The organism is Leclercia sp. Marseille-Q4284, from assembly GCF_916618945.1.
GTDB lineage: Bacteria > Pseudomonadota > Gammaproteobacteria > Enterobacterales > Enterobacteriaceae > Enterobacter > Enterobacter tamurae.
Genome location: NZ_CAKAKG010000004.1, coordinates 1 through 42,412 on the forward strand (window position 1 = coordinate 1; position 42,412 = coordinate 42,412).

A 42,412-nucleotide genomic window follows, 5' to 3' on the forward strand; every position below is an offset into this window, starting at 1 on the left:
CCACAGTCTACGCCGGTAGCACAACTGACGCCGGTAGTTCAGCAGCAGACTCCGCAGGCTGTGCCGCCTCGCCCTCAGTCTACGCCGGTAGCACAGCTGACCCCTGTAGCGCCTCAGCAAATCCCGCAGGCCGTGCCGCCGCGCCCTCAGTCTACGCCGGTAGTGCAACTGACTCCGGTAGCCCATCCGCAATTAACGCCGCTCCCTAATCTAGTGTTAGTACATAACGCACAGGAAGAATCTTATGCTGAAGCTATTAAACCAGATAGCTATGACGCGGGGCGCGGATGGCAACAAACTGATACTGATCAATCCCGCGCTGCCCATCGTTCCGCGCTTGAACAAGATAAGCAGAAGTTAGCGGATGAAAAAGTAATGGCGGATTATCACGAAAGCCTGATCCAACAAAGCAATGCGAGTAATGAGCAGATCGCAAATGTTAATCATCTTCCATATGACGCTTCAGCGGGCGAATTTGATAGCGTATTAGCGTCTGAAAAACAGCGCCAGGCGGCTGAGGACTTCGCGCAAGTGCAGGAAGGCGAAGCAAAAGCTGAAAGTATCCAGAGCGGCGAGAAAATCCAACATATGTTAACCGCTGCGCATGACGCGCCTTTGGAATCGCGCATTGCGCAAATTCAGGCGCAGTCCCGCGCCGATGAACAGACCGAAGCGGGCCACTTCAAGACCCTGCAAACGGCTGTTGATCAGAAAGTTGATACCGGCACTTTCCAGCAACGCGCCGCCGATGTAGATCAGCGCATTGCCGAACGTAAAGCCGCGCAGCAAAAAACCGACGCTGTAGTTTCTCGCCATTCTGCCGAACTGGCCGATCATGAAACGCGTATTGAAAACCTCGAGGCTAACACCTCCGCAAACTTCGGCAAGCTTAAAAGCCAGGTTGAAGAAAATCGTAAACGCGCAAGCGCCGGTATCGCAGGCGTCGCCGCAATGGCGAATATCCCGCAGGTAATCCAGGGCCAGACCTTCGCAGTTGGCGCGGGCGTTGGTAACACTGACGGCGAAAGCGCTCTTGCTATTGGGGCTTCTGCCCGCGCTACTGAAAATGTAGTGGTTAAGGCTTCCGTGTCTGACGACACACAGCAAAACTTTGTTGTCGGCGCTGGCGTGTCTTACGGCTGGTAATCCCTTTATAAATCTGAAGCCCGCAAAATAGCGGGCTTTATTGCTTGCATGATATAAAGATATCATGATATCTTTATATCTTACTTACTGAGGGCTTAACCATGAAAATCTTATTCTTATGTTGCGTAGCTTTTGCGGGGTTATTCCATTTCTTTCCATTAGAAACGTGGTCAACAATGGCGAAGGTCGTATTCCTCTGAGGCTCAGAATGAAAGTTCTAAATATTGAAGCCATTGTTCTGGTCGTATTGGCTGTAAGTATTTTTTCCGCTGGATTCGCGCTTTTGGTATCGCTGGCGGTGATGTGGTTCGAGGGGATTTAATATGCCGTATCACAAATCATTGCCGTTCAAACTGGATTTAATACTTCTGGCCCTTCAGCCGTTATTTATCTGGATGGTCTGGATCGATTGGCGGGACGGCTTAGGCGTACTATTCGTGATGTGCGCCGCCAGTGTTCTCTTCGGAATTTGGTCAACGCGCAAAACACTTGAATACATCGTTTACGTGTTTTGCGTCTGGAATATCAAACGAGTCGTGCGCAAGGCGGTCATGCGCGATATCGAACGGGCTACAAAGGGGAATTCAATAGATGTGTGAGAAATGCAGGCAGCGCGAGGCGAACGCCGATTTTAAACTTCAGCTGCGTATTACGGTGGAAACGTGCGACTACGGCGCGAAGATGATCGGGAACGCGATTAACGGCGAGATCGGGGGCGCGATCGATATTCTTCTTACGAAGAAGGGAACCGGCGTAGACGCAGCATTTAGATCCTGCGGTCTGGCGACTGTCGATGACCTGCCGCCCGGTTACGGATTGATTACAGCCGCTGCACTGCGCCATATGGCTGACGCGCTGGAAGAGATTGAAGAAAAACCGGAGCTGTACAATCAAGTGCTGATGCACCCGGACGGAATGCCGGTAACAATGAACTAAAAAGCAAGATAGAGAAGGGCGGTGCGTTTCCGGGGGGTTGCGCACCGCCCTTTTTTTATGCTTGCAATCAATCAAGCTATATTGATATCATGCTAGCAGGCAATCATGCTTTTGCCGCCGGTGTTTAATTTTTCGCCGGGGGTGATAAACTACTTGAAAGGAGGGCTTAATATGACCGTACAGACCGAAAACCTGAATGATGACAAAATGCGCGCGGAGATCGCGAAGCTAGTCGCAGAGACGGCGAAGATTAACCGGGAATTGCGCTGGTATCCGTGGGCTTCGCTGGCGCTGGCCGCCGTGGCCGTGGCTGGTTCTCTTATCGTTGCATTCATCAAATAGTCAAAGGCGGACAGCGTGCCGCCTTCTTCTTTTAGGGCTTACCATGACCAACGAATCAGAAGGGTTTACAGAGTTCAAATTCTGGCTCAAGCCAGATCAGGCTATGGCGCTGGCGCAATTCCTAAAGCGCACCGGCCATAGTGATTGTGAGAAGCTCGCCACGTCTTCAGACGAAGCGTATTTAATGATGGACGGTATCTACGTGTTAATGGCCGCCTTAGAGCATGAAGGGTTTAACCCGCGATGACTGAAGTATTCACCCCGCCGCCGCATCCGGGCGAGATCCTGGGCGAAGAGCTGTTCATGCGTGGGCTTAACCAAAGCGAAGCGGCGCGCTTGCTGGGGCTGAGGAAAGCCGTTGTTTGCCGTCTTGTGAATCAGGTCTACGGTTTATCGCCTTCAGTCGCTTACCGGCTTGAGAAGGCGGGGCTTTATACCGCGTTCTACTGGCTGAAGCTTCAAGCTGAATATGATATTTGGCGTATGTCTCTGCTTAACTTTTCCGATGTGCAGACTTTCCCCGCGCGCTATGGTTCTGACGCTGACGCGATCGGCTAGTTACAACATACATCAGCGCGATATAAATTATGGGGCTTCGGCCCCTGTTCCTCTCTTTACTTCTCCGCTGGCTTCCGTTATGTTTGAGCCTGGGCCTCTCTTCTTCTTCTCCCTTGCCCCCTCCTAACTGCGGTAAGAACCACGGCCCTTCCTCCGGTGTCGGAAGTTCCGACCCCTCCCATTCTCAAAAAAAAACCATTCTTATTGTGTGAGAATAAAAGAGTGTCGAAACTCATACGAGTTTCTAAAGTTAGGTGTCGTTTCCTCCACCGCTTCAGCCGCTAACGCGATCCCGTAACCGACCCATGACAACTTACCCGCTTCATTCCGCCTTTTCTGCTTAGGTGGCGTTTTCTCATTCCTTACCCTAGAAGCGTGATCATGTGTTAGGTGTCGGCGTTCCTCGCTGCCCTCAGTTAGCTTTCCCCTTGTAAGGCTACCCGCGCGTTTTTACTATCCAAAAACACTGACCACCGATAGAAAAACAACGACTTAGCGCGAGCTGTGCAGGTGAACCTAGATCTATTTGATTAGAGGACTTGCAAGCGATCTAATATTTCATTATCTTTAGATGCAAGAAAGCCGCCCCATTCAAGAGGTGTCTTTTAAATCCCAGCCGTCTCAAAGCTAGAATTTAAATTAGGTTCCGACCTTATAAAAGCCATCTTGCCGGATGGCTTTTGTCGTTTCTGGTCGTTAAGTTACACCAGGTTAGCCCGATCGGAAAGATCCTTTTTCACGATCCGGGCTTTACTGGTGATCTTTTATGCTTTCCCTTCCAGCTCCTTCACGCGCGCCGATAGCACTTTGATAGCTGCTAGGGCATCGAGCAAAAGCGCCGGTTGATTCAGCGAAAGCAGATCATTAACTTCTTCCCCGTCAACATGGCCGATGTAATGCGCCACATAGTTAGGATCGATCTCTTCCAGCTGCTGCGCGATAACACCACGGCGAACGGTGCCGGGGGTGTCGGTCTTATAGGCGTATTCCTTCAGCTCCATCGCTTCGATATTCGCCAGCGACTGATCACCGGTGACGTCCACGATATCGCGCTTAATACGGCGGTCACAGGCTGCGCCCGACACGATCCCGCGCGGAGTTACAATGTCGCCCTGCATCGCGCCCGCAATATTGCCGTCGCCAATAACGAAGATCCACGACGCCGACGCCGTTGTATTCCCGCTGTCGTCGCGGTCATTGGTGTATGCGCCCAGCGCGGGGGAAGCAAATCCCCCCTTACCGGAATAGTAAGCCCCGAAGCTTACGTTGCTACGATATCCAAATTGATCCGTCGAGCCGGAAACGCTAATACCCGGGAAATAGGTAGAGACTGCCGCGGGGGCATTGAGGTGTGTAATCTGGAGCGGGGAAATACGGAACGCGCCGGTCATCCCTTCAGGGTGCGGCCCATTAAACAGAATCCCGCCTTCGATACCCCCGAAACGAAGTCTCCCATCGCTACCAAAGTTGTATTCATAGCCCGTTTTAGCTGCGGCGTTTGATACAGTCAGCATCCCCGAAGCGATGTTAGACCCGCCCCAAATATTACGGGATTGCAGCGAAACGAGGGCTTTATCTATCCCGCCCACCTGATAAGTGGAAAGCAGTTTCCCGCCGTTTACAACGGTGGTTGTTCCGCTTGGCGCGGTAGCATCGTTGTTGATAACCGTAAATTCTGTATTCGCTGCGGTGAACGCGCCAGACGCGCGGATGATCCAGATCCCCGGCGTGGAGTTCGGGCGAATCTCAGTTGCCGGATCTAAGCCGTTAGCATTCTTACGGCCATAAGCCTGGCTATTGCGAGATGCGTCGATATTGACCGTATGCAAGCGATCCGGCATTGCATCCCCGGCCAAAGCCTGCGAAGGGAGTGTGTGCTCTTTATTTCCCCCGTCTGCATCACCGAAAGCGCCGTGAGGCAAATGCAAAAGGGCTGCATAGCCTAAATTTGCCGCCGTGCTGAAGTCGCCGGTAATGTTCGGAGCCGCACAAGGTAGCACTTCGCCTACGGTGCCGATCTCAGTACCAATGCGCCCGCCTGCATCACCACGAAGGAATAGCGCGGGGATAGAGTCTACTAATACGCCGTTCAGGTCTGGGACACGGAACGTTGTCTTGCCGTCGCCTTTCGAATATTTACCGCGATACTGGCCTTTAGGGATACTGCCGCCCGGCCCGTTCAGCCATTGCGCATCCGTTACGGATTGGAAAATCCCCTTATCAATCGCCGCCCACAGATCCGGGTAATCCGTACGTTTCAAAATCTGGCCGTCTGCTGGAACATGCCCGGCGATCGGAACTTTTCCCGCCCCGGAGCGCGAACCGTTGTACCATTCCACAGCGCCGATGAAGTTATTCATCACGCCATTCATGGACGCGCCGCCCGCGCCGGAGACTAAGCCCAGCTGGCGCATTGTTACGGCATCGTTAGGCGCTGCGCCATCGGCGGCCAGTGGAAGCGGGAAGCCATCCATTAAGCCCTGAAGCAATGCCGCCTTGCTGGTATAGCTCGCGCCGGTGCCGCCATCTTCCAGGGGGATGACGTTTGCGGTTGTGAAGATCTGCCGCGCCTTACAGATACGCGCACCTTTTGCCCCAGCGATACGGAGCGAGTATTTCACAAAACCAGAATCGTTAATGTTGTTCGTCGTCAGCTCGATCTGTAGCGTGGTTCCTGCCGCGCCCAAAACGTGCATATGACAAATCGACGTGCCCGGCATATTCGGAAGCCCCGCCGGTGCATTCGTCCAGACGTTGCTATTTACAAGAATGTGCTCGCCGACAACAAAGTTATATTGCTGCCAATCGAATGAGGTCTTTGTAGCCTGCGCTGCAACGCCGATCCCGTAGCTGTTAACGCGCGCCTGCCCTGCTTCATACCATGCCGACCAGGGGCCGTTAGTGCCGTTCCATGCTGCTGTCAGGTGCATGGTAAAAACGCGGCCGTCTGCGGAGGTATATACCATCGTGCCGTTGTAGCCGCCGCCGTTGATGATTTCTAAAATCCCTGGCTGCGCCGTCGGGTAGCCGTTTGCCGTGGTCGCTTGGCCGGAGGTGGATTGGAACCAAATCCCGCTATTAGCAACATTAGGTTCGAAGGTCTTAATGTTTTTATTGGCGGGGATCTGGCCGTGATTTACCCACGTTCCCGCGCCCTTAAGCGCCTCGATATAGCCATCGATCACTACCTTGTCGGCGGCAACGGCTGTTTCGCTGGCCTTCGCTGCCGTGGCGCTCTTACCGGCGTTTGTTTCGCTGGCTTTCGCTGCGTTCTGGCTTACAAGAGCTGCTGCCGCGCTGGCTGCTGCGTTTGTCTCGCTCGCCCCCGCGTGGGTTTCGCTGGTTTTCGCTGCCGTTGCGCTGCCTGCTGCTGCCGTCTTGCTGGTCGCTGCGTTCGTCTCGCTGGTTTTTGCTGCCGTCTGACTTGCTGAGGCCGCTTTCGCTGCATCACTGGCTGTCGTGGCATTAGTAGCAACGCTGCTTTCACTGGCTTTAGCGTTGCGCTCGCTAGCCGCTGCATTTGTGGCACTCTGGCGCGCTGCTGCTGCGCTACCCGCTGCGGCGCTTTCGCTGGCCGCTGCGTTCGTCTCGCTTTGACCCAATGCGGCAAGGCTGGCCGCTGCGGCTGTGGCGCTCTTACCGGCGTTTGTTTCGCTAGTCTTTGCATTCGTGGCGCTAGTTGCCGCTGCTTTCTGGCTGGCCGCTGCGTTCGTCTCGCTCGTTTTCGCTGCGTTCTGGCTCGCCAATGCTGCCGCCGCGCTGCCCGCTGCGGCCGTCTCGCTCGTCTTCGCGTTCCCGGCGTTGGTGGCAACGCTGGTTTCGCTGCCCTTCGCCGCTGCTGCGCTAATACCGGCGTTTGTTTCGCTGGTCTTCGCTGCTGTCTGACTCGCAAGCGCTGCCGCCGCGCTTTTACTGGCGTTTGTTTCACTGGTTTTGGCCGCCGTCTGACTCGCTGCGGCCGCATTTTTGCTGGCTAATGCTGCGGCTGCACTGGCCGCTGCGTTCGTCTCGCTAGTCTTCGCCGCCTGCTGGCTATGCGTCGCGCCGAGGGCTGCGGCCTGCGTATCTCCATTGAGCGTTTTAACCTGCCCGACGGTTGCGGCGTCGTTAGCCGCCACGCCCGGAGACAAGCCCGCGATCACCATGTTGCGCGCGTCCCACTCATTCGAGCCGACGGGCTTGTTCATCGTGGTGTCGCTGCTCGCGCGCTGCTCCTGAAGGGCCAGCCATAGGCGATCAAAATCATCGTCGAGATCATCGGCGCGAAGGTCGCCGTTTTCCTGATAGTCGGTGTCACGGCTGAAAGGGGTATTGCGGCGGAGCTGCACGGTGATTCCTGCTGCCGGTGCCGTCGTAAAGGTAACGTTGCCGCCCTTGTCGCCGCTCAGCGTTACGGTATAACCGCCGGGCTGTTTTACGCCGTCAAAGTTTACAGTTAAATCTGCCGTGCTAACGGTGCGGAAGTCGAAAGGAAATACTTTCGTCGTGCCGTCTGCGTCATATTCTTTAATAGGAAGCTGGTCATGAACCGCCATTTTATTTCCTCAAATAAAAAAGCCGCCCGGAGGCGGCTTATTAGCAGGTATTTTTATTACAGGGTGTAACGCAGGTAATAAGTATGTTTATTCAATAGCTTCGCTAATTCTGTATTTTTGCTTACTGCGACCGCTTCCGCGCCTGGCAATGCGGCGCGGGCTACTTTGTTATCTTTTGCTGTTTCGCTGGCCGCGACTGCCGCCTCTAATACGTTGGCGTCTAAATAGGCCATTGCGTTAAAAACATTTGAACGGTGATGTGGGTCTTGCGAGCGGCGAAAAACTAATACCCCCGCGCCGGTATCCTGCCAAATTTCAAACCAGGCCCAATCTTCTTTAGTTGGATCTAATGCCGCCATTACATTTCCTCACATGCTAATTTAACTTCGTGGACGCCATCAGATACGCGCCAATTTTCACGCTTATAAGCTTTCGCCAGCGCGACACGTTGACCGATTCTTACCGGCTGTTGGAGAATTGCGCCCGCGCCGGAATCAATATAGTCATCCGGTGCATTCGTAATTTCAGGGTTAAATTCCCGCATCTGTGTGTAAGCGGGGCCGTCTAATACGCGCGAATGCGCCCAAAGGAAAGAAGAAGATAGCGGCGCGTCGAAAGCGTCGAGAATACGCTTCTGTTTATTCGTAACGCTGTATTCTTCAGTTACGCCGCATCCCATGCCCTTTAATGCCGTGCGTAATAACTTCGCCGCAAAAGAGCCGGGGCCGTTAACTTCTACGACAATTTTCGGGATCTGGTAGCGTTCGACTAATTCCTTAATCTGCGTTACCTGGCCGCCGTTAATTTTGGTGTCATCGGCGAAGGTCGCCAGATCGCCGGTTAAGCCTTCGCACAGGTGCCAATATAAATGGCCTTTCTCGTCGGTTAATACGAGAGAGAAAGCGGAGGCGTCGCCCTTAACTTTACCGGTCGCCACATCCCAATAGCCGACCATGCCGGAAATACGCACATTTCCTAAAAGCATTTCGACGGTTTTATTTGCAACGCGAATTTCAGGTTCAACGTTATATTCGCGCAAGCGGTCGGGATCTAATCTCAGATCAGTTACCGGCTTGCTGTGAAGCATATACTGCGAATCCCAGGCGTTTATTGTACGCGTGGACGCGCGGCGCTTTGCCAGCTCTGCACGGTCGAAACGTTCCGGCCATGCGCTGCCTGCGTAGCAGTCGATAAGCATCCCCGGCGGCGCTGCAAACTTAATGCCGGTGCGAGTCAGCTCATAATCGACGCCCTCAACCAACAATTTACCGGCGTTATAGATACCGCTGAAAACGAATTCAGGCACAAATGGAACATCGTATTCGAGCTTGTCGGCGTCTTTCGCTTCAATTCGGAATTCATCTTTGAACAGGCGAATCGTCAGGCAGTTAGCGCCGCGCTTTTCGATCTCTTCGTAAATGGTTTCGAATGTGTGCGGCGTGCCGATATAAATCGTTTGGCCGCCGGGTACTAAAATATGCGTGATCTCTTCGAGCCGGTAGCGAAGCTTTTCGCGGGCTTCCGGCGTCTGGATATTTCGCGGAACTTCGACGTCATCGACTACCGCCAATCGCGCGCGGGAGCCGGTGACGTTCGACATAATGCCTTTACAGTACATCGAGGCATTTCGCGGATCAGTCGCGATGGACGTCCACCATTGTTCAACGGTGCCTTTTCCGTCCGGCATCATACCGGCGGTTAAAGGGTGGTTGCGTAGAATAGATTGAACATCGCGCGATGATTTATACGCGGTGCCGTCGGCTTCTGACTGCAATAGAATCATTTCGTCGGCTTCTTTATAAAGACGCCAGGCGCAAAACAAATCGATTATTGTCGATTTACCAAAGCCGCGAAAACACCGAAAAAGATTTAATTCCCCGCACGCCTCAAGCCATAAAACAGCCTGCCAGTGAATATCCGGCACTTTCCATTTCATGCGCTTAGCCCACAGCATAAAGAAGGCGGGGAAGGTTGCCTTCGGTTGCGCCATATTAGTTTAAGCTCTGGAGGTGTTTAAAATGTTCGGCGGCTTGTTCGTTCAGCTGCGTGATCAGCTCGTTTTCGCTTACCGGCTGCGCCTTGCCTTTCGGCGTGGTGGTTAAATCTTTGCGGCGTTCCTGCACGGCTTTTAATACTGAATAGGTGCCTTTTGCGTTGTTCTTATCGAGTAAGCGAAGGTTCTTTTGCTTCTCGCCGATTTCGTGCAACGTCTGGCGGCGGCCTACCCAATTATCAGGGTCACACTCTTTGATAAACTCTTTAAGAAGTTTAGTTTCCAGCTGCGTGAGCTTACGGATAATTTCGGTTGTTGAGTCAGACATATTTATTTACCCCACTTCTTGCCGTCGCCTTTATAGCCGTTTGCATATGCTGCGGCCGCCTGCTTTTCTGCCTGTGCGCGAGTTGGATATACCTTCCCGTGACCGCCCCAGCGATATCCGCCTTTTACCTTGTGTACCGGCATGAATTACTCCCATAAAAAACCCGCCGGAGCGGGTTAATCTTTGTATTCGCCGAAGCCCGGCGCGTTGAGCTGGCCGCCTGGCGTCCAGTAATATTGGCTTCCGTATTTACCGGCTAAGTTTTCCATCTTCTTCTGATACCCCGGCATTACGAATTCATTCGCGTCATTCATAAACAAATGATCAACGGCTGCTTTCGTGTACCAAAGATTCATCATCGGAATATGGTTGCGGCCAAAACGGAGGGCTTTATATTTCGCCTTCTGCGCTGCGCTCTGCTCGCCGGAAGTCAGCGCCTTATAAGTCGCGCTGCCGATATCAAACACGTCGCCGATCTCCGAGCCGGTAGGGCCGAGGAGCCGCCACGCGTTCGAGGTGCCGCCGGATTGCGTGATCTGGCCCAGCCCGCCGGTGATCATATCGCCCGCGAAGCCTGCGCCGCCGCCGGTGCTAAAGGCCGCTAACCAGCTGCGCGCGTCGGTAGGGTCGGGGATATTCTTACCGTCCGTGAGGTTGATAAGGCTATTCCCCACATACCCGGCCATTGTCGCGCCGCCCATATACGAACCGGTTACGGCCAGCTTGCCGCCTAACGTGGCCTGTCGCTTCCAGCGGCGTACCATGTTGGCGGTGATCACTGACACGACGCCACGGAACAACATCAAAGAGTTAATGACCGCTTGCGCCGAAGTTCCCGGCTTCGCGCCGAAAGCGCCCGCTGTACGCGCTAAGAGGTCTTTTTCGTTGGTAATCTTGTTGCCGCCTTCCCAGATAAACGCGTTCACTAGCCGCGTCATATCGTTATGCTCTGCGGCGCTCAAGTGGGGAAGGGCGCTGGCGATCTGCGACACGTCCGGGAGCGCCGAGCCTGCGACTTTCGTCGTTGGAACCTGGCGCACTAAATCCCATTTATCCGCCGTAATGCCGACTTCAGATAGAAGCTGTTGTGTGCCTTGCTTCAGCTTGCCCCATTCTTTACCGGCGTTCTCTGCCAGGTGCCAGCCGTGGATAAGTTGCCCGGAGCGGGCCGCGCTGTTCGTCCATTGCTGAAGGCCCGTTAAATGCATAGTGGCATTCGCGAAGCGATCCATGCCGCGCGTCGCGGCCCAGCCAATGCCCTGAACGCGGCGGCCGGTAGCCATAAGCGATTGTTCGATGATCCCCGCGCCGATCCCCATCTTGCGAAGTGTTTCGCGCGTTGCCCCGTCGGTGCTGGCCTTCAGCATCTGCGGAATGCGGGAAGCATGGCCGAGTTCCATCGAGTAGTTAATGATTGTGTTTAAGTCCTGCGGTACTGCGCGCACGGCCGTGCGGGTTAACTTCGTTGCGGTATGCATCGAGGTGAACCAACGCGCCGCATCCACGACGGCAGACCGAAAATCATCTTCGTGGCCTAACAGGGCTTCGGTCAGCTGTTCCGGGTTAACACCGGCGATTGTGCGTTTCCCGCGTGTCTTATCCGCGCCGATTGTATCCGCGTGGGTATCATCGAGCGCGTGCGCGACGTCGATCAGTTTCGCGATATTCTGCTTTGCGTCCGGGCCGAAGCGTTCCACGACGGCCAGATCTTCAGCTGTGCGCTGAAGGTGCTGAAGGAGAAGGCCCGCCGGTTTAAGCTCGCTGTATTTCGCGTGATAGGCTTCGTGCGCTGCGGCGTCTTTAAAGTGAATCTGACGGCTGAAGCTGGCCGCGCGCTGCATTACCGAGCGTTTGCCTAACGGCCCTTCGAGTTGTGCGGCGGCTTCGTTATATTCCTTTTTGGCGCGGCCGTCGGTGGTGATGGTTTCCCACATATCACCGAGAATGCTTTTAATCTCTGCGTCACCGAGCTGATTACCATCGGCATCGATAAAGGTCGCTGTATCGATATGACCAAAGGTGTCATTCGTCCAGGCTTCTTTACCGGCTTGCGTGATCAGGCGCGCGTTGTGATCCTGCGGAACATAATTATCGAGCTGGTCGATATTGGCCCCGTATTGGTTCAGCCGCTTGCGCAGATCCGCCATGATTTCGGCGACGCCGGTCGCCAGCTGCTTAGCGGTGGCATCGTTCGAATTTTCCCCGCGCATTTCACGAAAGACGCGAAGAAGCACGCCATCGGCTGCCGGGTCATCGAGCATCGGCAAGGCGCGGAATTTGTTAGCCGTTGCCCCCCAAAGGTCTGATAATCGCGCGTGTACGCCCGCCACAGCGCCGCCTTTCTGTCGGGCGGTCTGTTCCATCATCCGCATGATTGCGTTGATGTGAGGGTGCTTAGCTTTCGCTGAGAGCGTGCCGCCTTCTTTCGTTGACGTCGCGGCCATCGTAACCATTTCGTCGCGGGCCTCGATACGCTTCTTCGTCTGCCACATCTTACCGATCGCTGCGGCATCGGCCGCACGTTCACCGGCGCTGGCCGCCTCGATACCGGCGGCAAGCGTGCGCTCTTCCGATGTCATGCCCCTGAAGGCGTTCGGGTCACGCGTGTAGACGTCGCGCGCGGCTTGATTCATGCGGCGATCGATCGCGTCAATCTCCGCTTGCGTCAGCTTCACCGGCGCGCCGCGTACCTGCGCAAGATGGTCTTCGACTTTCTTAATACAATCTGGTTTCATCGCTTACCCGATAGCGCATAGCGCCGCTACGTTATACTTAGCCGATTCTGCGTGTGCGGCCTGATGTGCGGCCATCGCTTCATCTAATTCAGCGTGCAAATCCGTGTCGCCGGTGGCGTCGGCCAGCTGCCTTAATTCCGCGTGCATGTTTACCAGCTCTTGCTGTTCCGGGGAGAGCTTCGGAGCCGGTGCCGCTTTCGCTTCGCCGGTGGCCGCTTCCTGCACCGGGTTGCGGTAGTTGGTTAACATTTCCTTCGCTTCGGCCGCTACGTCGCGTTTTGGCGCTTCGCCTTTATCGGCCATCGCTGCCGGTGTCGTGTCTGCCGGTGGCGTTTTAAACTCTTCAGCCTTCGCAGTGATCGCCGCCATATCTTCGGCATGGGCCGTTAAATGCGGTTCGGCCAGCTGCTGCGCCGGTGTTTTCGCTTCCGGGTTCTCAAGGCGGGCCAAATCTTCACGGTGCTGATCGGCGATACGCTCGCTTGATTGCTTGATAGCTTGCAATCTTGGAAGCTCTTGTTCCCAATATTCCGCCACATCGTCGTGACCTTTGGCGCGGGCCTTCTCGATAGACTTCTGCGCCTGGCTGATCTGCTTATCGTAATTAGCGATAACCTTTTCATGCTCAGCGATATAACCCTTCGTCTCCTTAATATCGGCTTCAGTCTTCGCCAGAAAATGCGCATCGAAGAGTTCAGGGATATCAGCGACGTCCACCGGATTACCGGCGGTGATATCGTTAACCGCTTTTGCCGTGGCGTCAGCTGTCGCGCCTGCGGCTTCCGGCGTTGTCGGAATGCCTGGCGCGGTTTCGTGCTGAAGGCTGTCGGCCTGCTGCCACCATCGCGCCGAGAGCTGCGCCGGTTCGTCAACATGCGCGCGCGTAGTCACGCCCAGGAGAGAGCCGCCGATCACATCAGAGGCGAAGCGCATCGCATCCCAATGACGCATTTGTTCGGCCTGCTTCGTGTAGCCGTGCGCTTCCAGGATCGCGCCGCGTGTCTCGCCGCCGAGATAGTCGATACCGGTCATAGTGGCCGCGCCGGTGGCCGCCTTCGCGCCGATACGCAAAACAGGGGAGGAAATAGAGCCGAGCGCCTTCGCGAAGGGAACGCGGGTGATTGCGAATGTTCCGGCGATCTCCGCGCCTTTCTCGTTGGCAAGCGTGCGCGCTGTTGCCCCGTCAACGCCCTGTTCGCGAAGGTCGCCGTAAGTGATCAGGCGTTCGCGCGCGCCAGCTGCGGCCGCGCCTGCGCCGAGCGATAGCACCGTTAACGGGATATCTACGGCCAGCGGGGCCAGAATCTGCGCCGCCGTGCCGGTGGTTAACGGGTCGATCTTCTCCATCTTCGGCATGTTCAGATCAGGCGCGCGTTCGGTCAGCTTGTCATACGCCTGCCCGGTGGTCGCACGCTCTACGGCTTCCTTGCCGGTGGCCCATACAGCGGCGGCCGTGTTACTGGCCGTTGTCGCTACAGCTGCGCCGAAGCCCGCCATAGCCCCGACTTTCGGAGGCGCTACAGCCTGCGCGCCTGGCATAGATAGAACTTCATCTTCCGACGTGTCGGAGTACAAAAGCGGGTTAATCGTTGGCATTAATTCACCTGAATGCGTACCGGTTGGCCGGTTTTCGGGTCGAAGTATGTAGCGCCTGAAGGCGTGGTTAACATGTACGTTTTAGCGCCGACGGCCTGCAAACGCGCCTGGCCGCTTTCGATCAGCGCCATCTGATTAGCGCCGTCTGGCTGCTGCATCACGTTGTTGTAGAGTGTTTCGCGGAACTTGTTAGCGTCGGTGCCAGCTGGAACCACGACTTTAGAATCACCGTACTGAATGACGTCGCCGACCACAGCCTTAATGGACTCCTGATAATCGTCGCTATCGAGTTCGTTCGGCGGAAGCCCGCGCTGCATACGGCTTGCGACGTAGTGCGCATTGACGGCGTTCGATACCGTAGCGCGCTGCATCGGTGGAAGAGCGCCGGAAAGCTGGCTATCGATTTCAGCCTGAATCTTTTTATTATCCGGGGCTTTAACCGTCGTTTTCTCTGCGGTTAGCAGTTGCTGGCCCTGCGCGATAATCGCGCCGGTGCGGTCGTGCGGGTTCACAGCCGAATGATACGCGGCGGCGGTAATTACATCGGAACCGCTAATTTCTTTCACAAGATCAATACCGTGGCGGCCGCCCGCGTTGGCCATCTTCTTGTAAAATTCCATCTGCGCCCCCGGTGGAAGCTTGTCGGCGTAGGCTTTAAAGTCGGTGCGTTCCTGCGCGGTTAACAGCACCTTCGGCGCTTCGCTGGTCTGCGCGCGGGCCTGATCTGTAATTTTCGCGCGCTGATAAATCACTTCGGCGAAGTTCTGGTTCGCTTGCTTCACCGCTGCCGGGTCTTTCGCGTTCTCGATATCCTGCATCGGTAGCGCGGGGATCTCCACCCCGGCGGCCGAGGTCACGGCGGCGATAGGATCAGTAACAAGCTCTTTCTTCTGCGCTTCGTGGCTGTTTTGCAGGGCTTTAAATACCGCCATATCCTGCGGGTTTCCGCGCATCTTTGGCGCGGCTGCGGATAGCTGCTGCTCTTGCTGCGTCAGGGGGAGCTTTCGGAATTCCTGCACCGCCTTTGCTTGTTGCATCAGCGTGGTAGCATTGCGGGCATAACTGGTGCCTGCTGTCTCGCGCGCGTAACGTTCGATAAAGGCGTTATCTGGTACACCGCCGTTATTGATAAACTCACGCGCCGAGGCGTCGAAGGCCATTCCGTGATTTTCGGCGGCCTGCTGCTTCGCTATCGCCGCCTGTTGCTGCGCGGCTGCGCGTGCTTCTGCTGCGGCTGCCTGCGCTTCGAGCGTCGATTTGCGGCTATCAATCTGGCCGGTGATCGCAAGCGCCTGATCCGCGTCTAACTTGCCGTGGAACTTGCCACCTTCCTGAAACTCTTTTTCAAGCGCCTGAAGCCCGCTGTAACTATCGCGGGCATCGAGTACCATCTTCTTAGCACCGGCGGCATAAAGCCCGCTCTTCGCCTGGCTGATCACCTTCCCGTATTCCGCGCCGTAAGCCTCGCGGGCCTGCGTCTGGAAGAGAGGAGAATCATAAAGCGAGGCGGCTTTGTCCAGGTCTTGCCCGGAGTTCAGCGCCAGGCGCTCATTGTTCGCGATCATTTCGTCAGTAGTCGCGCGGGTTTCGACTTTATGCGCGGCGCGGTATAGGTGCGTCGTGTTCTGGCTTACCGACATATCGACGCCCTGAAGCCCTTTAGAGAGCTGCATTCGGCCGCCTTCGTCTAAGCCGTCGATATCCTCGTAAGCGAATTTGCCCATCGACTCGCTGACATACTTTTGCAGATCTGCGGATTTCAGCTGGCCGCTATCAACGCGATCTTGTGCTTCCTGCAAAACGCCCTGCGCGTAAAGCTGTTTCTGCTGAATGACGAGCGCGGATTTCTGCTGCGCCAGCTGGCGCTGTTCCGCCTGCATTTGCGCGCCTACCTGCTGCATCTGGCCGCCGAGCCGATCCCACGCCTGGTTAGCCATGCCCTGAAGGCGTTCGCTATTCCGGGCCGCATTAACCTTTGCTTCGGCCAGCTCTGAGACGTCGCCCCGGTTGATCTGCGTGCTGACTACTTCGCGTTGTGCGTTGCCAAAATTGCCGGTGTCGATTTTCATTTGAACCATCCAGAAACTTGATTACCGACGCTTAACAGCGTACTTCCCCAGTTCGCAGCGTTCATCGAGTTAGCGGCCGCTGCGGCTGACGCCGTACCGGATTTCTTCGCCAGCAATCCCGCCTGCTCCTTCATGTTGCCTTGCCGACGGTTGGCCGCTGCCTGCGCCTGAATCTGCGCGATCTGGTCGTTCGCGTTCATGATATTGGTAAAGACGTCTTCCGCTGCGGTGCCGACAATGTGCGCCGGTACGATACCGGCGGAGCCTTCGCCCGCTACCACGCCGGAACCGGCGTACTGTTGAATTGCCGTGCTGGCCGATTCGCGGCCCGCGCGTTCAATCTGATAGCTGCGAAGAGAGGCGGCGACTTTCTGGCGTTGCGCCATTTCTTCGAGGTCGCTGGCCTGCTGATAAAGCTCCTGTTTCTGCGCTAACGACGCTTCATAGGTGCCTTCCGCTTCCTGCTTGCCCGCTTTTGCGACTGCCTTCGCCTGGTCTTTCTGGCTTTTGTGTTGGAGTAGCGCGCCCCCGATCGAGAGCGCCCCGGATACAATCGATCCCCAGCCCATAGATACCCTTAGTTAACGTTGATTGTGCGGATGACCGCTAACATGTGGAACGGTAGCGGCTGGCGTTGTTCGATCGTGATTTCCTGGTTATCCCAGCCGATTAGCTGCCACTCCATATCCCCGGTGAAGAGCGGGGCTGGTTGGTTCAGGATGTACTTACCGAAGTTACGGAACGGTACGGCGTCGCCGTTGATCGTCATCCCCACGGTATCGAGCAAACGAATACGCACTTTTGAGGTGGAGTTATGCGCGCCCTGCGGCGTGCCTGCTGGCGTCTGAAACTCTGGCTTCAGGGTGACAATCTTCGAGAAGAAAGGCAGACCGATATTGACCAGGAACGCCGGGCGGGAAAGCGTGATCTTGCCGCCGGTGACTTTCTGCGGCGGCATCGGTACGCCGTCGGCTACGATGTGAACCGTTTCACCTTCGAGGTGATCGAGCGCCGTCCATTCCTTCAGGCCGTTAGCGACTGCTGTCGCGTTCGCCGGGTCTGGCGCGCCGATAAGGGCGCTATCGACGTTCAAGCCTTCGCGGAAGCGTTCGATATAAAGCTTCATCTTCCCGCCGACGTTGCGCCGCACAGCTGCGTAACAGTCATCGACGCCGGAGAGCGTGGGGATACTTGCCACATTCATGAAGTGGTCGTGTCGCTCGTTATCTACCGGAACCGTCTTCGTTTTGTCGTTCGGATCGGGGCGCGTTGTCTGCCAGGTAAATACGCCGGTGCGGCTGCGCGTCCAGCCTGTTACTTCGTTCTCTTTGTTATATGTCAGGGTGATTAACTCGCCCCCGCCAGTAACAAGGCGAACGAATGATTCGGGTTCCTGCTGGTAGGCTGAATCAATAACAAGATCTTCTGTCATGTGTTCGGCCAGTACCGACAAATCCGAAACGCTATACGCGGTTTGGCTGTCCGGGTCATAGCTCATAGAGAGAATCTTCCGGCCCGCGCGCTGGATGTAGACCAGTTCTGTACCGACGCGCATCGGGCGCACGTATGACGCGCCGTAGTTCGACGGCACGCGCACGCTAATGCTGGTCGGGCTGATCGTGTTGTTCGTGCCGGAAATAATGAATTCGCTGGAGTGGGTAAGGGCGACAAGGCTGTTAAGCGAAAACAGGTGAGTAATCGGGTTCACCTGGTCGCTGTCCAGCGTAAACGAATACGCCGCATCATCGACGTAACCCAATTCGAAATTCAGGTATTGCCGGATCGCCGATCCCCAAATCGTTTGGGGATAGAGCTTCGAACCGGCAAAGATAAGACGCTGTTGATGGAAAGCAACGCATCCTGGCCAGCCTTTCGCGTCCGACCATACGCCTTCCTCAAGCGTCCAGCTGTTCGGGCTGGCGACAAGATTCGAGCTGCCCGCGTCACCGTACATCAGGGAAGTAATTTCCCCGGTAGCGTTGGCCGCATCAGCTACAGTCTTGATCTTCACGACGCCGCCATTTACCCGGATATACTTTCCGACGTCAGCCGCCGTGAAGGCTGCGCCGTTCGTGGGCGCGGTCGTGGCAATATCCGATTGCTGAAGCTTCAGATCGATGATCGAGCCGACCAACAATTTACCGTTCGCCTGCGCTGAAGGTGCAAGCCAGCAATCCGGGGAGAGCCGCGCGGGGTCTTCGCCGAAGGGCATCGTATTTGCCGCGTCGCTCCAGTTGATTGTTTCGAACGTCCAATTTAATTGGCCGTGGCGCACAAGCCGCATCGGTGCGTGTTTGATGTGCGCGAAGTACATCGTATCCGCGCCCTGTGCGTAGCTCAGATCCTGAAGCAAATCGGCGGTTAGTGTTTTGATATCGTTGCCGGGTACTTCATACGGGGCGCTGTTCGGGTTGTTCGGGTCGCTTAGAAGAATGCGGCCGTTTTGATAGAAACGAATATAGCCGTCGCCCAGCTCCAAAACATATGACTCTTCCCGGGAGAATACCCACGGAATGAGCCTGATCGGTTTCGGGTTGCCGTCTGCGCCGTTGCCGACGTCCTTCGCCGGGTAGACGAATTGCAGGCCATCACGGCGGCGCAAGCCGCCCTGAATCACTACGTTAACGTTTTCCGCTGTCTTGCAGGCGTTCCCGTAGCGTTGGATATCCACGCGGCCGAGCAAGCGCGGGGAGACTTCCCCGGCGGTAAAGTTCGTTTGAATAATGTGTGTGCGCATTAATAACGAGCCTCGATAAACGCGTTCCCTTCCAGCTGCTGCGCGGGGATTTCCATGCCGTTGACTTGCTTCGCCAGGCGTAGAGCGATCGCCCATTCCTGCGCGGCGTTCGCCACGGCTGCGGCGTCGCGGGTGATCGCATAGGCGAGCGTTTTCTTCATCGCGAGGATCATCGCGCGCACAAAGGCGCTATCCCATTCGTTCGGCTGGTCGTTGCGGTACACGTAGCGAAGATTGAGGCTTGAGACGTTGCACAGGATTTTCCCGGATTCGAGCGCATAGCCCGGCGGGAATCCTACGCCGTCGAGCTGGCGCAAGCCGTTTACTTCAATTAAGCGAAGGTAATCGGCGGGAAGCTGGAAAGCGTGCGTATAGCCGAAGTCTGGCGGCGTGGTTAAGGGGGAGAGCTTTACGCGAGCTTTCGCGAAGTTCCACGGGTGCTGGCGCAACATATCATCACGCACGCCCTGGTAAAGGTTCGCGCACAGGCGCGCGCCTTCGGTGTCCTCGTCGAAGCTGTTGATCGGGCGACTTCCCAATTCGAGTAAAGCCGTCGAGCAAATCAATACGTCTGAGATGGTTACATTCATTGGGGAGTAGTCCGGGAGGATGAAAAAAGCCGCCCCGAAGGGCGGCTATCAATTACTGACCACGGAAGCAAAGCGCGGCGACTTTCTTCTCATTCGCACGGCCAGCGCCGAAGCTCATGTTCGCGGAGAGCTGCTTGATATTGCGCAGGTCTGCACGGGTCTGTACGTCGGTCTGGTAGTTTTCACCGGTGCCGAAGTGAAGTGCGGATTTGGTGAATACAGCCGCTTTAAAGCCGCCATCAGAAGGCAGGGTTGCGGAGTCTGCGCCTTTGTTATCGACGTAACCCAGGCCCTGATAGTTAACCCAATTCAGGCCCAGCCATTTACCGGCCACGTTGCCAGACTGAAGCATCTGCACGGCCATGTAATCGGCACTGGTCAGGGTGGTATCCGCCAGGATGGTTTGCAGCATCGCGTCGTTGTAGGTGACATAAATTTCTTCATCATCTGCAAAGTTACGCATAAACAGCGCGCGCAGTTTGATCAGCGTCGCTTTGTCCAGGATACCCAGCGCGCCCGCCGCATTAGCGGTGCCCGGGATGATCTGGCCGCTAGCTAAGATAGTCTGGCCGAGCACGCCACCGGCGCTGTCTTTGCCGAAGCTCTGCATGGTGTATCCGCCCACGCCGGAAGCGATAGAGGAGCCTTTACCGTCTGGCTGGATTTCGGTTTCATTACGGCGCTGGATATCAGCGAAGAGCTGGCGATAGATCAGCTTGTCTTTCGCACGGTTCGCGGCTGCAACCATCAGCTGCATGTATGCGGAATCCGGGGAAGCGGAGAGCTTCGGCAGGTCGCGCGGTTCGATCGGTACGAATAAATCGTAATCTTCCATGATCGCCAGGCGAGTACCGGCTTCAGGTACTTCGAAGTTAGTCGCGCTGAAACGGTCGGCGAATTTACGCTGACTCATTTCGACGCTGCCCATATCGTTGATAGTGAAGGACGCGCCCTGGATCTGGCCGCGTGAAGTCACCAGGCTTTCCAGTACGGATTGCTTCTGCTGGCACGCGATTTCAAAGGTGTCGTGGAACTGCTGTTTAAACGCGGCGGTAATCTGAGTGCCGGTATTTGCTAATGTACCCATTGGGTAATACTCCAGTTTTTAGGCATAAAAAAACCCGGCCAGGTGGCCGGGTTGTTAGTGACGAACGCCGCGTTATTACAGCGTTTCGCTATTTCCATATTGCTTCGCATAGAAGCGTTGAACTTTCGCCATCGTGGCGGCGTGTTCGGGGTGTTTCGAATCAAGGTATGCTTCGGAGGTCATCAGCGATTTAACGTCTTCAGCTGATGCCGTCGCCGACGTAAGGCCGAGCGGGGAATCTTCAGAGACTTCCGCGCCGATCTTCGCTAGGAGCTTAATTACCTGCGCGTCGTTACCGTAGCGGGTGGTAAAGGCCGCCTGTTCAGCTGCCGGAATGAACGCTTTAACGGCCGCGCTGGCCGCCTTAATGTTCAGGTCGTAGCTGTTCGGGTCTTTCCACTCTTCGCGAAGCTGCTGTTCGCTGGCTTCTTTGTTGTGGTTCATCGCGTAGTTGCGGCCGTCCACTTCTGCGGCGGCGACGGTCTTCAGCGCATAGGCGAATTGTTCGTTCGTCATGCCGAGCTTCTTCGCTTCAGCTGCGAACGCCTTCACCGCGTCCAGCTCTTTGACTTCTTCCCACTTCGCGCCGCCTGCGATTTCAACCGGCTGATACTCTTCATCGTTGGCCGGGATCGTGCCGAAAGCGGCGCGGGCCTTGTAGGCTTCGGCCAGCTTCGCGGCGGTGGCGTTTACGTCCAGCTGGTCGCCGGTCATTACGCGGAACTCTTCCGGGAACATATCGATCTGCGACGGTTCCGGCTGGGAGTCTAAAATGCTGTTTCCGGCGTCCTGCAGGACGTTGGCCGTAGTGGTTTCTTCTGCTGCCGGTTCACTGGCTGGCACATCTAAAATCTGCTCACTCATCTGGTTCTGTCTCACTGGTTAGGCCGTTGGCCCGGTTAATCATTGCAAGGATGTAATCGACAACCGCGCGCTGTCCTGCGCGGTAGCATGTTTCGCGATCGGCTTCGTGGCCGCCCTTCACGTAGGCGGCCCCGCCGAAGCGCACGATCAGGTGATCGAGTATCTGAAGCCCGCCGGGGGCTTCTTCGAAGATGTGCTTAAAGTCGCGAGGGGTTAGCCTGCTGCGTTTGCTCATGCTGCCCCCTGCTGAAGCGCCTGATCATTCGCGGCCTGGTTGTTCTGAAGCGCCATCTGCTGCCCGGTTTCCGCCTGCTGCTGCTGCGCCGCTTGTTCCTGGCGCTGCTGGCGAATGCCTGCAACTTCCTGTTCGCTGCGCACGCAAGTAACCGGCACGCCGAGGGCGAAGGCTTTTTGACGTTGTGCGGCTTCCAGGTTGTAGACGTCCAGGGCTTCCGGCATTGTCTGCGCGAGGTTTACAAGGCCAGCTTCGAACTGTTCGATCGCGCTCACTTCCGTTAACTTCTGCGCCCGCGCAAGCGGGTTATCAAAGTGAACATGGAAGTTCACGCCTTCCATTTCTGGCGGCGGCGGTGGCAATGCGCCATCGCGGAGCATCAGAGAGAAACAACGCTCAACTAACGGAGTTAAATATTCCGCCTGATACCGTCCAAAGACCGGCCCGAGCTGTTGGCGTAAGAGGTTCAAGCGGGCTTGAACTTCCGTGGCGGTCATCGGCGTACCCTGGTTCGCCTGGCCGAGCGTATCGGCCATCATGATCTTGCGAATCTGGCCCTGTAAATTCTGTTCCGTGGTGAACGACACGTTAAAATCACTGCCGGTCATCAGCGGCTTCATGCTATCGACGCTGTTCGCAACAATGATTTTGCGCGGGCCTACCGTCACCGTTTGCGGGTTAAGAATGCCGTCATCTTCGGCGATCCACATCCCGGCCACGGCCAGCTCTGCGGCCTGCTTCTGCCACTTCTTCAGGGTGTTTAGTTCTTTGATATCCGGGAGCGCCAGCGATACCGCGCCGATCCCGTACTGGCTGCCGGGAATGCGTGACCATCGCGGAGCGACAACGGGGAATTCGTTGTACCCGCTTTCCTGTACGACGGCCTTCGAGTCGATCCCGATGTTCAGCGATTGGAAAGGCATATTCCGCGCCAGCTTGCCGCCGGGGGTGTACTTCGTGCGGGGCTGGATAACGTGGAGGAACTCGAACTTCGCGTTCGGCTTATCCTTCGCCGCCTTCAGGATCGTCTCGCCTGCCTTGTCGCCGAAGCGTTCAACCGCCTGCGCGGCCGTCAGCTTGTAGCACCGGTAAACGGTATCGACTAACTGGCCGTTCGTGCTGCCGAAGTAGCATTGAGATAGCGGCCACTGCTGGAACTGGAAGCCGCCCTTCTTGCGATCGATATCGATGTAAAGCGCGAACATCCCGCCGACCACGCCATCTACAGACGCCTCGAAGTTCTCCGCGTCGAAGTTGCTCGCATGGATATTGCGCCAGATCAGTTTGGCTACCTGCGCAAGCCAGCGTTCAACGCTGTCCGTTTCGGTGTCGCTCTTCAGCTCAAGCCACTGGCTATTAGCCGGTGTCATGCCGCTGACAATCGACGCGGCGAGTACGTTCGCCGCTTCGCTGCCGGTGCTGTCGAGGAGATCCGCTTGTTCGCTGCGTGCCTGGTTCGGGGTAGTCAGACCGGCAAAGCCCGTTCCCCGATGGGGGAACGTGAACTTGTAGCACTGCCGCCAGTGGGGTTCTAACTCCAGGCGTTCGGACTTCATCTGTCCGAAGAGCTGAATAATCTTTCCTGCTAATTCATCCATCAGCTGTTACCGCCTGAAGAGTAGAGGAGACGCCCGGACGTGCCGCCTAGCGCGCCCTGGCCGCCTGCCGTGCGTTGGAGTAACGAGGTGCCGCTTCCTTCCGCGCCGGTGGCTAACATGTATTTCGCATAGCGGCCGTGAAGCGCGCGCAAGTATTGGTTGCTGGCGATCTGGCCCGCTTCCATTGCTGTACGTGCCGACGTGGGGATCAGGCTGTTAAGCGCGCCCATAACTTGCTTATCGACGGGCTTCGCCTGCTGCGGGCCTGCGGTGTTCGTGGTGGTGCCGGTGGTGGTTTTCGCTTCGCGGTCCTGACCGCGCCCGCCATTGCGGTTCCACAGCGGGGAGCTGAAGTTAGTCGCTTGCTGCGCCAGGTCGCCAGCGGATACCACGCCGCCGAGACCGTTCGGGTTGTAGCCGCGAAGGTTCTCAGCCATTTCGCCCGCTTCGACGTTGTTCGCGATCATGCCGCCGAGCGCGCCGAGGATGCCGCCTGCGGGGCCGAGGGCTTCAAGCCCGCGCATTCCCCACTTCGCGCCATTCATAAGCGTGCCGCTTAGCGTTCCCTGGCCGCCGCTGCCGAAGCCGTTACTATTGCCGCCGCCGGTGCCGTATCCCAGGAATTCGCCAATCTGGCCGAGTACGCCAGCCACGCGGGATGTGTTCGCGACTTTGCCGTTTACTTCTGCAAGTGCCTTATCGCGTTCTGCTACCTGCGCTTTCTGGTTCTCTGCGCGAGCTGCTTCGCGCGCGTCGCTCATGGTGCTGGCTAATGCGCGCTGGTCTTCAGGGCGAAGCCCGGATAACGCTTCGTTGTACTGGCGCTGACTTTCCAAGTTGCCGGTGCCGTAAATCGAATTACGGCCGATATCAACCGCGCGTTCGCGCACGGCTGCAAGATTCGTTTGATACTGCTTTTCGACGCGTTCGGCTTCGATCCGCGCCGCTTCCTGCCGGGCTGCTTCCGCCTGGCGCTGGCGTTCCGCTTCAGCTTGCCGGGCCGCTTCCGCCTGGCGCTGCTGTTCTGCGGCTGCTGCGGCCTGCTGTTGGCGCTGCTGCTCTTGCTGCTGTTGCGCGGCCTGTTGCTGGCGCTGCTGCTCTTGCTGCTGTTGCGCGGCCTGTTGCTGGCGCTGCTGCTCTTGCTGCTGTTGCGCGGCCTGCTGTTGCTGGCCTTGTTGCTGCGCCTGCGTGTCGTTGTTAAGCATCGCCTGCACAGCGCCTTTGTACATCCCAGGGATGTTCTTAGTGCTGCCGTTGGCCTTCGCCGCGTTGTAATACGTCGTCAGCCACTGCTGCTTTGCGGGGTCGCTGTAGTATTGCCCGGCGCGGGAATCGATGGGGTTCGGCTTCGCCGCGCTGCCGGAACTTCCGCCGCCGCCACCGCCGCCGCCATTGCCGCCAGGGGTTTGGTTGGTGCTGCCGGTTTCGGTACGGTTAAAACCGATCGTGAAGGAACCGCCGCTTGATTCAGTCCAGCCCGCGCCCCAGGAGCTACTGCCGGAGCTATTGCCGTTGTTGCGCGAGTTGCCTTGATAAGACGATAACGAGCTGCCGGAGCCTAACCCGGAATTTGACAGGCCACCGCCGCCGCCGTAGCTGAAGCCTGGCATTTGTTACACTCCTTGCGTCCAGCCGTATTGGGTCAGAATCCAGCCCGCGCGGCGCTCCAGGATCAGGAGGCCATTAGAGGTGTATTCCGCATCGGGGCGGGGTGCCGCTTCTGGCTGCGGCTGTGCCTTTCCTTCTGGCGTCGCCAGGCTTTCATACTGTGCCGGGGTGGTGTCGCCGGGGATCTCGATTGCTTTCGGTTTGCGAGCCATCGCCGTTCCTCGTTAGGGGCGGCCCTGCATGGAGTGGTGACAATGTAACGAGTGAGCGCGTTACACCGTCACATGCATACAGGGCGGCCATATTCTGATCTATTAGAAGATTTACTTATAACCCTGATTTAAGTCGGGTATTACTTTTCGTAAAAATCTCCCGGTGGGGTAGGGGAGGTGCTTACGAAAAGTTAGTTTGAGCCGTGGTGCGGCTTATCAGGTTAGTGGTTGCTGGGGGGTTACATGCAAATAGCGATCTATCAAGATAGCTTGATATCAATTTCAATGAAAAATTGCGCAAATTTTGCGGGCGGTATGAGAGAGTTTTTTGACTTTTGGTTTTTGGGGGTAGGCCCGTCGCCGAGCCTGCGAGGCTGTAGGGCCGTAGGGGGTATCCCCCTGATCCTTTTCGCCTTTGACCTTCGCCCTTCATAAAGGTGGAGCTTGCGACATCCTTAGTCTTTTGACCTTCGCCCTTGACCTTGACGTGTGTCTGGGCTGCTGTGCATTTAACATAATGAATGTTGTGCGCACCGATAAGCCTGCGTCCTGCCTGGCCCGTAGCGATAGTGCTTGCTTACATCATGGGCCAGTGGTACGCGCGGGCCTGATCGCGATCAGCCAGGGCCGCACGGCCTGCGTCTGAGTTGCTTAGCGGTAGACTGTGCGAGGGAGTTCGAAATGGGGCCAATCCCAGCCATCAGTACCGACGTCCGGCCCGTCGCCGTTGAAGTCTCCGCCCCAGGTGATAGCGACACCGCGCTCACGGCCTGCCTGATACATGGCTTCAGCCACGGCACGCCATGCGGCCTTTGTCTCTGGGTTGTTGCGGTTCCACGGATCAGCAAGCCCGAGCGGGAACAAGTCAACCGCGTAGCCTAAGAGGTGGCGGCTCTTCATGGTCTTGCTCTTACCGGCACGGAATAGCTCTTGCTGCCGCTCGAACGTGCGCAGACCTTCAGTCACCCGAAAGTCTACCGGCGTCAATCCAATGGCCCGCTCTACGATAGCGACAAGCGTCGGATGAACGCCGACAAGCGCCGCTTTACTCTTTGCGCCGAGGTGATACGCCATCGTTGTTCCCTCCTGGAAGTGGTAGCCGGGCGGTGATGCCGGTAATCAGTGTTTGCACGCCAACGTATCCGAGCCAGGCCGAAGCCAGATAGCCCCACTGGCCGCCGTTGATGCCGAACAAGCTCAAGATCTCATTCATGCCAAACGCGGCCACGGCCACGAATACGCCGTTCGTTGCGATCTCCCGGAACGGGTCGCCGCGTTGCCAGTGGCGAGCCATCGCTACCAGACAAGCAACGAATGAATACCCCAGCTCGCGGCGATAGCTGATAAACAGCTGTTGCAGGTCGAAAGGCTCTTTCATGGTCTGACCTAAATCAAAATAAAGTAAGATATATTGATATCATGATTGCATGATAGCTTTATATATGTGTATAATGCTTTCACACCGGCAATGAGCCGGGCAACAACACCGAGGGCTTAAACATGAACATCCAGACAATCAAATACATCTCTATGATCGCCGGTACAGCTGCCGCACGCGTGACAGCGGGTAAAACTCTGAAGGCGTCTAAAGCGTGGCTGGTCGAAGCAATGAGCGAAGAAAACACCCCATTCGTTAACGTTGACGGCGTAGACTTCGAAGAAGTGAACAAACGTATCCACCTGATCAACGCGGTGAACATCAATACGAAAGGCGGTTTCGTTCGCCAGCTCGAAACAGCTGTTGCACGTATGGCCGAACAGCACGACAACGTGATTTTTGCTACTCGCGTTCAGCACGCTATCAAGTCAGCAGCAGACCGCCACGGCGTAGTGATCCACGCTGCCGACGTTATCGAATGGGCGAACGGTGATATCTATTTCAATTTCACTAAAGCCGCCGATGCGCTGGCCGCTGTAGTTGAACCGTTTGAAGTAACCGTTAAAGGCTCTGTAGGTGTTAACAACCCATTCCACGCCGGGGATGTGGTGTACGTTGGTGCTATCGAGGGCATGAAAGCGACGGTTACAGCAATGCCGAAAGTCGGTGATGTGATCACCGCTACTGACTGGCGCGGCAACACTGAGCGCGTGAAAGTGCGCCAGGTGATGAACGAATGCCCGCCACGTCCTGCACATCTGCAAGCGTGTGTTGACGCTCACCATGATGAACTGTTTTCGGGCTTCTTCAATGACCGCCAGAAGCCTACACCGGAGCGCAAGCGCCAGCTCGAAGACATGAACGACGATCAGATTTATATCGAATTCGGGCCGAAGCCTGCACCGGTGGCCGAAGCCGTAGCAGCGAAGCCAAAGCGTGAGCGCCGTAAGCCTGCCGTAACCGTCGCAGGAACAGCGAAAGGTAAAACTACCTGGCGCGTGCAAATGGAGGGCCGCACATACCTGTACACCGATGGCGCGAAGCTGGCACAGCAACGCCTCCCCCGTCCGATCGGGGGCCATCGATATAAAGACGTTATCTCGTCGTACATGCTGGCCCGGATAAAAGAAATTATCCGAGAGTATCAGAAGCGGGCATAAAAAAAGCCCGCTCCCAAAATGGGGCGGGCTACTAATCAGATATACAACGTATCTAAACGGAAAGCAGTTGAACCCGGCCGCTATAGCGGCAAGTTAGCTAGATCATACGGCTTTCTGTTCGAACATCAATAACTATCGGATGCGCAATGCCTGTTTTGCGCTTTCATGTGTTACACCGCGTGTAAAGCCGTGAATAAACGTTTTCGCAGTGTGGAGCGCGCTATGCACCGCCGTTATTTTCATGCCGGTGATCATCGCGATGGCGCGCATACTTTTACCGTAGATGTAATGCAGCCTCACTACGTTATACAGCTCTTTATCAATTTGCTTTAGCGTTGCCACTGCCGGATCGAAGGCGCTCGCCTCGTCGTCTGACATTGGGAAGAACGCCACCTTGTCGCGCAGGCCGTCGTCGAACATAACCAGCGATTTAATACCGAGGTTAAGCGACTCGCGCGCCCATGCCGCCCAGCGTCTCAAATCGGTTTCGATATCCATGTACCTATCCTTTCCCCTCAAAAACACAAATATGTATAAAGTGTCTGGGGAGCTATATATGTGTTTTACATTACGGTTACATATACTCTTTATATAATATATATATATATATATAGGATATATAAGATATATAAGTACACGCCGCTACTGGCGCGGGCTTCAGCCCGATCCCATAACGGCGCTATACCTATGCCGGAATGGGAGCTTCGAAGCCCCAAACCAGGCGCTTGTTAATAAGTCTGCGTTTGCGCGTCCATCCGAACGATTTTAGCGCCTTTGCTACCCTGATTTGACCGGCGCGATCGACCTCGATACGCACGTTTTTACCCTTCAGGGCAATCAGCGTTTCGCTTGTTGTCACCCAGCCCCGCGTAGCTGGCGCGCTGCCGTCGAGGTCATCAGGTGTATCAAGCCAATCGTGAAGCACATCTTCCAGCGGGTCAGTAACGCGATGTTCTTCAGCCTTACGGGCGTTGATTCCTGCCATGTAAGCCGCGCTATGCGCGACGCCATGCTTCTTAAACAGAACAATCGCTTCGGCCCACAGCTGCGCGCAATCGGCCTTAATGTCATCGACGGCAACGGTGCCCACGACAACCGGAAGCCAGCGGCGCGCGCCGGTCGGATCATCAAGAAGCTCTTCATCGTTGGACGTGCCAAAGAAGATGGAGCGCCTAGGGTACTGCGTGGCCTGTTCCTGGTACTTCTGCACCCACTTGTCATGCGTGCGTGTCACCATCGCTTTAACGGCTTCAATAGCGCGGCCGCGTAGCCCGTTCATTTCCGCGAATTCGGCTACCAGTACACCGCGAAGCTTGCGCGCCTGGTCTGCGTCGGATTCATGGAACGAGAGTTCCGCGAAGAAGTCGCGCGCCGGTGCCAGGGCTTCGACGCCGGTAGACTTGCCGCACCCCTGCGCGCCGATGAACACCGGCATCATATCGGCTTTAATACCTGGCTGAAGCAGGCGGCCAGCAAGCGCCGTCCACATGTACATTGACACGGCCCGCGTGTACTCGTCGTTAACCGTGCCGAAGTAGTCCGGGAGGAAGTGCGCAACACGCTTGATACCATCCCAGACCAGCGACGCGGCCCACTCTTTGCCGGTGTCGATCGCCACGGCTTCAGCGTGTGAGTGAACGGCATCGCGCGCCAGCTCTTTACCAACCGGCAAGAAGCCCTTCGCCTCGAGCGTCGCACGAATGCGCGTGTAGTCGGTGTCACGGAACGGTCGCCACGCGCCAGGGCCGCCGATCGAGAGCTGGCCGGTGAATTCGTCAAAGGCGACGTAATGCCCCAGCCAATCCGGCGCGCCCAGGGCGGCCAGAACGTTCAGGAGCGTGGCCTCTATGCGGTCATGGAGCTTGCCGCCTTGTACCTGCGTGAAGGCTGGCCGCGACGGGCTACGACCGTCTGGTTTCGTGGTGGCGGGGAGAGTTTCGAACTGTGACGCAACGAACCCGATAGCATCAAGGAAATCAGCATCTGTGCGAGTGGCGTCGGATGCGTGATGGCTAACAAAGTGGCCCTGCTCATAGTCTCTGGTTCCTGGTAAGAAGTATGTAACGGAAGTATCGCTTCCGGCTTGTTCATTGGTGTATTCGGATTCGAACGGGGAACGAATGTGGCGTTGCCCTTCGCTGCCGGTGCTGAGCGTCCAGCCTTCAGCGTCGAGGAACGCCGCCACGTCGTCGGGCTTCACCTTCGCGCCCTTCCCTGCACGCTGGCGCGCGCTCTTCTCCGCGTCGTCGATCACCGGCAGGCTGGCGCGAATAGCGTCGATCAGGGCGTTAAATGCTTCGAACGAAAGACGTTGGCCGCCCTGCCCCATATCGGGATAGCAGGCTTCAGCGGTCATGCTGTCGGCCGGTGCGTCGAGCCATTCCAGATCTGCGCCTGAAGGATGAACACCCCACGCGGCGAACTGCTGACCGTAAGCCAGAATTTCGACGGCTTCGCCCTTAATGCCTTCAGCCTTCACGGCTTTGCGCAACGTCAGCACGCGCTTAGTGATCTGATCAGCGGTGTCCACGGCCAGCACATAAGCCCGGCGCGTGCTGTTCGTGCGCACGCGCATAGGCAACGGCAGACCGTCCGGCAACGCCTGGCGAATCAGCTTTTCAACGGTGGCCTGGTGCGCCTCGTTTTCGGTGTCCACGTCGATACATACGGCAACGCCGCCAGCTGGCAACGGTTGCCCCAGGATCACGCCGAAGCCGTAACGAGCATCACCCGCCCAGCGTTCGACGTCTTTCATTTTGGCGCGGCAAGTCTGCCAATCGTGGAAGCCCACAATCGCGCCGTGTGTGTTGTAGATGGAAGGCACTTTCCCCAGGACGCCAGCCGGTAACGTCGTTTCTACCCCTTCGCGTGCCAGCGCGATTGGAACGATGTTAGACGGCCCGAACTGGTCGGAGAAGTGGCCCCAAATGCGGTTAATCATAGAAGCGGCCCACTTGTAAAGAGGGGCGCGACTATATGACCGGCGACGAGTTCGTTAAAGAGGAATATTTGTGGCAATTGAGAGATACGTCTCTTGAACAAACGTTTGCGTTAAGGCACGCGGGCGCGGGCTTTAATCTCTTTTTTGTAACTGGTCAGAGTAGTTACCCTTAGAAAAACTAATGCGTAATAGCGTTCAAAAGGCGCGGTTACTTTCTCCACATTTCGTACACTTTTGTACATGTATCTTGCTGTAATAGAACGTTTTTAAATCAAACTTTATCTAAAGTGCAACACGGGATAAGCATTTATAACGAGTTTATCGCAAAAGGTGTAACCAATGTTTTACCTTAGTTTTACTCTGATCAGTATTGAACTTAGCGCAAATCAAGCGGAGAATTTGAAACATTCACGGCACTGATGTAACCGTTTTTGAGTTTTCCGGTGGCCGTGAATATCGCTCTTTAACACAACGAACTGTTAAGCAAAGTTTACAGCGGTGGCCCTGTTAGCGGCGGGGCTGTCGCAATTGTGGAGCGATCAAGGATGCCTTACATCAAATCCCCTTCAGCAATAGCGGCTGAAGAGGTTCAACGGTTGTTAAACAAAGGTTATACATATAGCTTAACGGAAAAGAGGAGCGGCGAGCCTGTGAGCCACTTCTTCTCTTACGCGCAAGCAAGACAGGCAAAGACCCGTAAAACGCGCGTTACCAGAACTCAGTTTTTACTAATCGAAAAGGTTTACAACAATGGCACGAACAAAAGCCCACGAGCTTAGCAATAAAGCGAAAGGATCGGCGTATTTATCCGGCTGCGGATATAAAGGCGTGCGCCGGATGGGTTCTAAATATGGCTGGGTATATGAGGATGGCAGAACAAGCCAGAAAAAAGGCGGGTTTGATACTGAAGCCGAAGCCGCATATAACTACGACGAATTTTTATTACACTATATCGGCCCGAACGCCGATACAAATCAGGCGCTTGGCCTATTAAAACTTAAAACAGTTTTAGAGATACGCGATAAAATACAAAAATCTGAGCGTCCGGCAATTAAAAAAGATAAGCGTTGCGGTAAATTAGGCGTTTCAGGATTTAAAGGCGTATCGCCGACTAAAAGCCCAACCAAACCATTTAAAGCACAGATTGTAATCAATAATAAATACGTACAGATTGGCACATATAAAACCGCTGAAGAAGCGGCGCGCGCCTACGACGCATTTGTTTTAAACCAAATCGGGACGAAAGCGATCACTAATATTTCATTGGGATTATTACCACCGATCGGTGAAACTGAAGTAATAAAGCCGGTACTGAATAAAACCCCCTGCCCGCTTCCGCGTGTGGATCTGCCGCCGGTAGCTAATGACGCTGAAGAGAACGAAAGCCCTATTCCGTCGTATGAGCATTCATGCGTACATCGCACGCCTGAAGAGGAGCGTGAAGCGCAACGCCTGGCGGCGCTGGCAATGCTTGAGAAGGAAGAGGAACAGGAAGAAGAGGAAGTGAAAGCCCCGGAGGCCGTTCGCGCTGTTCCTGATCCAATTCCTGCGCCAGCTGAGCCAGCCGCGCCGCCGGTGCCTGAAGAAAGCACGGAATTAATATTAATGACCGACGCCGACAAGCTGCGCGCAAGGGCGGAACAAATGCTTCGCCAGGCGGCTGAATTGGACGCCGGGAATATTAAGCGCGAAGCGGCCCTTCAGATAGATTTATTAAGTAATAAAGTTCAAGCAATGCAAAAGACTGTAATGGACTTAATCGATTGCTGCGCTGATTTTGAAATGCAATTGGATAGATTGAAAGCGTTATTAAAATAAACTCCCTGTGGTATTTGTCGCCCGCCTATATGGCGGGCTTTTTTTCGCCTTAATAAAGTGAGCTACAAATGTTTGGATGGCGTAAGAAAGCTAAGAAAGTAATTTCAGAAGTTAAGAAGATGGAAAACCGCGACGCCGTAGAAGCTACGGTGTGGGGTGGCTATTACATCGCGTTTGCGGATGGCAACTACGAACCGTCTGAAGTGAACGTTTTAGACAAGACGATCCAAAGCGTACCCGCATTCGCACCGTTCGCCGGTGAAATCGCAATGATGGGCGCGAACGCTAAAGCACAGTTTGAAGCAAGCCCACGCCGCGCCGGTGCTGAAGCTCTGCGCCAGCTGGCTGACGTGGCCGGAACGCCTGACGCGGTAGACGTTCTTTGCCTGTGTATCGATATTGCTGAGAAGGGTAGCGAAGGTATCGGCAAAGACGAAGAAGACGCGTTGAAGAAAATCGCCGCCGCGCTCCAGCTGAACCTGGATATCTATCTGTAATGTTTAAGCTGTCGCTATGCGCGCTGGCGGTGGCCGTCGTCGTCTTCTTCGTCGATATGTTAACGCGTCACTTCTATCTGATGTTCAGTGATGCGCTGTCTATCGCCGCGATCGGCGTCGTGATCTGGTCTGTTCGCAAGCTTAATCGCCTCAAGTAACCCGCCCCAGCGGGTTTTTTAATGGACTCCGAAACCATGTTTAAAAAGCCCGCCCGGCTGCGTGATCGCGATATGCCGGTGAGTAACCGCGTGCGCTATCTGCGCTGGCGCTTGAAGCAATTCGCGCTGAAGAACAACCCCGCACAGAAATTCCCCCTCGAGATTTATCACCCCGGAGATTAACCATTGAATGAGCTATTCAAAGAGCTAACAAAGCTATTCGCGCGTGAAGTCGCCCTTCAGCTGGCCGATATGGTTGTTAAGACCAAAGCGCCCGGAGCTGAAGACGTCGGCAAAAGCGCCGAAGTATTTAAGCCCGATGTGACGGCCGAACGCTCGGAAGACGAATGGCGCGCCGATTGCCTGGCGATTATCAATCTTCTGGCCCCGACCCACGGCAAGGAGCTGCGCGCCCTGCTCGCGAAGTTCGACGGCGCGAAACGCCTGAGCGACGTCGCAGCCGATGGCCTGCCGTCGCTGTTGGCGGAGCTGGCGAGCCTGAAGGATGGCTAAACACGCGCGGCTGTCGCCGTCCGGCGCTCATAAATGGATGGAATGCCCCCCCAGCCTGGCAGCAGAAAGGGGCATTCCAGAACAGAGATCTGAACACGCCGCAGAAGGAACCGCAGCGCACGCCGTAGCCGAAGCCGTTCTTCGCGCGCTTAACCCATCATGGGTTAAATCCCGCCCCGCGTTTTCAAAGCTGGCCGCTTCTGATTACGTGGGCGAAACCGTCGAAGGCTGGGTTATTACTGACGACATGGCGGAGCCGATCCAGACCTATATAGATACGGTCATGGCGGCGGCGCACGGAAATACTCTACATGTTGAGCAACGTGTAGATTTTTCTCATGTTGTCGGCGTCCGTAATTCATTCGGAACCGCTGACGCCATCATTATTAATGGCGACGAACTTCAGGTTCATGATCTGAAATTTGGGCGCGGCGTCCGTGTGGACGCTGAAAATAATTATCAGCTAATGATTTATGCGTTAGGTGCCTTACGTGTGTTTGAACTCGGATCGGAATTTAACACAGTAAGATTATTTATACACCAACCCCGCCTAAATCACGTTTCTGAATGGGCGCTATCTGTTCAAGCGTTAAAAGACTTCGGGAAGATTGTTAAGAGCGCCGCGAAAAAAGCGATCAGCTGGTTCACAGCCGCCGAAGCCGGTAAACAAATTCCGGTCGATGCGATGCAGCCAGGGGAAAAGGCGTGCAGGTGGTGCAAGGCTGCGCCAACCTGCGCCGCTTATGCGCGTTTCGTTTATGACGCCGTGGCCGCTGAATTCGTGGATCTGGACGCCGCTGAATTCGACGCAAAAGACGTTTCGAAGCTCACCGGCGCACAGCTGGCGCAAGCCCATGCGAACCTGGACTTTATCGAAGCCTGGATTGGCAAGGTGCGGAAAGAATGCTTCCGCCGCCTCATTAACGGCGACCAGCTGCCGGGTATGAAGGTAGTCAAAGGCCGCCCCGGCTATCGTGTCTGGCGCGACATAGACGCCGCTGAATCGGCGCTTCTGATGCACGCCGCGAACGATGATATCTACGCGCCTCGCAAGCTGATCACACCCCCCCAGGCCGAAAGGCTTCTAAAAAACCGGCCCGAAGAATGGGAGAAGCTTAAACCCTTCATCACCCGCTCGGAAGGTTCCCCCGTTGTAGTTCCTGCGTCTGATCCTCGCGAGCCAATCGGCGACGAGTCTGATGTATTTGAAATAATTCAAGGTGAATAAATGATTCTTACTGATGTTCGTATTTCCTTCCCCGATCTGTTCATTCCTAAGCTGCAAGGCGAAAACGCAACCGTCGAAAAGTTCGCATGTACTTTCCTGATCCCTGAAGGCGGGGAGCTGGCGAAGAAAATCGAAGCGGAGATTCTGAAAGTAGCGGAAGCGAAATGGCCGGGCAAAGGCGCGCAGATCGTTAAATCAATTGCCGGTAACAACATGCGCTACTGCTTCCGCCCGGAAGGCGAAAAGGATTACAACGGCTACGAAGGGAACCGCTTCTTCAAAGCCTCTAACGCAAGCCGCCCGACCGTTATCGATCGCGACAAGACCCCGTTAATTGCCGCTGACGGCAAGCCGTATTCCGGTTGCTACGTTAATGCGTCCGTGGACTTCTACGCCTACGAGAACAACGGTAAAGGAATCGGTGCTTCACTCAAGGGCGTTCAGTTCTTCCGTGATGGCGATGCGTTCACCGGCGGCGGCGTTGCTTCCCCGGATGACTTCGAAGATCTGGCTGTCGGCGAGTCTCACGACTTCGCATAATAGCAAGCTATCAAGATAGCTATATATCAAGCCCGCTTTATAGCGGGCTTTTTTATGGGGGCGTGATGGTGAAGCTTTATTGTGATTTAGAGACTTATAGCGATATCCCGATTAAGCACGGATCGCACCGCTACAGCGAAGGCGCGGAAGTGATGCTCTTTGCCTATGCGCTGGACGAAGGCCCGATCTACGTCTGGGATAAGACAACCGGCGAGCCGATGCCCGCCAACCTGGCCGCATGGCTGAAAGATGATTCAATCGAAACCGTCTGGCACAACGGCGGGAACTTCGACACGGTAGTTTTACGTAGCGCGATGGGGCTGGATCTGCCTCTGGAGCGCGTCACCGATACGATGGTTCAAGCGTTACAGCACGGTCTGCCGGGTAAATTGGCGGATCTATGCGAAGTCTTCAGCGTGAAGAGCGACGAAGCGAAAGACAAAGACGGCAAGAGGCTGATAAATCTATTTTGCAAAACTCAAATTAAAAAAGGCAAACGCAAAGTAATAGATGCGAACGGAGAAGAACACGAAGAAACCGTTATTGTAAAAGAATGGCGCAACACGCGTGAAACTCACCCGCATGATTGGGCGCGCTTCGTGAAGTACGCCGGTTCCGACATTCTGGCGATGCGCGCGATTCATCGCAAAATGCCCCGCTGGAATTGCACGGCCAAAGAGCTGGCATTGTGGCGCCTGGATCAGACAATCAACCGGCGCGGCGTTCTGGTAGATACGGAGCTGGCACACGGCGCGATCGCGGCCGTGGAGCAGGAGCAAGCCCGGCTGGCCGCGCAGACGTTTGAAATGACCGCCGGAGAAGTCGAGGCGGCGACGCAACGCGACAAGCTGCTTAAATACATCTGCGCAAGTTACGGCGTCACGCTGCCCGATATGCAGTCTGCAACCCTGGAACGCCGCATAAATGATCCTGACCTTCCCGCACCGCTGCGCGAATTGCTCGCTGTCCGTCTTTCGTCTACGACATCCAGCACGGCTAAATATAAGACACTCATTAATAACGCGTCGAGTGATGGCCGCTTGCGCGGATTGTTACAATTTTGCGGGGCCGCTCGAACTGGCCGTTGGGCTGGCCGTATGTGGCAACCGCAAAACCTCCCCCGCCCTACCCTCAAGCCTGACGCTATCAGCGCGGCTATCGGCGCGTTTAAGGGCGGATATTCTGATCTGGTAGTGCCTGACATTATGGCCGCTGCGTCGTCTGCGCTGCGTGGCTGTATCATCGCGCCAATCGGCAAAAAGTTAGTGATCACTGACCTTTCCAACATCGAGGGCCGCGTATTAACGAAGCTGGCTAACGAGGCGTGGAAGATTGAGGCGTTCAAGGCTAACGACGCTGGCACTGGTCATGATCTGTATATCCTGGCTTACGCGAAGGCATTCGGGATCACCCCGGAGGAAGTCGAAAAGCATCAGCGCCAGATCGGTAAGGTGCTGGAACTGTCTATGGGCTTCGCGGGCGGCGTTGGCGCGTTCGCTGCAATGGCGCTTGCGTATGGTATGGATTTAGACGACCTGGCCGCGAAGGCTGGCCCCGCTATCCCGGCGCATATTTGGGATAAAGCTGTATCGATGCGCTCGTTTATGGATAGCAAAGGGCGCGGTATGTCCGGGCTGTCGGAAAATACCTGGCTTGTCTGCGAATCGCTTAAACAGCTGTGGCGCGAAGCTCACCCGGAGATCGTGAAGCTGTGGGCGAAGGTCGAGAAGGCCGCGAAGGATGCGATCTGCGGTAAACCATCCGTTGTTAACGGCCTGAAGTTCGACCGTAAAGGCGCATGGCTGCGTATTCGCCTGCCGTCCGGCCGGTTCCTCTCATACCCTGCCCCGGCCGTAGATTTGAATAAAGACGGCGTATTTTATTCTGGTTTGTCATATATGGGCACTTGCCCTTATTCCCGTAAGTGGAAGCGCCTGAAGACATTCGGCGGGAAGCTAGTAGAAAACATCGTACAAGCCATCGCTCGCGACGTCTTGGCCGAAAATATGGCCGCCATCGAGGCCGCCGGTTATCACATCGTGTTAACCGTTCACGACGAAGTGATCACCGAAGCTCCAGCGATAGCAAGCTATAACGCTATCGATCTATCAAGATTGCTCGCTATCGTGCCAGCATGGATGCAGGGCTTGCCACTTATGGCGAAGGGCTTCGAAGCCGATCGCTACCGTAAGGATGATTAATGGCTTACATCCGTGAAGTAATCATAGAAAAAGCGTTAGTAGCCGCCTGCGAAGCGCACGGCGGCATGGCTTATAAACTTGTCGTACCTGGCCGCCGCGCCGTTCCTGACCGGCTGTTACTCATGCCCGGAGGCCGGGCGATTTTCGTCGAATGCAAAGCGCCGGGGGAGAAGCCCCGGCCGGAACAGGGCCGGGAGCTGGCGCGCCTGAAGGCGCTCGGCTTCGAAGCGTATTGGACGGATTCGACGGATACCGCATGGCTATTTGAGCCGGGGGCGAAGGATGAAGTTTAAGCCCCGCCCCTACCAGCTCCCGATCATCCAGGCTATCACCACGATTAAGCGCGTGAATATCTTCGCGTCAATGGGGATCGGGAAAACCGTGTCATGTTTGACCGCCATCGAGCAAATGTATTTAGAAGGGCCGGTTTTAGTCTTGGCCCCGCTTCGCGTAGCGGTATCTACATGGCCGGACGAGGCGCGAAAGTGGGAGCACTTGAATGATGTAACTATTTCTGTAATCGCCGGTAAAAAAGCACCTGAACGGCGCAAAGCTCTGGCCGTCGATGCGATGATTTATACCTGCAATTATGAGCTGCTGCCGTGGCTTGTGAAAGAGCTTGGCGATGCGTGGCCGTTTGCGATGATCATCGCCGACGAATCGACCAAACTCAAAGGCTTTCGCCTCAAAGGCGGGGGGCAACGCGCGAAAGAACTCGCAAAAGTGGCTCACGCTAAAACGCCGCGATTCGTGAATTTAACTGGTACGCCAGCGCCGAACGGGCTTATTGACCTGTGGGGGCAATGTTGGTTTATCGACAAAGGGCAGCGCCTGGGCCGTACCTTCTCCGCTTTTACCTCGCGTTGGTTTAGCTCGACCCAAATCGGCGCGGTTCCCGCAGCCGTCAAACTCACCCCGCACGCTCATGCGCAAAAGGAAATTCAAACGGCGTTATCGGGGATCACTCTGTCGATTGATGCGCGCGATTGGTTCGACGTCAAAGAGCCGGTTGTCGTGCCGGTGCCGGTGAAGCTGCCCGCGCCCGCTCTGAAGCTCTATAAGCAAATGGAGCGGGATATGTTCATCGAGCTGCGCGCGGGAGAAATTGAGGCGATGAACGCAGCCTCTAAAGTAGGCAAATGCCTACAGCTGGCCGCCGGAGCTGTTTACCTGGAGGACGGCGAAACATGGGAAGAAGTACATAATGCAAAAATTGAAGCACTTGAAAGTATCATCGAGGAGGCGGCGGGCGCTCCTGTTCTTGTCGCTTACCACTGGCGGCATGATCTCGAACGGCTGCGCGCCGCATTCCCCCAGGGCCGCGCCCTTGATGCCGACCCCAAAACCTTACGAGATTGGAACGCCGGAAAAATCCCCGTCCTCTTTGCTCACCCTGCCAGTGCAGGCCACGGCCTGAACATGCAGGACGGCGGGAACATTCTTGTTTTCTTCTCGCTCTGGTGGGATCTGGAACAGCACCAACAAATCATTGAACGTATCGGCCCGACTCGCCAGACGCAAGCCGGTCACAATCGCCCGGTGTTTATCTATTACATCCAGGCAGATCAGACCGTGGATGCGCAAGCGGTCGAACGTCTGAAGACAAAAGCCAGCGTTCAGGAAGTATTGATTCAAGCAATGAAACGCCGCACGGCGGCGAACGATGACTTGTATAGAGAGGTAGCATGATATCAAGCAAGCATTCTATCAAGATGCCGAAGCTGACGAAGGCGGAACAGGCGGCGCTTCGCCTGCCACGCACAGCACAGGACAACGTTGAAGACGCGAAAGAGGCGTTTATGTTCCTTACCGATATGTTGATAGGCGCGCTCATTGAGCCGGGCCGTGATCCTGACCGGTGGTGTCGCAAGGTCATGCGCGAAGCCCTGGAGTCGGAACGTTGCCGCCGGATCGCCACGCGTGAAATCATCTGGCGCGCGCAACGCATGGATAACTGCTTTAAGTGGCTGCGCCGGTATCACGCGACTTTCATGTTAATGGCCGAAGACGTGCCTGTTCTGGGCTACCAATGCAGTCTGGTTAACTTTGACGAACCGGTGAGGCCGAACATTTGAAGCCCTTTATCGTATGCCTCTGCGACGAATCCGGCGTAATGGCGGAGCCGTGGCTTCAGCACGGATATAACGCGCTGTTAATCGACCCGAAGCACGGCAAGATATTTAGCCAGGAGATCCGGCCGGAAGGCGGGAAAGTCTGGCGCGTCGGTGCCGTGCTGGCGTCGAGGGAGGCGGCCTATTACCTGCGCATTGCCATATCTTACGGCGTCCAGCTGGTCGCCGGGTTTCCGCCGTGTACCGACGTGGCGATCAGTGGCGCGCGTTGGTTCGAAGAGAAGAGGGCGAAAGACCCGCATTTTCAGGCGAAGGCCGCGTTAGTCGCGGAGCAGTGCCGCATGATCGGAATGCTGAGCGGCGCGCCGTGGTTCTTTGAGAATCCGGGGAGCGTCTTCTCTTCCATCTTCGGCCCGGCGTCGTACATCTTCAACCCGTGCGACTTCGGCGGCTACCTGCCTGAAGACGACGTTCACCCGCTCTACCCCGACATATTCCCGGCCCGCGACGGCTACACGAAGAAAACGTTCCTTTGGACGGGGGGCGGCTTCTGCCTGCCGGAACGTCGGCCGGTGCCGGGCGCACCATTCCAGACGGCGATCAGGCTCGGCGGGAAGTCGGAACGAACAAAACAAATTCGCAGCACCACGCCGCGCGGCTTCGCGCGTGCAGTCTTTGAGCATTACAACGAGGCTTCAAACGATGAACAATACGGAAATGGTGAATTCACCCGCGCATTACAATGCGGGTGATATCGAGTGTATCGACGCGATCCGCGCGGCGCTGTCGCCTGAAGAGTTTCGCGGATTCCTGAAGGGGAACGCGCTTAAATACATCTGGCGCGCCGGAAAGAAAGGCGATGCAATTCAGGACTTTAAAAAATCATCCTGGTACATCGAAAAATTGGTGTGAAATAATGCTTGCTTGATAGCATGATATACAGCTATATTTATTGCACGCAATAACGAGGGCTTACAACATGCTTAAAATTGCAGTATTAGCAGGGAAGGGCGGCGTTAAAAAGTCGAGTCTTTCCCGCACACTGGCGGCGCGTCTTGTCGCACGCGGTATGAATACCGTCGGTTTAGATACCGACGTAGACCAGGCGAGCTTTGCCCGTTGGATGCAACGCCGCGTAAACAACGGCATCGAGCCAACGTTTCCGGTTACAGCTGACGTAAAAGCTAACTGGATTCGTACTAAGCTGGACGATATGAACTACGACGCGGCGGTTATCGACGGCGCGGCGTATGCCTCCCGCGATACGCTGGCGATCGCCGAAGTGGTAGATCTTACGATCATTCCGACGGGCTACAGTGTCGATGATATCGAATCTGCAATTCGTGTAGGCAAGGCATTACTCGAAGGCGGCATTAAGCGCCGGAACATCCTTATCGCGTTCTGGTCGGTTCTGGAATCGACTTCACAGCATCGCGACCGCCTGGCCTTCATTCAGGCGCAAGGCTTTAACGTTACGGCTGGCTATGTGCCATTAAAGCCAACATACAGTACCGCGATGGACTTCGGGCAAGCATTAACCGAAGTATCGGCGGCGGGGCTACGAACAACGGCGCGGGTATTCATTGATGAAATTATCCAGCGCGCAATAGAGGTAAAAACTGATGGCTAAAAAAAGCGCCTTAGACAATATCAACACTGACGCGGCGGTTAAATCAACCGGCCGTAAAGCAGCCGACGAGCTGGTTTCTAAGATGTTCCGTATGACCCCGCAGCAAGATCAGCGCCTGCGCGAAGCGATGTATCTCAGTGGTAAATCACTGAAAGATATCATGACCGAAGGTCTGGAATTGTGGATCGCGGAGAATCTTAAAGGGAAGATGTAACAGAAGGGAAGAGGGTGCGCCGCCTGGCTCATGGGGATGAATAAGGCGGCGCTTTTGATACACACACCGAGGGCTTAATTCGTTGCGCGCTCAAACCAATAGTAATCCACGGCTTATCGATTTACAATCGATGCCGTTCAATGAGGCGTTACGTTATATCGTAGATATGGACGACGCTTTATTTTGGGCGGTGATTAAGTGGTTAGCGGCCACTTAATCACCTGATACGAAATGATTAGTTATGCAGGTTAGCGGCCTAAATAACTAATTGAAACAGATCGTTTTTTACTAATCGTTTACAACATATTTGAGTTTATCAAACATCATGAAAAAATCTACACTTTCATTCGTAATCGCGGCCGCGATCGCATCAAATGTCAATGTTTCTAATGCAGCAACATTACAAAATTTTGGCGCTCACTATATTGACGCTAAAAATGAAACTATAGGGGGCGTGGTTCCGGTCGCAACGCCGATCGCAACACCAGTCGCAGCCCCAAGTTTAATCCCGGTAGTTCAGCAGCAGACCCCGCAGGCTGTACCGCCTCGCCCACAGTCTACGCCGGTAGCGCAACTGACCCCTGTAGCGCCTCAGCAAATCCCGCAGGCCGTGCCGCCTCGCCCTCAGTCTACGCCGGTAGCACAGCTGACCCCTGTAGCTCAGCAGCAGACCCCGCAGGCTGTGCCGCCTCGCCCTCAGTCTACGCCAGTAGCACAACTGACGCCGGTAGTTCAGCAGCAGACTCCGCAGGCTGTACCGCCTCGTCCACAGTCTACGCCGGTAGCACAACTGACGCCGGTAGTTCAGCAGCAGACTCCGCAGGCTGTGCCGCCTCGCCCTCAGTCTACGCCGGTAGCACAGCTGACCCCTGTAGCGCCTCAGCAAATCCCGC

42 protein-coding genes and 1 pseudogene are annotated in these 42,412 nt (G+C 55.7%); 23 read left to right on the forward strand and 20 right to left on the reverse strand.

From position 1 onward, the window contains the following. The 6 genes from LG383_RS22490 to LG383_RS22515 form a co-directional block, all read left to right on the forward strand. The coding region (locus LG383_RS22490) for a YadA C-terminal domain-containing protein (RefSeq protein WP_225760214.1) at positions 1-1,146 on the forward strand (1,146 nt) is incomplete at its 5' end. Positions 1,147-1,469: 323 nt separating this feature from the next. Continuing rightward, entirely contained in the window at positions 1,470-1,745 is a 276-nt protein-coding gene (locus LG383_RS22495; protein ID WP_225760215.1) for a hypothetical protein, read from the forward strand. Beyond that, positions 1,738-2,082 carry a hypothetical protein gene (locus LG383_RS22500; RefSeq protein ID WP_225760216.1) on the forward strand — a complete coding sequence of 115 codons (345 nt, stop codon included), beginning with the start codon at positions 1,738-1,740 and terminating at the stop codon, positions 2,080-2,082. The genes LG383_RS22495 and LG383_RS22500 overlap by 8 nt, the downstream gene beginning before the upstream one ends. A 171-nt stretch (positions 2,083-2,253) precedes the next feature. Then, on the forward strand, positions 2,254-2,424 hold the full coding sequence (locus LG383_RS22505; RefSeq protein ID WP_225760217.1) for a hypothetical protein: 171 nt from the start codon (positions 2,254-2,256) through the stop codon (positions 2,422-2,424). Between the two features lie 43 nt (positions 2,425-2,467). Further along, positions 2,468-2,671 carry a hypothetical protein gene (locus tag LG383_RS22510; RefSeq protein WP_225760218.1) on the forward strand — a complete coding sequence of 68 codons (204 nt, stop codon included), beginning with the start codon at positions 2,468-2,470 and terminating at the stop codon, positions 2,669-2,671. Beyond that, the gene (locus LG383_RS22515) at positions 2,668-2,982 is read left to right on the forward strand and encodes a HigA family addiction module antitoxin (protein ID WP_225760219.1); all 315 of its coding nucleotides are present in this window, start codon (positions 2,668-2,670) and stop codon (positions 2,980-2,982) included. The genes LG383_RS22510 and LG383_RS22515 overlap by 4 nt, the downstream gene beginning before the upstream one ends. A gap of 764 nt (positions 2,983-3,746) precedes the next feature. Here LG383_RS22515 and LG383_RS22520 read toward each other — a convergent pair. The 18 genes from LG383_RS22520 to LG383_RS22605 form a co-directional block, all read right to left on the reverse strand. After that, positions 3,747-7,517: a phage tail fiber protein gene (locus LG383_RS22520; RefSeq protein ID WP_225760220.1), complete on the reverse strand. Its 3,771-nt coding sequence runs from the start codon at positions 7,515-7,517 to the stop codon at positions 3,747-3,749. Positions 7,518-7,573: 56 nt separating this feature from the next. Continuing rightward, positions 7,574-7,876, reverse strand: a complete 303-nt coding sequence (locus tag LG383_RS22525; protein ID WP_225760221.1) for a hypothetical protein — start codon at positions 7,874-7,876, stop codon at positions 7,574-7,576. Continuing rightward, positions 7,876-9,507 carry a phage terminase large subunit gene (gene terL / locus LG383_RS22530; RefSeq protein ID WP_225760222.1) on the reverse strand — a complete coding sequence of 544 codons (1,632 nt, stop codon included), beginning with the start codon at positions 9,505-9,507 and terminating at the stop codon, positions 7,876-7,878. The genes LG383_RS22525 and terL overlap by 1 nt, the downstream gene beginning before the upstream one ends. 1 nt (position 9,508) lies before the next feature. Beyond that, complete coding sequence (locus LG383_RS22535; protein ID WP_225760223.1) at positions 9,509-9,838, reverse strand: hypothetical protein; 330 nt, start codon at positions 9,836-9,838, stop codon at positions 9,509-9,511. 176 nt (positions 9,839-10,014) lie between these two features. Beyond that, a complete protein-coding gene (locus tag LG383_RS22540) occupies positions 10,015-12,573 on the reverse strand; it encodes a hypothetical protein (protein ID WP_225760224.1) in 2,559 nt (852 codons plus the stop codon). A gap of 3 nt (positions 12,574-12,576) precedes the next feature. Then, positions 12,577-14,169: a hypothetical protein gene (locus LG383_RS22545; protein WP_225760225.1), complete on the reverse strand. Its 1,593-nt coding sequence runs from the start codon at positions 14,167-14,169 to the stop codon at positions 12,577-12,579. Further along, positions 14,169-16,238, reverse strand: a complete 2,070-nt coding sequence (locus LG383_RS22550) for a hypothetical protein (protein ID WP_225760226.1) — start codon at positions 16,236-16,238, stop codon at positions 14,169-14,171. The genes LG383_RS22545 and LG383_RS22550 overlap by 1 nt, the downstream gene beginning before the upstream one ends. Beyond that, positions 16,235-16,807 carry a hypothetical protein gene (locus tag LG383_RS22555; RefSeq protein WP_225760227.1) on the reverse strand — a complete coding sequence of 191 codons (573 nt, stop codon included), beginning with the start codon at positions 16,805-16,807 and terminating at the stop codon, positions 16,235-16,237. Before LG383_RS22555 ends, LG383_RS22550 begins: the two co-directional genes overlap by 4 nt. Positions 16,808-16,815: 8 nt before the next feature. Then, positions 16,816-18,975, reverse strand: a complete 2,160-nt coding sequence (locus LG383_RS22560) for a hypothetical protein (protein WP_225760228.1) — start codon at positions 18,973-18,975, stop codon at positions 16,816-16,818. Beyond that, a complete protein-coding gene (locus LG383_RS22565) occupies positions 18,975-19,565 on the reverse strand; it encodes a hypothetical protein (RefSeq protein WP_225760229.1) in 591 nt (196 codons plus the stop codon). The genes LG383_RS22560 and LG383_RS22565 overlap by 1 nt, the downstream gene beginning before the upstream one ends. A 52-nt stretch (positions 19,566-19,617) precedes the next feature. After that, positions 19,618-20,652 (reverse strand): phage capsid protein, encoded by a 1,035-nt coding sequence (locus LG383_RS22570; protein WP_225760230.1) that lies wholly within the window; start codon positions 20,650-20,652, stop codon positions 19,618-19,620. A gap of 75 nt (positions 20,653-20,727) precedes the next feature. Continuing rightward, positions 20,728-21,516 carry a hypothetical protein gene (locus tag LG383_RS22575; RefSeq protein WP_225760231.1) on the reverse strand — a complete coding sequence of 263 codons (789 nt, stop codon included), beginning with the start codon at positions 21,514-21,516 and terminating at the stop codon, positions 20,728-20,730. After that, entirely contained in the window at positions 21,509-21,751 is a 243-nt protein-coding gene (locus LG383_RS22580) for a hypothetical protein (RefSeq protein ID WP_225760232.1), read from the reverse strand. The genes LG383_RS22575 and LG383_RS22580 overlap by 8 nt, the downstream gene beginning before the upstream one ends. After that, positions 21,748-23,349: a portal protein gene (locus LG383_RS22585; protein WP_225760233.1), complete on the reverse strand. Its 1,602-nt coding sequence runs from the start codon at positions 23,347-23,349 to the stop codon at positions 21,748-21,750. The genes LG383_RS22580 and LG383_RS22585 overlap by 4 nt, the downstream gene beginning before the upstream one ends. Continuing rightward, complete coding sequence (locus LG383_RS22590; protein ID WP_225760234.1) at positions 23,349-24,959, reverse strand: hypothetical protein; 1,611 nt, start codon at positions 24,957-24,959, stop codon at positions 23,349-23,351. The genes LG383_RS22585 and LG383_RS22590 overlap by 1 nt, the downstream gene beginning before the upstream one ends. Positions 24,960-24,962: 3 nt before the next feature. Beyond that, complete coding sequence (locus LG383_RS22595; RefSeq protein ID WP_225760235.1) at positions 24,963-25,169, reverse strand: hypothetical protein; 207 nt, start codon at positions 25,167-25,169, stop codon at positions 24,963-24,965. Between the two features lie 651 nt (positions 25,170-25,820). Further along, positions 25,821-26,243 (reverse strand): M15 family metallopeptidase, encoded by a 423-nt coding sequence (locus LG383_RS22600; protein ID WP_225760236.1) that lies wholly within the window; start codon positions 26,241-26,243, stop codon positions 25,821-25,823. After that, positions 26,215-26,547, reverse strand: coding sequence for a phage holin family protein (locus LG383_RS22605; RefSeq protein WP_225760237.1), 333 nt, complete (start codon positions 26,545-26,547; stop codon positions 26,215-26,217). The genes LG383_RS22600 and LG383_RS22605 overlap by 29 nt, the downstream gene beginning before the upstream one ends. 122 nt (positions 26,548-26,669) lie before the next feature. On the opposite strand from LG383_RS22605, the gene LG383_RS22610 reads away from it, so the two are divergent. After that, on the forward strand, positions 26,670-27,707 hold the full coding sequence (locus LG383_RS22610) for a hypothetical protein (protein ID WP_225760238.1): 1,038 nt from the start codon (positions 26,670-26,672) through the stop codon (positions 27,705-27,707). A 132-nt stretch (positions 27,708-27,839) separates the two neighbouring features. Here the strand turns inward: LG383_RS22610 and LG383_RS22615 are convergent, their stop codons facing one another. Together LG383_RS22615 and LG383_RS22620 are read right to left on the reverse strand one after the other, a co-directional pair. Then, positions 27,840-28,205 carry an antiterminator Q family protein gene (locus tag LG383_RS22615; RefSeq protein ID WP_225760239.1) on the reverse strand — a complete coding sequence of 122 codons (366 nt, stop codon included), beginning with the start codon at positions 28,203-28,205 and terminating at the stop codon, positions 27,840-27,842. Positions 28,206-28,392: 187 nt separating this feature from the next. Then, the gene (locus tag LG383_RS22620) at positions 28,393-30,648 is read right to left on the reverse strand and encodes a VapE domain-containing protein (protein ID WP_225760240.1); all 2,256 of its coding nucleotides are present in this window, start codon (positions 30,646-30,648) and stop codon (positions 28,393-28,395) included. A 750-nt stretch (positions 30,649-31,398) separates the two neighbouring features. On the opposite strand from LG383_RS22620, the gene LG383_RS22625 reads away from it, so the two are divergent. The 16 genes and pseudogenes from LG383_RS22625 to LG383_RS22700 all read left to right on the forward strand — a co-directional run. After that, complete coding sequence (locus LG383_RS22625) at positions 31,399-32,466, forward strand: AP2 domain-containing protein (RefSeq protein ID WP_225760241.1); 1,068 nt, start codon at positions 31,399-31,401, stop codon at positions 32,464-32,466. Between the two features lie 68 nt (positions 32,467-32,534). Beyond that, positions 32,535-32,963, forward strand: a complete 429-nt coding sequence (locus LG383_RS22630) for a tellurite resistance TerB family protein (RefSeq protein ID WP_225760242.1) — start codon at positions 32,535-32,537, stop codon at positions 32,961-32,963. Further along, positions 32,963-33,121: a hypothetical protein gene (locus tag LG383_RS22635; protein ID WP_225760243.1), complete on the forward strand. Its 159-nt coding sequence runs from the start codon at positions 32,963-32,965 to the stop codon at positions 33,119-33,121. The genes LG383_RS22630 and LG383_RS22635 overlap by 1 nt, the downstream gene beginning before the upstream one ends. A 21-nt stretch (positions 33,122-33,142) precedes the next feature. Further along, positions 33,143-33,304 (forward strand): hypothetical protein, encoded by a 162-nt coding sequence (locus LG383_RS22640; protein ID WP_225760244.1) that lies wholly within the window; start codon positions 33,143-33,145, stop codon positions 33,302-33,304. Positions 33,305-33,307: 3 nt separating this feature from the next. Further along, the gene (locus LG383_RS22645; RefSeq protein WP_225760245.1) at positions 33,308-33,634 is read left to right on the forward strand and encodes a hypothetical protein; all 327 of its coding nucleotides are present in this window, start codon (positions 33,308-33,310) and stop codon (positions 33,632-33,634) included. Next, positions 33,627-34,862, forward strand: coding sequence for a DUF2800 domain-containing protein (locus LG383_RS22650; RefSeq protein ID WP_225760246.1), 1,236 nt, complete (start codon positions 33,627-33,629; stop codon positions 34,860-34,862). Before LG383_RS22645 ends, LG383_RS22650 begins: the two co-directional genes overlap by 8 nt. Then, the gene (locus tag LG383_RS22655; protein ID WP_225760247.1) at positions 34,863-35,402 is read left to right on the forward strand and encodes a DUF2815 family protein; all 540 of its coding nucleotides are present in this window, start codon (positions 34,863-34,865) and stop codon (positions 35,400-35,402) included. 65 nt (positions 35,403-35,467) lie between these two features. Then, positions 35,468-37,603, forward strand: a complete 2,136-nt coding sequence (locus tag LG383_RS22660) for a DNA polymerase (RefSeq protein ID WP_370635214.1) — start codon at positions 35,468-35,470, stop codon at positions 37,601-37,603. Continuing rightward, positions 37,603-37,896, forward strand: a complete 294-nt coding sequence (locus LG383_RS22665; RefSeq protein ID WP_225760249.1) for a VRR-NUC domain-containing protein — start codon at positions 37,603-37,605, stop codon at positions 37,894-37,896. Before LG383_RS22660 ends, LG383_RS22665 begins: the two co-directional genes overlap by 1 nt. Then, positions 37,886-39,292, forward strand: a complete 1,407-nt coding sequence (locus LG383_RS22670; protein ID WP_225760250.1) for a DEAD/DEAH box helicase — start codon at positions 37,886-37,888, stop codon at positions 39,290-39,292. Before LG383_RS22665 ends, LG383_RS22670 begins: the two co-directional genes overlap by 11 nt. A gap of 23 nt (positions 39,293-39,315) precedes the next feature. Continuing rightward, positions 39,316-39,678 (forward strand): hypothetical protein, encoded by a 363-nt coding sequence (locus LG383_RS22675; RefSeq protein ID WP_225760251.1) that lies wholly within the window; start codon positions 39,316-39,318, stop codon positions 39,676-39,678. A 38-nt stretch (positions 39,679-39,716) separates the two neighbouring features. Continuing rightward, positions 39,717-40,427, forward strand: coding sequence for a dcm methylase (locus LG383_RS22680; RefSeq protein WP_225760252.1), 711 nt, complete (start codon positions 39,717-39,719; stop codon positions 40,425-40,427). Beyond that, a complete protein-coding gene (locus tag LG383_RS22685) occupies positions 40,378-40,587 on the forward strand; it encodes a DUF3310 domain-containing protein (protein WP_225760253.1) in 210 nt (69 codons plus the stop codon). The genes LG383_RS22680 and LG383_RS22685 overlap by 50 nt, the downstream gene beginning before the upstream one ends. Before the next feature lie 67 nt (positions 40,588-40,654). Continuing rightward, positions 40,655-41,305: a ParA family protein gene (locus LG383_RS22690; RefSeq protein ID WP_225760254.1), complete on the forward strand. Its 651-nt coding sequence runs from the start codon at positions 40,655-40,657 to the stop codon at positions 41,303-41,305. After that, positions 41,298-41,519 carry a hypothetical protein gene (locus LG383_RS22695; protein ID WP_225760255.1) on the forward strand — a complete coding sequence of 74 codons (222 nt, stop codon included), beginning with the start codon at positions 41,298-41,300 and terminating at the stop codon, positions 41,517-41,519. The genes LG383_RS22690 and LG383_RS22695 overlap by 8 nt, the downstream gene beginning before the upstream one ends. Before the next feature lie 454 nt (positions 41,520-41,973). Next, positions 41,974-42,412 (forward strand): annotated as a pseudogene (locus LG383_RS22700) (hypothetical protein); the annotation flags it as partial.

Excerpts from the sequence above, each read along its gene's own strand:
- LG383_RS22495 (WP_225760215.1), top strand. The coding sequence starts at position 1,470 with ATGCCGTATCACAAATCATTGCCGTTCAAACTGGATTTAATACTTCTG.
- LG383_RS22500 (WP_225760216.1), top strand. The coding sequence starts at position 1,738 with ATGTGTGAGAAATGCAGGCAGCGCGAGGCGAACGCCGATTTTAAACTT.
- LG383_RS22505 (WP_225760217.1), top strand. The coding sequence starts at position 2,254 with ATGACCGTACAGACCGAAAACCTGAATGATGACAAAATGCGCGCGGAG.
- LG383_RS22510 (WP_225760218.1), top strand. The coding sequence starts at position 2,468 with ATGACCAACGAATCAGAAGGGTTTACAGAGTTCAAATTCTGGCTCAAG.
- LG383_RS22515 (WP_225760219.1), top strand. The coding sequence starts at position 2,668 with ATGACTGAAGTATTCACCCCGCCGCCGCATCCGGGCGAGATCCTGGGC.
- LG383_RS22520 (WP_225760220.1), bottom strand. The coding sequence starts at position 7,517 with ATGGCGGTTCATGACCAGCTTCCTATTAAAGAATATGACGCAGACGGC.
- LG383_RS22525 (WP_225760221.1), bottom strand. The coding sequence starts at position 7,876 with ATGGCGGCATTAGATCCAACTAAAGAAGATTGGGCCTGGTTTGAAATT.
- terL (WP_225760222.1), bottom strand. The coding sequence starts at position 9,507 with ATGGCGCAACCGAAGGCAACCTTCCCCGCCTTCTTTATGCTGTGGGCT.
- LG383_RS22535 (WP_225760223.1), bottom strand. The coding sequence starts at position 9,838 with ATGTCTGACTCAACAACCGAAATTATCCGTAAGCTCACGCAGCTGGAA.
- LG383_RS22540 (WP_225760224.1), bottom strand. The coding sequence starts at position 12,573 with ATGAAACCAGATTGTATTAAGAAAGTCGAAGACCATCTTGCGCAGGTA.
- LG383_RS22545 (WP_225760225.1), bottom strand. The coding sequence starts at position 14,169 with ATGCCAACGATTAACCCGCTTTTGTACTCCGACACGTCGGAAGATGAA.
- LG383_RS22550 (WP_225760226.1), bottom strand. The coding sequence starts at position 16,238 with ATGAAAATCGACACCGGCAATTTTGGCAACGCACAACGCGAAGTAGTC.
- LG383_RS22555 (WP_225760227.1), bottom strand. The coding sequence starts at position 16,807 with ATGGGCTGGGGATCGATTGTATCCGGGGCGCTCTCGATCGGGGGCGCG.
- LG383_RS22560 (WP_225760228.1), bottom strand. The coding sequence starts at position 18,975 with ATGCGCACACACATTATTCAAACGAACTTTACCGCCGGGGAAGTCTCC.
- LG383_RS22565 (WP_225760229.1), bottom strand. The coding sequence starts at position 19,565 with ATGAATGTAACCATCTCAGACGTATTGATTTGCTCGACGGCTTTACTC.
- LG383_RS22570 (WP_225760230.1), bottom strand. The coding sequence starts at position 20,652 with ATGGGTACATTAGCAAATACCGGCACTCAGATTACCGCCGCGTTTAAA.
- LG383_RS22575 (WP_225760231.1), bottom strand. The coding sequence starts at position 21,516 with ATGAGTGAGCAGATTTTAGATGTGCCAGCCAGTGAACCGGCAGCAGAA.
- LG383_RS22580 (WP_225760232.1), bottom strand. The coding sequence starts at position 21,751 with ATGAGCAAACGCAGCAGGCTAACCCCTCGCGACTTTAAGCACATCTTC.
- LG383_RS22585 (WP_225760233.1), bottom strand. The coding sequence starts at position 23,349 with ATGGATGAATTAGCAGGAAAGATTATTCAGCTCTTCGGACAGATGAAG.
- LG383_RS22590 (WP_225760234.1), bottom strand. The coding sequence starts at position 24,959 with ATGCCAGGCTTCAGCTACGGCGGCGGCGGTGGCCTGTCAAATTCCGGG.
- LG383_RS22595 (WP_225760235.1), bottom strand. The coding sequence starts at position 25,169 with ATGGCTCGCAAACCGAAAGCAATCGAGATCCCCGGCGACACCACCCCG.
- LG383_RS22600 (WP_225760236.1), bottom strand. The coding sequence starts at position 26,243 with ATGGCGTATCACCTCGGCGCAAAGAGTAAAGCGGCGCTTGTCGGCGTT.
- LG383_RS22605 (WP_225760237.1), bottom strand. The coding sequence starts at position 26,547 with ATGAAAGAGCCTTTCGACCTGCAACAGCTGTTTATCAGCTATCGCCGC.
- LG383_RS22610 (WP_225760238.1), top strand. The coding sequence starts at position 26,670 with ATGAACATCCAGACAATCAAATACATCTCTATGATCGCCGGTACAGCT.
- LG383_RS22615 (WP_225760239.1), bottom strand. The coding sequence starts at position 28,205 with ATGGATATCGAAACCGATTTGAGACGCTGGGCGGCATGGGCGCGCGAG.
- LG383_RS22620 (WP_225760240.1), bottom strand. The coding sequence starts at position 30,648 with ATGATTAACCGCATTTGGGGCCACTTCTCCGACCAGTTCGGGCCGTCT.
- LG383_RS22625 (WP_225760241.1), top strand. The coding sequence starts at position 31,399 with ATGGCACGAACAAAAGCCCACGAGCTTAGCAATAAAGCGAAAGGATCG.
- LG383_RS22630 (WP_225760242.1), top strand. The coding sequence starts at position 32,535 with ATGTTTGGATGGCGTAAGAAAGCTAAGAAAGTAATTTCAGAAGTTAAG.
- LG383_RS22635 (WP_225760243.1), top strand. The coding sequence starts at position 32,963 with ATGTTTAAGCTGTCGCTATGCGCGCTGGCGGTGGCCGTCGTCGTCTTC.
- LG383_RS22640 (WP_225760244.1), top strand. The coding sequence starts at position 33,143 with ATGGACTCCGAAACCATGTTTAAAAAGCCCGCCCGGCTGCGTGATCGC.
- LG383_RS22650 (WP_225760246.1), top strand. The coding sequence starts at position 33,627 with ATGGCTAAACACGCGCGGCTGTCGCCGTCCGGCGCTCATAAATGGATG.
- LG383_RS22655 (WP_225760247.1), top strand. The coding sequence starts at position 34,863 with ATGATTCTTACTGATGTTCGTATTTCCTTCCCCGATCTGTTCATTCCT.
- LG383_RS22660 (WP_370635214.1), top strand. The coding sequence starts at position 35,468 with ATGGTGAAGCTTTATTGTGATTTAGAGACTTATAGCGATATCCCGATT.
- LG383_RS22665 (WP_225760249.1), top strand. The coding sequence starts at position 37,603 with ATGGCTTACATCCGTGAAGTAATCATAGAAAAAGCGTTAGTAGCCGCC.
- LG383_RS22670 (WP_225760250.1), top strand. The coding sequence starts at position 37,886 with ATGAAGTTTAAGCCCCGCCCCTACCAGCTCCCGATCATCCAGGCTATC.
- LG383_RS22675 (WP_225760251.1), top strand. The coding sequence starts at position 39,316 with ATGCCGAAGCTGACGAAGGCGGAACAGGCGGCGCTTCGCCTGCCACGC.
- LG383_RS22680 (WP_225760252.1), top strand. The coding sequence starts at position 39,717 with ATGGCGGAGCCGTGGCTTCAGCACGGATATAACGCGCTGTTAATCGAC.
- LG383_RS22685 (WP_225760253.1), top strand. The coding sequence starts at position 40,378 with ATGAACAATACGGAAATGGTGAATTCACCCGCGCATTACAATGCGGGT.
- LG383_RS22690 (WP_225760254.1), top strand. The coding sequence starts at position 40,655 with ATGCTTAAAATTGCAGTATTAGCAGGGAAGGGCGGCGTTAAAAAGTCG.
- LG383_RS22695 (WP_225760255.1), top strand. The coding sequence starts at position 41,298 with ATGGCTAAAAAAAGCGCCTTAGACAATATCAACACTGACGCGGCGGTT.